The 57,671-nt window shown below is 65.2% G+C and carries 46 protein-coding genes (1 of these 46 running past the window's edge); 22 read left to right on the forward strand and 24 right to left on the reverse strand.

What is annotated here, in order from left to right; all coding sequences use genetic code 11:
- From AvAM_RS01355 to AvAM_RS01405, 11 genes are all read right to left on the reverse strand, one after another.
- Positions 1-1,026: DUF4158 domain-containing protein (locus tag AvAM_RS01355; protein ID WP_137745379.1), on the reverse strand; the 1,026-nt coding region annotated here is incomplete at its 3' end.
- An 88-nt stretch (positions 1,027-1,114) separates the two neighbouring features.
- Positions 1,115-1,468 carry an EthD family reductase gene (locus tag AvAM_RS01360; protein ID WP_137745380.1) on the reverse strand — a complete coding sequence of 118 codons (354 nt, stop codon included), beginning with the start codon at positions 1,466-1,468 and terminating at the stop codon, positions 1,115-1,117.
- A gap of 101 nt (positions 1,469-1,569) precedes the next feature.
- Positions 1,570-3,426, reverse strand: coding sequence for an ABC transporter ATP-binding protein (locus AvAM_RS01365; RefSeq protein ID WP_137745381.1), 1,857 nt, complete (start codon positions 3,424-3,426; stop codon positions 1,570-1,572).
- Between the two features lie 124 nt (positions 3,427-3,550).
- Complete coding sequence (locus tag AvAM_RS01370) at positions 3,551-4,018, reverse strand: CopD family protein (protein WP_137745382.1); 468 nt, start codon at positions 4,016-4,018, stop codon at positions 3,551-3,553.
- Positions 4,019-4,123: 105 nt separating this feature from the next.
- Entirely contained in the window at positions 4,124-5,485 is a 1,362-nt protein-coding gene (locus AvAM_RS01375) for a GGDEF domain-containing protein (RefSeq protein WP_137745383.1), read from the reverse strand.
- Positions 5,486-5,643: 158 nt separating this feature from the next.
- A complete protein-coding gene (locus AvAM_RS01380) occupies positions 5,644-6,504 on the reverse strand; it encodes an oxaloacetate decarboxylase (RefSeq protein WP_137745384.1) in 861 nt (286 codons plus the stop codon).
- Positions 6,505-6,572: 68 nt separating this feature from the next.
- The gene (gene prpF / locus AvAM_RS01385) at positions 6,573-7,772 is read right to left on the reverse strand and encodes a 2-methylaconitate cis-trans isomerase PrpF (protein WP_137745385.1); all 1,200 of its coding nucleotides are present in this window, start codon (positions 7,770-7,772) and stop codon (positions 6,573-6,575) included.
- Entirely contained in the window at positions 7,769-8,152 is a 384-nt protein-coding gene (locus AvAM_RS01390; protein WP_137745386.1) for an endonuclease domain-containing protein, read from the reverse strand. Before AvAM_RS01390 ends, prpF begins: the two co-directional genes overlap by 4 nt.
- A gap of 71 nt (positions 8,153-8,223) precedes the next feature.
- Positions 8,224-10,902, reverse strand: a complete 2,679-nt coding sequence (gene acnD, locus AvAM_RS01395; protein WP_249367899.1) for a Fe/S-dependent 2-methylisocitrate dehydratase AcnD — start codon at positions 10,900-10,902, stop codon at positions 8,224-8,226.
- Positions 10,903-11,080: 178 nt separating this feature from the next.
- Positions 11,081-12,244, reverse strand: coding sequence for a 2-methylcitrate synthase (gene prpC / locus AvAM_RS01400; protein WP_137745387.1), 1,164 nt, complete (start codon positions 12,242-12,244; stop codon positions 11,081-11,083).
- Positions 12,241-12,639 carry an acyl-CoA thioesterase gene (locus AvAM_RS01405; protein WP_137745388.1) on the reverse strand — a complete coding sequence of 133 codons (399 nt, stop codon included), beginning with the start codon at positions 12,637-12,639 and terminating at the stop codon, positions 12,241-12,243. The genes prpC and AvAM_RS01405 overlap by 4 nt, the downstream gene beginning before the upstream one ends.
- A 123-nt stretch (positions 12,640-12,762) precedes the next feature.
- Here AvAM_RS01405 and AvAM_RS01410 point away from each other — a divergent pair, with 123 nt between their 5' ends.
- From AvAM_RS01410 to AvAM_RS01440, 7 genes are all read left to right on the forward strand, one after another.
- The gene (locus AvAM_RS01410) at positions 12,763-14,223 is read left to right on the forward strand and encodes a short-chain fatty acyl-CoA regulator family protein (RefSeq protein WP_137745389.1); all 1,461 of its coding nucleotides are present in this window, start codon (positions 12,763-12,765) and stop codon (positions 14,221-14,223) included.
- Positions 14,224-14,534: 311 nt separating this feature from the next.
- Complete coding sequence (locus AvAM_RS01415) at positions 14,535-17,552, forward strand: EAL domain-containing protein (protein ID WP_249367864.1); 3,018 nt, start codon at positions 14,535-14,537, stop codon at positions 17,550-17,552.
- Positions 17,553-17,683: 131 nt separating this feature from the next.
- The gene (locus AvAM_RS01420) at positions 17,684-18,757 is read left to right on the forward strand and encodes a sensor domain-containing diguanylate cyclase (protein WP_137745390.1); all 1,074 of its coding nucleotides are present in this window, start codon (positions 17,684-17,686) and stop codon (positions 18,755-18,757) included.
- Positions 18,758-19,018: 261 nt separating this feature from the next.
- Entirely contained in the window at positions 19,019-22,543 is a 3,525-nt protein-coding gene (smc, locus tag AvAM_RS01425; protein WP_137745391.1) for a chromosome segregation protein SMC, read from the forward strand.
- A 151-nt stretch (positions 22,544-22,694) separates the two neighbouring features.
- On the forward strand, positions 22,695-23,804 hold the full coding sequence (locus tag AvAM_RS01430; RefSeq protein ID WP_137745392.1) for a cell division protein FtsZ: 1,110 nt from the start codon (positions 22,695-22,697) through the stop codon (positions 23,802-23,804).
- 14 nt (positions 23,805-23,818) lie between these two features.
- Entirely contained in the window at positions 23,819-25,909 is a 2,091-nt protein-coding gene (gene ligA / locus AvAM_RS01435; protein WP_137745393.1) for an NAD-dependent DNA ligase LigA, read from the forward strand.
- Between the two features lie 49 nt (positions 25,910-25,958).
- Positions 25,959-28,262 carry a penicillin-binding protein 1A gene (locus AvAM_RS01440; RefSeq protein WP_137745394.1) on the forward strand — a complete coding sequence of 768 codons (2,304 nt, stop codon included), beginning with the start codon at positions 25,959-25,961 and terminating at the stop codon, positions 28,260-28,262.
- 68 nt (positions 28,263-28,330) lie between these two features.
- Here the strand turns inward: AvAM_RS01440 and AvAM_RS01445 are convergent, their stop codons facing one another.
- A complete protein-coding gene (locus tag AvAM_RS01445; protein WP_137745395.1) occupies positions 28,331-28,882 on the reverse strand; it encodes an NUDIX hydrolase in 552 nt (183 codons plus the stop codon).
- Positions 28,883-29,005: 123 nt separating this feature from the next.
- Positions 29,006-29,701, reverse strand: a complete 696-nt coding sequence (locus AvAM_RS01450; protein WP_137745396.1) for a fumarylacetoacetate hydrolase family protein — start codon at positions 29,699-29,701, stop codon at positions 29,006-29,008.
- A gap of 153 nt (positions 29,702-29,854) precedes the next feature.
- Between AvAM_RS01450 and AvAM_RS01455 the strand changes: the two genes are divergently transcribed.
- From AvAM_RS01455 to AvAM_RS01465, 3 genes are all read left to right on the forward strand, one after another.
- Positions 29,855-30,310, forward strand: coding sequence for a MarR family winged helix-turn-helix transcriptional regulator (locus AvAM_RS01455; RefSeq protein ID WP_063460880.1), 456 nt, complete (start codon positions 29,855-29,857; stop codon positions 30,308-30,310).
- An 83-nt stretch (positions 30,311-30,393) separates the two neighbouring features.
- Positions 30,394-31,062 (forward strand): maleylacetoacetate isomerase, encoded by a 669-nt coding sequence (maiA, locus tag AvAM_RS01460; protein WP_137745397.1) that lies wholly within the window; start codon positions 30,394-30,396, stop codon positions 31,060-31,062.
- The gene (locus AvAM_RS01465; protein WP_137745398.1) at positions 31,062-31,940 is read left to right on the forward strand and encodes a polyphenol oxidase family protein; all 879 of its coding nucleotides are present in this window, start codon (positions 31,062-31,064) and stop codon (positions 31,938-31,940) included. The genes maiA and AvAM_RS01465 overlap by 1 nt, the downstream gene beginning before the upstream one ends.
- Here the strand turns inward: AvAM_RS01465 and AvAM_RS01470 are convergent.
- The gene (locus tag AvAM_RS01470; RefSeq protein ID WP_137745399.1) at positions 31,860-32,201 is read right to left on the reverse strand and encodes a hypothetical protein; all 342 of its coding nucleotides are present in this window, start codon (positions 32,199-32,201) and stop codon (positions 31,860-31,862) included. The two genes, AvAM_RS01465 and AvAM_RS01470, sit on opposite strands and share 81 nt — an antisense overlap.
- A 125-nt stretch (positions 32,202-32,326) precedes the next feature.
- Between AvAM_RS01470 and AvAM_RS01475 the strand changes: the two genes are divergently transcribed.
- The 3 genes from AvAM_RS01475 (at position 32,327) to phbB (ending at position 36,350) form a co-directional block, all read left to right on the forward strand.
- Positions 32,327-34,027 carry an alpha/beta hydrolase gene (locus AvAM_RS01475; protein WP_137745400.1) on the forward strand — a complete coding sequence of 567 codons (1,701 nt, stop codon included), beginning with the start codon at positions 32,327-32,329 and terminating at the stop codon, positions 34,025-34,027.
- 79 nt (positions 34,028-34,106) lie between these two features.
- The gene (locus tag AvAM_RS01480) at positions 34,107-35,285 is read left to right on the forward strand and encodes an acetyl-CoA C-acetyltransferase (RefSeq protein WP_137745401.1); all 1,179 of its coding nucleotides are present in this window, start codon (positions 34,107-34,109) and stop codon (positions 35,283-35,285) included.
- Between the two features lie 327 nt (positions 35,286-35,612).
- Positions 35,613-36,350, forward strand: coding sequence for an acetoacetyl-CoA reductase (phbB, locus tag AvAM_RS01485; protein WP_137745402.1), 738 nt, complete (start codon positions 35,613-35,615; stop codon positions 36,348-36,350).
- A 501-nt stretch (positions 36,351-36,851) separates the two neighbouring features.
- Here phbB and AvAM_RS01490 read toward each other — a convergent pair.
- The 6 genes from AvAM_RS01490 to dapC all read right to left on the reverse strand — a co-directional run bounded on the left by AvAM_RS01490 (position 36,852) and on the right by dapC (position 44,610).
- Complete coding sequence (locus AvAM_RS01490) at positions 36,852-38,897, reverse strand: ABC-F family ATP-binding cassette domain-containing protein (RefSeq protein WP_137745403.1); 2,046 nt, start codon at positions 38,895-38,897, stop codon at positions 36,852-36,854.
- A 111-nt stretch (positions 38,898-39,008) separates the two neighbouring features.
- Positions 39,009-39,938 carry a 50S ribosomal protein L3 N(5)-glutamine methyltransferase gene (gene prmB / locus AvAM_RS01495; RefSeq protein ID WP_137745404.1) on the reverse strand — a complete coding sequence of 310 codons (930 nt, stop codon included), beginning with the start codon at positions 39,936-39,938 and terminating at the stop codon, positions 39,009-39,011.
- Positions 39,935-41,131, reverse strand: coding sequence for a succinyl-diaminopimelate desuccinylase (dapE, locus tag AvAM_RS01500; protein ID WP_137745405.1), 1,197 nt, complete (start codon positions 41,129-41,131; stop codon positions 39,935-39,937). The genes prmB and dapE overlap by 4 nt, the downstream gene beginning before the upstream one ends.
- Before the next feature lie 160 nt (positions 41,132-41,291).
- On the reverse strand, positions 41,292-42,455 hold the full coding sequence (locus AvAM_RS01505; protein WP_137745406.1) for a PilT/PilU family type 4a pilus ATPase: 1,164 nt from the start codon (positions 42,453-42,455) through the stop codon (positions 41,292-41,294).
- Positions 42,456-42,525: 70 nt separating this feature from the next.
- On the reverse strand, positions 42,526-43,359 hold the full coding sequence (gene dapD, locus AvAM_RS01510; protein WP_137745407.1) for a 2,3,4,5-tetrahydropyridine-2,6-dicarboxylate N-succinyltransferase: 834 nt from the start codon (positions 43,357-43,359) through the stop codon (positions 42,526-42,528).
- Positions 43,360-43,404: 45 nt separating this feature from the next.
- Positions 43,405-44,610, reverse strand: a complete 1,206-nt coding sequence (dapC, locus tag AvAM_RS01515) for a succinyldiaminopimelate transaminase (RefSeq protein ID WP_137745408.1) — start codon at positions 44,608-44,610, stop codon at positions 43,405-43,407.
- A 171-nt stretch (positions 44,611-44,781) separates the two neighbouring features.
- Between dapC and AvAM_RS01520 the strand changes: the two genes are divergently transcribed.
- On the forward strand, positions 44,782-46,266 hold the full coding sequence (locus AvAM_RS01520) for a methyl-accepting chemotaxis protein (RefSeq protein WP_137745409.1): 1,485 nt from the start codon (positions 44,782-44,784) through the stop codon (positions 46,264-46,266).
- A 52-nt stretch (positions 46,267-46,318) separates the two neighbouring features.
- Here the strand turns inward: AvAM_RS01520 and rsxB are convergent, their stop codons facing one another.
- The 3 genes from rsxB to AvAM_RS01535 form a co-directional block, all read right to left on the reverse strand.
- Positions 46,319-46,969, reverse strand: coding sequence for an electron transport complex subunit RsxB (rsxB, locus tag AvAM_RS01525; protein WP_137745410.1), 651 nt, complete (start codon positions 46,967-46,969; stop codon positions 46,319-46,321).
- A 38-nt stretch (positions 46,970-47,007) separates the two neighbouring features.
- A complete protein-coding gene (locus tag AvAM_RS01530; RefSeq protein ID WP_137745411.1) occupies positions 47,008-48,618 on the reverse strand; it encodes a polyhydroxyalkanoate depolymerase in 1,611 nt (536 codons plus the stop codon).
- A 163-nt stretch (positions 48,619-48,781) separates the two neighbouring features.
- The gene (locus AvAM_RS01535; protein ID WP_137745412.1) at positions 48,782-49,867 is read right to left on the reverse strand and encodes a GTP pyrophosphokinase family protein; all 1,086 of its coding nucleotides are present in this window, start codon (positions 49,865-49,867) and stop codon (positions 48,782-48,784) included.
- 232 nt (positions 49,868-50,099) lie between these two features.
- Here AvAM_RS01535 and AvAM_RS01540 point away from each other — a divergent pair, with 232 nt between their 5' ends.
- On the forward strand, positions 50,100-52,895 hold the full coding sequence (locus AvAM_RS01540) for an EAL domain-containing protein (protein ID WP_137745413.1): 2,796 nt from the start codon (positions 50,100-50,102) through the stop codon (positions 52,893-52,895).
- 21 nt (positions 52,896-52,916) lie between these two features.
- Here the strand turns inward: AvAM_RS01540 and dusA are convergent, their stop codons facing one another.
- Positions 52,917-53,945, reverse strand: coding sequence for a tRNA dihydrouridine(20/20a) synthase DusA (gene dusA, locus AvAM_RS01545; RefSeq protein WP_283202029.1), 1,029 nt, complete (start codon positions 53,943-53,945; stop codon positions 52,917-52,919).
- 122 nt (positions 53,946-54,067) lie between these two features.
- On the opposite strand from dusA, the gene AvAM_RS01550 reads away from it, so the two are divergent.
- The 7 genes from AvAM_RS01550 to AvAM_RS01575 form a co-directional block, all read left to right on the forward strand.
- Positions 54,068-55,165 carry a site-specific integrase gene (locus AvAM_RS01550; RefSeq protein ID WP_137745414.1) on the forward strand — a complete coding sequence of 366 codons (1,098 nt, stop codon included), beginning with the start codon at positions 54,068-54,070 and terminating at the stop codon, positions 55,163-55,165.
- Between the two features lie 25 nt (positions 55,166-55,190).
- Positions 55,191-55,559, forward strand: coding sequence for a hypothetical protein (locus AvAM_RS01555; protein ID WP_137745415.1), 369 nt, complete (start codon positions 55,191-55,193; stop codon positions 55,557-55,559).
- A gap of 1 nt (position 55,560) precedes the next feature.
- Complete coding sequence (locus AvAM_RS01560) at positions 55,561-55,992, forward strand: hypothetical protein (RefSeq protein ID WP_137745416.1); 432 nt, start codon at positions 55,561-55,563, stop codon at positions 55,990-55,992.
- A gap of 12 nt (positions 55,993-56,004) precedes the next feature.
- Complete coding sequence (locus tag AvAM_RS01565) at positions 56,005-56,820, forward strand: hypothetical protein (protein ID WP_137745417.1); 816 nt, start codon at positions 56,005-56,007, stop codon at positions 56,818-56,820.
- Between the two features lie 79 nt (positions 56,821-56,899).
- The gene (locus tag AvAM_RS26100; RefSeq protein ID WP_375708128.1) at positions 56,900-57,160 is read left to right on the forward strand and encodes a helix-turn-helix domain-containing protein; all 261 of its coding nucleotides are present in this window, start codon (positions 56,900-56,902) and stop codon (positions 57,158-57,160) included.
- Positions 57,157-57,459, forward strand: coding sequence for a hypothetical protein (locus AvAM_RS01570; protein ID WP_137745418.1), 303 nt, complete (start codon positions 57,157-57,159; stop codon positions 57,457-57,459). The genes AvAM_RS26100 and AvAM_RS01570 overlap by 4 nt, the downstream gene beginning before the upstream one ends.
- A gap of 26 nt (positions 57,460-57,485) precedes the next feature.
- Positions 57,486-57,671, forward strand: partial view of a hypothetical protein gene (locus AvAM_RS01575; protein WP_137745419.1) — the beginning only. 510 nt of this gene lie beyond the right edge of the window; the window shows 186 of its 696 coding nt (coding positions 1-186); its start codon is at positions 57,486-57,488; its stop codon lies off the right edge, out of view.

Genomic DNA, 57,671 nt, shown 5'->3' on the forward strand with positions numbered 1-57,671 from the left:
CTGCGTGTCGTAGAGAATGTCCTTCAGCTTGACGCGCTCAGCACGCAGATCCACAGCACTTTCGGCCTGCTTCTTTAGGACCTTGCCAGAAGCCTTGTGATAAAGATCTGTGAGACATCGCGCACCGATGTCTGCGGCGAGATCGGTCTGATCCAAGAGGGTGACATGCAGGAAAGAGACGATGCGCAGATCGCGCTGATCCTCAGAGAGAAACTTCGTCGCGGAGGGTGGACGATTGATCACCTCTTGGCTGTACGCCCTGAGACGATTCAATGGAATCGCCGACAGCTTCCACTTGTGAATTTGCAGTGACTTGAGGCACTCGATTTTCTTGGTGACCTCGCTCAGCGTGAGCTGCCCGTGCTTCCCTGGGGGTGTGCGCAGCCACTCCAGCACTGTGTGACCGCCGGGCCCTGATCGCTTTGAGAATGCGTGCGAGAGAGCCGCCTGAACCTGTTTGGGTGGCGCACAGGTGCGGATCGCAGCGATTGCGGCATTTTCCTGTTCAGCGAAGGCCATCCGCGCCATGTCGCGCAGTGTCCGGTCACCAGGCAGGACAAGCCGTCGATCAAAGAGCCAGTGTTCTGACTGGTGGATCAAGTCATCGACTGATACCGCTGAGGCGGAAAGCTCAGCCAGAGCATCGGCCAGGAGCGGCTTTGTGGCGTCGTCCACTACCGCGAAGCCAACACGTTCCCGAGCCCAGAGCTGGTGCTCGTATCGTGTGTCCTTGTCCTTGTACAGCGAGGTCACCGATGCGATGTCCGTCGCGTTCATGCCAAGCGCTGAGGTCAGGTACCGCAGCAGGACGGAGGGGATGCCTGAAAAGGCATCGGGGTGCCGCCCCGTAGCGCGCAGCATGACCAGTTGAACTGCAGCGCCAAGGCGTGCAGTCCCTCTGAACCGGGGCGGGCGCAGCTCCTGGATGTCTTCGATACTCAGCCCAAAACACTCTTCGACTTCCCGCTTGGATAGCGATTTGGGCAGGGTATCGGCGCCAACGAAACGTAGGTAGTAGCTAGACAAGCTGGTCCTCCCGTGGCTGGCGCGGTCGCAAGCCTGCTGCAGTCTACGTATTCGCTACTGATAATTCCAGACAATAAAAAAATGCGGGTTAACCCGTAGCTCTTAACCGGGTTTTCTGCACGGAAAGTGAGATCACCCCCATCTGGGCGAAGTACGACTCGGGCACGATGTTGGTGTAGTTGGGGATGTCGGCCGACAGCTCGGCCATGGTCTGCCTGGCCGCCACCTGGGCCTGTTTCAGGTCGCTGAAGAACGCATTGGTCAGCGCCACCACCTGGCCCGGACGCGGCTCGCCGGGGTAGAGCACGCGGTCGCTCTCCAGCCGCACCAGGCCCAGGGGCTGCAGCGCCGCGCGGGCAATGCGCATGTGCTCGCTGTGGTAGTAGTCGTGGTTGAAAGTGGCGCCTTCGCGCCAGCGGTAAACGGCAGTGACTTTGATCATCGGTGTGCTCCCATCCGGTTGTTGAAAGCCTCCACCGTAAGGACACCGCATCCGCTGCACAGCCGCCTGGGCGACAGGCTGTCACCCAGGCGGCTCAGGGCTTAGTCTTCGTCTGACTCGCCCAGGAACCCGCCGCTCTGGTGCCCCCACAGCCGCGCATACACGCCGCCCTGGGCTAGCAGCTGTGCGTGGGTGCCTTCTTCGATGATGCGGCCCGCGTCCAGCACGATGAGCCGGTCCATCGCTGCAATGGTGGACAGGCGGTGCGCGATGGCGATCACGGTCTTGCCCTCCATCAGGCCGTCCAGGCTTTGCTGGATGGCGGCCTCGACCTCGGAGTCGAGCGCGCTGGTGGCCTCGTCCAGCAGCAGAATGGGCGCGTCTTTCAGCATTACGCGCGCAATGGCCACGCGCTGGCGCTGGCCACCCGAGAGCTTGACGCCGCGCTCGCCCACCTGGGCGTCGTAGCCGGAGCGGCCGTGCAGGTCGCTCAGGGTTTCGATGAATTCGGCGGCCTCGGCGCGGCGGGCGGCGGCGTGCATGTCTTCCTCGCTCGCATCCGGGCGGCCGTAGAGGATGTTGTCGCGCATGGAGCGGTGCAGCAGCGAGGTGTCCTGCGTGACCATGCCGATGTTGCGGCGCAGGCTGTCTTGCGTGACCTGGGCGATGTCCTGCCCGTCGATGAGGATGCGGCCCGCGTGCACGTCGTGAAAACGCAGCAGCAGGTTGACCAGCGTGGACTTGCCCGCGCCCGAGCGTCCAATCAGGCCAATCTTTTCGCCGGGGCGGATGGTGAGCTGCAGCGCATCGATGACGGGGCGCCCCTTGCCCGAGGCGCCGCCCTGGCTCTCGTAGGCAAAGCTCACGTTATCAAAGCGCACCTCGCCGTGGGTGACCTGCAGGGGCTTGGCATCGGGCACATCGACCACCATGCGGGGCTTGGTCAGCGTGTTGATGCCGTCCTGGATGGTGCCCACGCTTTCGAACAGCGTGGTCATCTCCCACATCACCCAGTGGGCGTGGCCCGATACGCGCAGCGTCATGGCAATGACGGCGGCCACCGCCCCTGCACCCACTTCGCCCAGTGACCAGAGCCACAGCGCCGTGCCGCAGGCGCCCAGGATCATCGCCACCACCAGGGCCTGGTTCACGATTTCGAACAGGCTCACGAGGCGCATCTGTGCGTAGCCGGTGAGCTTGAACGCATCCATGGCAGCGCGCGCAAACTCGGATTCGCGCCGCGTGTGCGAGAACAGCTTGACGGTGGCGATGTTGGTGTAGGCATCGGTGATGCGCCCAGTCATCACCGAGCGCGCGTCGGCCTGCGCCTTGCCCACCTTGCCCAGGCGTGGCACAAAGTACCAGCAGGCCAGGCCATAGGCCACGATCCAGAGCGCAAACGGCACGATCAGCCGCGCATCGAAGCCCGCCAGCAGCACAAGGATGGTGACGAGGTAGATGCCCATGCCGATCACCACATCGGTGGTGGTGAAGATCATGTCGCGCACGGCCAGGGCTGTCTGCATGATCTTGGTGGTGATGCGGCCCGCGAACTCGTCGGCATAAAACGCCATGCTCTGGCCCAGCATCAGACGGTGGAAGTTCCAGCGCAGGCGCAGCGGGAAGTTGATGGCCAGCACCTGGTGCTTGAGGCTGGTCTGCCAGGAGACCAGCACCAGCGTGCCCATCAGCAGCGCAACAATGCCCAGGATGGAGCCTTTGCGCTCTGCCCACAGCGCATGGGGCGCCACGGAAGACAGCCAATCGACCACGTGGCCGAGCACTGCAAACAGCAGGGCCTCGAACACTGCAATGGCGGCAGACAGTGCCGCCATGGCGACCACGTAGCCGCGCAGGCCACGGGTGCAGTCCCACACAAAGGCCATGAAGTCCTTCGGGGGCAGATGGGGTTCGGCAGGGGGATAGGGGGGCAGGCGGCTTTCGAAATACTTGAACACGTAGCAAGGCTCCTTGTTACCCGATGGTAGAGGAGCCGCAGGACCAGGGTGTGTCAGCAGCGACTTGCCCGCGCCTGGAGTGGGTGCACTGTGGCCCCCAGCATGCGCAATGCGTTGCCGTGGGCTACATCAGCAGGGTAACGACCACGATGGCCACGCCCAGGCCCAGGTTCACAGCCACCCATTGGCGTATGGCGGCCATGGCCTGGCCGCCCGCAGGCCAGTCGGATGCGGCCACTGCCCGCTGCAGGCGTCTAAAGAGCGCAAAGCGGATATGGCCGAAGATGGCCATCATCAAGATGCCCAGCGTGGCCATGACAGTCCAGTCCAGCGGCATCGTAAAACTTCCGCCTGATTGCGCCGCCTGCCGCGCGACGTTGCCGATCATCCACAGCCCGCTGACCAGCACCACCACCACCGCCACGCTGACCGCGCCCAGAAAACGCTGCAGCACGTCATGCATCAACCGCAGGCGTTGTGGTGGCTCCAGCGACTGCGCCGCTGGGCGCAGGAAGAAATGGGCAAACACCATGCCGCCGATCCACACGATGATGGACAGGACATGGGCGAGCTTGAGGGCGTTGTAGAGCATGGGTGAACCTTGTGGGGGAGCGGGGGCCGGGGGCCGCAGCGCCTGCTGCGGGCGGGCCCGGATTGTGCCGCGAACAATTGCTGCGCGGGTGCTTGGCCTTGCCCGTCAGAGGGGCTGGGCCTCTGCCTGCTGCGCCACCCGCACCTGGTTGCCGCCGCTTTTTTTCGACAGGTACATGGCCTCGTCGGCGTGGCCCAGCAGGTGGTGTTCCTCGCCCCCGTGTTCTGGGTAGATGGCGACGCCAATGCTGGGCTGGATGTTCAGGCGAATGCCTTCCAGATCGAACGGTTGGGCAAAGGCCGACAGGATCTTGTCGGCCACGGTGGCGGCGTGGTCGCGCGCCAGGCCGCTTTCGAGCAGCACCACAAACTCGTCGCCCCCCAGGCGGGCCACGGTGTCGGAGCCGCGCACGCATTCGAGCAGGCGCTGCGCCACGCGCTGCAGCAGCAGGTCGCCCATGGCGTGGCCCAGGGTGTCGTTGACGTCTTTGAATCGGTCCAGGTCGATGAACAGCAGCGACAGCAGGCGCTGGTCGCGCCGGGCCCTCGCCAGGGCGGTCTTGAGGCGGTCCAGAAACAGCTGGCGGTTGGGCAGGTGGGTGAGCTGGTCGTACTGGGCCATGTGCTCCAGGCGCTCGTGCATCTGCTTGCGCTCGATGGCTGCAGCCACCTGGGTGGAGACGAACTGCAGCAGGTCCTTGTCCTTGTCGGTGTAGCGGCCCTGTTCGGTGTAGCTCTGCAGCACCAGCGCACCGATGGCGCCTTTCTGGGTTTGCAGGGGCACGCCCAGCCAGTACAGGGGCGGGCGCTGCTGCGGGGCGGGCGGTGGGTGGGCCGTGCGGTTCTCAGGGGTCAGCAGCAAGGTGCAGCCATTGCTGATGACTTCGGCACACAGCGCATCTTGGGCCAGCGCCATGGGGGAGGGGGCAGGCAATGACTCGTTGACGTGGTAGGGGAAGCTCAGCGAGTCGGCCTGCGGGTCGTACAGCGCCACCGCGAAGTTGGTGGCGGGCAGCAGCCGCCCGATGATCTGGTGGATGTGCTGGAACAGCGCCTGCAGGTTCTGTGTGGTGTGGGCCGCCTCGGAGATCGCATAGATCACGGCCTGCATGGATTCGGTGAGGCGGCGCTCGGTGATGTCGTGCGCCACGGCCAGCCGCACCTGCTGCTCGGGCAGCCAGCGGGCCGTCCAGCGGATGTGGGCAATGGTGCCGTCCTTGCGCAGGTAGCGGTTCTCGAACTGCAGCTGCAGGTTGCCTTCGGTCACGCTCCTGGCCTGGCGCTGGGTGATGGCGAGGTCATCGGGGTGAACCATGTCCAGCATGCGCTTGCCAACAACTTCTTCGGGGCGGTAGCCAAAAATGCGTTCAAACGCGGGGCTCACAAAAACGATGGTGCTGTCTGCATTGACGAGGCAGACGGCATCGAGCATCAGGTCCACCACGTTCAAAGAAGGAATGCTGTGCATGGGCGGCGCGTGCAAGGTGCAGGGAAGAGAACACCCATTGTGCCGCGCGCATTGCGTTTGTCGCCGCTTTTGTGGCGCTGTGTGGATAAACAAATACGCCCCATCCCGCCTGCCGTGCCGTCCCCGTCCCGTTGGAGACAGGGCACAGGCGCCGGATCTCAGGTGTACCTGGCTTCTAGCGCATCCCACTCGGTCTTGCGCACCAGCCGCTGGCGCTCGGCAAAAGGTGCCACCAGGGCGGGGTCTTCGTCGATGCGCTGGTTGTCGCGCAGCACCGTGAGCGCCTTTTGCATGCCCGCCACTGCGCCCTGCAGCGCCGCGTTGGCGTAGAGCACCAAGCCATAGCCCAGAGTGGCCAGTTCGTCGGCGCTGGTGATGGGCGTCTTGCCGCCGATCACCATGTTCATGAGCTGGGGCGCTGCCAGCCGCTGGGGCAGGGCGCGGATCTCGTCCAGCGTGGTGACGGCTTCGACAAACAGGATATCGGCGCCAGCCTCCTCAAAGCGCCGGGCACGCTCCACCGCCGCCTCGAAGCCTTGTGTGGCGCAGGCGTCGGTGCGGGCCAGGATGAGGGTGCCCGCGTCACGGCGCGCATCCACGGCGGCCTTGATCTTGCCCAGCATTTCATCGGTGCTGATCACCTCTTTGCCGTTGAAGTGCCCACAGCGCTTGGGGCTGACCTGGTCTTCGAGCTGGATGCAATCCGCCCCCGCGCGCTCCAGCACACGCACCGCGTGGTAAGTGTTGAGCGCGTTGCCAAAGCCGGTGTCTGCATCGACGATGAGCGGCAGCTCTACCGCGTCGCGGATGCGCGCCGTGTGGTCGGCAATGTCGGTGAGGCCCATGAAGGCCTGGTCAGGCAGGCCGAACCACATGTTGGTCACGCCCGCGCCGGTTACGTAGAGGGCTTCAAAGCCCAAGTCGGCTACTACGCGGGCCGAGAGGGCGTTGAACGCGCCCGGCACGATGACGCCCCGACGGGCCTGGGCCAGGGCTTTGAGTTGTTGTTTGGTGTTCATGAATTGCTGGAGAATTGATTTGCTATATTTTTGATAGCTATAAAGGCATGATGGACAGGCGTAAGAGGCTAAAAATTCTTAGAAAATTCGCCGGGCACCCTCACCCAACCCTCCATCAGGATGCGTGCGCTGCGGCTCATCAGGGCCTTGGTCACCTTCCACTGGCCCTTGATTTGCGCAGCCTCGGCTCCCACGCGCAGGGTGCCCGAGGGATGGCCAAACCGCACGCTGCTGCGCACGCCACCGCCTGCCGCGAGGTTGACCAGCGTGCCGGGGATGGCTGCCGCCGTGCCAATGGCCACCGCCGCCGTGCCCATCATGGCGTGGTGCAACTGGCCCATGGAGAGCGCGCGCACCAGCAGGTCGATGTCTTTGGCGTCAATGGTTTTGCCGCTGGAGGCTGTGTAGCTCGCAGGCGGCGCAACGAACGCGATCTTGGGCGTGTGTTGGCGGGTGGCGGCCTCGCCCAGTGCATGGATCAGCCCCATGCGCAAGGCGCCGTGGGCGCGGATGGCCTCGAAGCGCGCGATTGCCGCCGCATCGCCATTGATCGCGCCTTGCGGCTCGGTGCCGGTGTAGCCCAGCTCCTGTGCGTTGAGAAAAATGGTGGGGATGCCCGAGTTGATCAGCGTGGCGGCGAAGCTGCCGACGCCGGGGACCTCCAAGGTGTCCACCACATTCCCGGTGGGGAACATGGCGCCCCCTGCGTCGCCATCGTCCGCCGGGTCCATGAACTCCAGTGCCACCTCGGCGGCTGCAAAAGTCACGCCGTCCAGCTCGAAGTCGCCCGTCTCCTGCACCTGTCCGTGGGCCATGGGCACATGCGCCACGATGGTCTTGCCGATGTTGGCCTGCCAGATGCGGACGGGGAAGGTGCCGTCCTGCGGAAGGCTCGCCGCATCGATCAGCCCCATGTGGATGGCGCAGGGCCCCACCGCCGCCGAGAGGTTGCCGCAGTTGCCACTCCAGTCCACAAAGGGCTGGTCGATGGACACCTGGCCAAACAGGTAGTCAACGTCGTGCCCCGGCCGCGTGCTGCGCGACAGGATCACTGCCTTGCTGGTGCTCGACGACGCATTGCCCATGCCGTCGATTTGCTTGCCATACGGGTCGGGGCTGCCCAGCACGCGCAGCAGCAGAGCGTCGCGCGCGGGGCCGGGTTGCTGGGCCGGTGCAGGCAGGTCGTCAAGGCAGAAGAACACGCCTTTGCTGGTGCCGCCGCGCAGGTAGGTGGCAGGTACTTTGATTTGAGAAGGGTGTTTGTTCATGGTGTGACTCCCCTCGCCCCTCGCGGGAGAGGGGCCGGGGGAGAGGGGGTGCCCGCATGCACGGTGTTCCAAATGCTTTCCAGCACTGCGTCTGTGTTGTGCAGGATGTCGTTGTTCCAAAAGCGCAGCAGGGTAAAGCCCTGGCTGCGCAACCAGGCATCGCGGGTGGCATCGTGCTCTGAATCCACATGCTGCCCGCCGTCTGCCTCCACGATCAGTCGCAGGCCGAAATGAACGAAGTCCACGATGTAGGGGCCGATGGGTTGTTGGCGGCGGAACTTCTGGCCGTCCATGCGGTGGGCGCGCAGGTGCCGCCAGAGCAACTGTTCGGCGTTGGTCATGTTCTGGCGCAGGGATTTGGTGAACTGACGTCGGTCCATGGGTGGGGGCCCCTCTCCCCCGGCCCCTCTCCCGCAAGGGGCGAGGGGAGCAAGACAAATTGCAGCCATTGTCATTCCGCGCTCATCCTGCACGAGCCCCCTCTCCCCTCGCGGGAGAGGGGTTGGGGAGAGGGGGCTGCCGCCGCCCGAGCCGCCAGAAAATCCTGTGCAAAACGCTGCAGTACACCACCCGCCTCGTAAACCGACACTTCTTCTGCCGTGTCCAGCCGACATCGCAAGGGCACTCTGACGACCTCACCCGATTTACGTTGCACAACCAGGGTCATCATCGCCCCCGGCTTCAGATTCCCCTCCACGCCATAGACCTCTGTGCCATTGAGTTGCAGCGTGGTGCGGCTCACCCCCGCCCCAAACTCCAGCGGTAGCACCCCCATCCCAATGAGGTTGGTACGGTGGATGCGCTCAAAGCCCTCGGCCACCACCACCTCCACCCCCGCCAGCCGCACGCCCTTGGCGGCCCAGTCGCGGCTGGAGCCCTGGCCGTAGTCGGCGCCCGCAATGATGATGAGGGGCTGGCGGCGGTGCAGATAGGTTTCGATGGCCTCCCACATGCGCATCACCTGGCCCTCGGGCTCCACGCGGGCCAGCGAGCCTTTCTGGACCTTGCCATCGACCACGGCCATCTCGTTGACCAGTTGCGGGTTGGCAAACGTGGCGCGCAGGGCGGTGAGGTGGTCGCCCCGGTGCGTGGCGTAGGAGTTGAAGTCCTCCTCCGGCACGCCCATGCGCGCCAGGTACTCGCCCGCTGCGCTGCCAGGCAGGATGGCGTTGGAGGGCGAGAGGTGGTCGGTGGTGATGTTGTCGGGCAGGATGGCCAGCGGGCGCATGCCCTGCAGCGTGCGCGGGTGCGCGGCCAGCGCGCCAATGCCCTCGGTGTCCCAATAGGGCGGGCGGCGGATGTAGGTGGACTGTGGCCGCCAGTCGTACTGGGGTGACACGCGCGGGCCATCGTCCTGCCGCAGGGCAAACATGGGCTCGTACACGGCGCGGTAGTGTGCGGGTTGTACGGCAGCCTTCACCACAGCGTCGATTTCTGCATCGCTGGGCCACAGGTCCTTGAGCCGGATGGGGTTGCCATCCACCACCGCCAGCACATCCTTTTCGATATCAAACCGCACCGTTCCCGCAATGGCGTAGGCCACCACCAAGGGGGGCGAGGCCAGAAACGCCTGTTTGGCGTACGGGTGGATGCGCCCGTCAAAGTTACGGTTACCTGAGAGCACGGCGGTGGCGTACAGGTCGCGGTCGATGATCTCCTGCTGGATCGCAGGGTCCAGCGCACCGCTCATGCCGTTGCAGGTGGTGCAGGCAAAGGCCACGATGCCAAAACCCAGCGCCTCCAGGTCGGCCAGCAGACCGGCTTCTTTCAGGTAAAGCTCCACCGCCCGGGAGCCCGGCGCGAGCGAGGTCTTGACCCAGGGCTTGCGCGTGAGGCCCAGCCGGTGCGCGTTGCGCGCCAGCAGCGCGGCCGCGATCACGTTGCGCGGGTTGCTGGTGTTGGTGCAGCTGGTGATGGCGGCGATGACCACGGCTCCATCGGGCATCGTGCCTTCGCCCGGCGAGGGCATAGCCCAGGGGCCTGCAATGCCCCGGGAGGCCAGGTCGGACGTGGCCACGCGCGCATGTGGGTTGGAGGGGCCAGCCAGGTTGCGCACCACGGTAGACAGGTCAAAGCGCAGGGTGCGGTCGTACATGGCGCCGTTGAGCGCATCCGCCCACAAGCCAGCGGCTTTTGCATAGGTCTCGACCAGCTTCACTTGGCTGGCCTCGCGGCCGGTCAGCCGCAGGTAGTCCAGCGTCTGCTCATCGATGCTGAACAGCGCCGCCGTGGCGCCATATTCCGGCGCCATGTTGGAGATGGTGGCGCGGTCGCCAATGGTGAGCCTGGCGGCGCCCTCACCAAAGAACTCCAGGTAGGCGCCCACCACCTTTGCCTTGCGCAAAAACTCGGTGAGCGCCAGCACCACATCGGTGGCGGTGATGCCGTCCTGGCGCTGGCCGGTCAGCTCCACGCCCACGATCTCGGGCAGCCGCATCATCGATGCGCGGCCCAGCATCACGTTCTCGGCCTCCAGGCCGCCCACGCCGATGGCGATCACGCCCAGCGCATCCACATGCGGCGTGTGGCTGTCGGTGCCCACGCAGGTGTCGGGGTAGGCCACGCCCTGGTCGGCATGGACCACGGGCGACATCTTTTCCAGATTGATCTGGTGCATGATCCCGTTCCCCGCCGGGATCACATCCACGTTGGCAAAGGCCTTTTTCGTCCACTCGATGAAGTGAAAGCGGTCTTCATTGCGGCGGTCTTCAATGGCGCGGTTCTTGGCAAACGCATCGGGGTCGAACCCGCCACATTCCACGGCTAGCGAATGGTCCACGATGAGCTGAACCGGCACCACGGGGTTCACCTGGGCCGGGTCGCCGCCCTCCTTGGCAATCGCATCGCGCAGGCCCGCCAGGTCCACCAGCGCCGTCTGGCCCAGGATGTCGTGGCACACCACGCGCGCGGGGTACCAGGGGAAGTCGCGGTCGCGCTTGCGTTCGATGAGCTGGCGCAGGCAGTCATCGATAGTGGCCGGGTCGGCGCGGCGCACGATGTTCTCGGCGTGCACGCGGGCGGTGTAGGGCAGGGTGGTCCAGGCGCCGGGCTGCAGGGCTTCGACAGCGGCGCGGGCGTCGAAGTAGTCAAGATCGGTGCCCGGCAAGGGGCGGCGAAACAGGGTGTTCATCATGGGCTGGGGTGGCTGAATATTTTGGCGTCCGGCGGTTCACTCCCCTCTCCCCTCGCGGGAGAGGGGCTGGGGGAGAGGGGGCGTTTGCAAGGTGACGCTGCGCTGGTTCACCCCCTCTCCCCGGCCCTCTCCCGCGAGGGGAGAGGGAGGAAGAAAGGGGCAGGGGGCGTGGGCTTCAAACGCGGTTTTCGATGGGCACAAACACCAGGTCTTCCGGCCCGGTGTAGTTCGCGCTCGGCCGGATGATCTTGTTGTCGATGCGCTGCTCGATGATGTGCGCTGCCCAGCCGCTGGTGCGTGCAATGACGAACAGCGGCGTGAACATGGCGGTGGGCACACCCATCATGTGGTAGCTCACGGCGCTGAACCAGTCGAGGTTGGGGAACATCTTTTTCACATCCCACATCACCGATTCCAGCCGCTCGGCAATGTCGAACATCTTGGTGCTGCCCGCCTCGTGCGACAGGCTGCGCGCCACGCCCTTGATGACGACGTTGCGCGGGTCGCTCACCGTGTAGACCGGGTGGCCGAAGCCGATCACGACCTCCTTGGCCTCCACGCGGCGGCGGATGTCGGCCTCGGCCTGGTCGGGGCTGTCGTAACGCTTCTGGATCTCGAAGGCCACCTCGTTCGCGCCGCCATGCTTGGGGCCGCGCAGCGCGCCGATGGCGCCGGTGATGGCCGAATACATGTCGCTGCCCGTGCCGGCCACCACGCGGGCGGTGAAGGTGCTGGCGTTGAATTCGTGCTCGGCGTACAGGTTGAGCGAGGTGTGCATCGCACGCTCCCAGGCCGCGCTGGGTGCTGTGCCATGCAGCAGGTGCAAAAAGTGTGCACCGATGGAGTCGTCGTCCGTCTCCACCTCGATGCGTCGGCCCGAGCTGGCCCAGTGGTGCCAGTAGAGCAGCATGGAGCCCAGTGATGCCATCAACCGGTCGGCAATGTCGCGTGCGCCCGGCAGGTTGTGGTCGTCCTTTTCGGGCAGCGCACAGCCCAGGGCAGAGACCCCCGTGCGCATCACGTCCATGGGGTGGCTGGCGGCGGGCAGTTGCTCCAGCGCCTGCTTGACCGACAGCGGCAGGCCGCGCAGGGCCTTGAGCTTGGCCTTGTAGGCACGCAGCTCGGCGCGTGTGGGCAGCTTGCCGTGCACCAGCAGGTGGGCAATCTCTTCAAACTCGCAGACCTCGGCAATGTCCAGGATGTCGTAGCCCCGGTAGTGCAGGTCGTTGCCCGTGCGGCCCACGGTGCACAGGGCGGTGTTGCCCGCTGTCACGCCCGACAGGGCCACGGATTTCTTGGGCTTGAAGCCCGGGGTTTCAACGGTGGTGGGGGTGGTCATGGGGTCTCCTCCGGGTTCAGATAGGCGTTGGCGATGGGCGTGGGGCGGCCTTTGGCGTCCACGGCCACCATGTCGAAAACCCCTTGCAGCACGGCCTCTGGCGGCGAGCCCAGCGTGGCGGCCAAGCCGTTCACGCACACGGTGAGCGAGCTGCGGCCCATGCGGCTGACCCAGGCGCGCAGCGTGAGCACATGGCCCACGGGCACGGGGGCCAGAAAACGCACATCGGTCACGCCCGCCATCACCACGTCGCGCGCTGCGGCACCGCGTGCCGCCAGAAACGCCGCCTTGGCCATGAGCTGCAGGGCGTTGCCGCCAAACAGCGTGCCGTAGTGGTTGGCTTCGGCGGGGAAGACGATTTCCGTCAGCTCGACGGTGCCGTGAGGGGTTGTCATGCTTCGCAATTTACGCACAATGGACCTCTCTGTAAGGGCTGAATTGGCGAATGATTGCGAAGGCAGTGTTTGCGATTTGCAAAATTTGCGAATGAATACCGCCACTCCACTGCGAAAGAAGCGATGAAAAAAACCTTCATGGGCGTGCGCCTGCGCCGCCTGCGCGAAGAGCGTGGCATGACCCAGGTGGCGCTGGCGCGTGCGCTGGACCTGTCGGCCAGCTACTTGAACCAGCTGGAGCAGAACCAGCGCCCGCTCACCGTGCCCGTGCTGCTCAAGATCAACGCCGTGTTCGGCGTGGATGTGCAGCGGTTCTCCGACGACGACGAGGCGCGCCTCATCACCGGCCTGCGCGAGGTGCTGGCCGACCTGCCCGCAGGTGTGGGCGGGGAGGGCGCGGGCGATGCTGTGTCGCTCGCCGAAATCCGCGAGCTGGCCGCCGGCATGCCCGCCGTGGCGCGCACACTGCTCGCGCTGCACCAGCGGCACCGCCAGGCGCTCGAACGCCTGGCCGCCCTGGGCAACGACCGGGGCGGGGAGGGCGCCATGGCCCACCACCCACCCATGGCCTATGAAGAAGTGCGCGACTTCTTCTTTGCACGCCAGAACCACATTGCCGAGCTGGACGACGCGGCCGAGCAGTGCGCCGCCGACTGGGGCCTGCTGCCCGGTCGTGCGGACGAGGCGCTGGCCCAGCGCCTGCTGGCCGCCCATGGCGTGCGGGTGGTGGACGTGGCCGACCTGCCGGGGCAGGCGCAGCGCGTGTTCCAGGCCGACACCGGCGTGCTGCAACTGGCGGCGGGGCTGGAGCGGGGGCAGCGGGCGTTTCAGATGGCGACGCAGTTGGCGTTTCTGGAGCAGGGCGCCGAGCTGCAACGCCTGGCCGCTGGTGCTTGTTTGTCCAGCGACCAGGCCCGCGCGCTGGCGCGCATTGGCCTAGCCAACTACTTTGCGGGGGCGCTGGTGTTGCCCTACACCGCCTTTTTGCAGGCGGCCGAGGCCCACCACTACGACATTGACCGGCTGGGCCAGCAGTTTGGCGTGGGCTTCGAGACCGTGTGCCACCGCCTGTCCACCCTGCAGCGGCCCAGCGCGCGGGGGGTGCCGTTCTTCTTCATCCGCGTGGATCGGGCGGGCAACATCAGCAAGCGGCAGTCGGCCACCCACTTTCACTTCAGCAAGATTGGTGGTACCTGCCCACTGTGGAACGTGTACGAGGCCTTTGCCCAGCCAGGCCGCATCGTGCCGCAGGTGGCGCGCATGCCGGACGGGCGGGCTTACCTGTGGGTGGCGCGCACCGTGTCGCGCAGCGGGGGCGGTTGGGGTGTGCCGGGCAAGGAGTTCTCGGTGGCGCTGGGCTGCGACATCCGCCATGCGCCGCAATTGGTGTATTCCCGGGGGCTCCATCTCGCCAACCCCGAGGCCGCCGTGCCAATCGGCATGGGCTGCAAGGTGTGCGAGCGCGATGCCTGCCCGCAGCGCGCGTTTCCGCCCATCGGGCGCGCGCTGGACGTGAACGAGAACCGCAGCCGGTTTGCGCCTTACCCGGTGGCCACAGGGCCCGCCGTGACTGCCCGGTCATGAAAAACGCTCATCATTTCATAGCTTGCAAGGCATGACAGTGTTGCGGCAGCAGCACTTTTTTCTTGAAAAATGCGCCGTAACAAAATGTTGGTCCCGCTGGGCCGGGATTGCCGCTATCCTGCGCACTTTCCATTGGGCCGGGGCATGTACCGGCCAGGCATCTCAAAGGCACTTTTCTGAATCTCCTGGGTTCTTCCCCTTCGGTTGCATCGCCCGCACCAGGCCGCTATAGGCATTGGCTGTATGGCTTGGCCGTGGCCGTGTTGGGGTTGGGGCTGAGCCTCTGGCTGGGCAGGCACCAGGCGGATTCGATGGCACAAATCAACGATGCCCGCTTCACGCAGGAGACGCGGGCCTTCTCCGACGCACTGAGCCAGCGCATTGCGGGGCATACCGAGGTCGTCAATGGCCTGCGTGGCTTGTTCACCGCCAACCCGCACCTGTCGCGCCTGGACTTCGAGCGCGCTGCCAGCGAGATGGAGGTGGGCCAGCGCTACCCCGGGGTGCGCAACCTGTCGTTCACGCGCTGGGTGCCGGGGCCGGAACGCGAGGCCTACGAAGCCCGTGTGCGGGCGGACACCTCGCTCTCGCCTGATGGGTTCCCTGATTTCAAAATCCACCCGCCGGGCGAGCGCGCCGAATACTTTGTGGCCGAGTACCTGTGGCCGATGGTGGGCAACGAAGGGGTGCTGGGCCTGGACATCAGCGCCCAGCCCACCAATCTGGCGGCCATGCGCTACAGCCGCGACAGCGGGCAGACCGTGGTGTCGGCGCCGTTCGACCTGATCCAGGAAGAAAAGTACCGCCAGGGCATCGTGATCCGCGTGCCGGTGTTCGACCCCACGGCGGGCACAGCCGAGCAGCGTTTTGTGGGGGCCGTGGCCTCTACGCTGCGGGTGTACGACCTGGTGCAGGGCCTGGGCAGCCAGGGGTTCTTGAATGGCATTGCCGTGGCCATGACCGACCAGGGCCCGGTGCGCACGGGTTCGAACGAGACCACCGTGCGCCAGTTGCTGGAGCAGACCGCGCCCGGCCTGCTCGGCGCCCAGCCCCTGGTGCGCGATCTGGTGGTGCACGACCGGCGCTGGCAGCTCACGTTCTACCCCACACGCTCGTTCCTGGCGCCGCCCGAGGCGCGGCTGCCGCTGCTGGCGGGGCTGGCCGGGGTGCTGGTGTCGCTGCTGCTGGCGTCCACGGTGGGGCTGCTAGTGCGCCAGCGCACGCTGGCGCTGGTGCGCGCCCAGGTGTCCGATGCGGCGCGGCGCGAGAGCGAGGAGCGTTTTCGCGCGCTGTTCAACCAGGCCACCGTGGGCGTGGCCCAGGTGGACTCCGACACCGGGCAGTTCCTGCGCCTGAACCAGCGCTATGCCGACATCCTGGGCTACAGCGTGGACGAGATGGTGGGCAAGACCTTCCAGAGCCTCACGCACCCCGACGACCTGGCTGCCGACATGGCTCAGGTGCGGCGCCTCAAGAGTGGTGAGTTGCCCGAATACCGCCTGGAAAAACGCTACATCCACAAGGACGGGCATGTGGTCTGGGGCGACCTCACCGTGTCGTCCATGTGGATCACCGGCCACCACATCGCCGTGGTGCAGGACATCACCTCGCGCAAGCGCATGGAAGAAACCCTGCGCGCCAACGAACAGCGCCTGCGCAGCATCCTGGAGCGCCTGCCCATGGGCCTGTGTGTGGTGCAGGACGACGGCCTCATCAGCTTCCGCAACGAACGGTATGTGCAGATCTGCGGCTACACCCAGGAAGAAGTCCCCGACGTCAACACCTGGTGGCAGCGCGCCTACCCGGACGCTGCGGAGCGCGATGCCATCCGGCAAAAGCTGATCGATGCCCGAAACCAGGGCGTGATCCCCGCCGCCGAGTACACCATCCGCTGCGCCGACGGCAAGCTCAAGCCGGTGGAGATCTCCGGCATCTTTGTGGAGGGCGGGCGCCTGATCACCATGCAGGACCTGAGCCAGCACAAGGCCGCGGAGGAAGAGATCAACACCCTGGCGTACTACGACCCGCTCACCCGCCTGCCCAACCGGCGCCTGTTGATGGACCGCCTGCAGCAGGCGCTGGCCACAAGCGCACGCCATCACCGCAGCGGTGCGCTGCTGATGCTGGACCTGGACAACTTCAAGACCCTCAACGAAACCCGGGGCCATGACCGGGGCGATGCCTTGCTTTCGCAGGTGGCACACCGCCTGCGCGGCTGTGTGCACGAGGACGACACCGTGGCCCGCCAGGGCGGCGACGAGTTTGTGGTGGTGCTGGAAGACCTCGGGGGCAGCCCCGAAGAGGCCGCCGCGCGCGGCGAAGAAGTGGGCCAGCGCATCCTGTCCGTGCTGCGCGAGCCTTACCAGCTCGATGGCGACACGCACCACAGCTCGCTGAGCATGGGCGTGGCAGTGTTCAGCGGCATGCGCGAGACGGCGGACGAGCTGCTCAAGCGCGCGGACCTGGCGCTCTACCAGGCCAAGGACGCGGGCCGCGACACCTTGCGTTTCTACGACCCCAAGATGCAGGCCGCCGTGAGCGCGCGTGCCGCGCTGGAGCTGGACATGCGCACCGGCCTGGCCCAGGGGCAGTTCGAGCTGTACTACCAACCGCAGATCGACCACGGCCGCATCATTGGCGCCGAGGCCCTGCTGCGCTGGCGCCACCCGCGAGATGGGTTCGTGTCACCCGCCCATTTCATTCCGCTGGCCGAAGAAACCGGGCTCATCCTGCCGCTGGGCGAATGGGTGCTGAAAACGGCTTGCAAGCGCCTGGCGTCGTGGTCGCTGCAGCCCGCGCTGGCGCCCCTGAGCCTGGCCGTCAACGTGAGCCCGCGCCAGTTCCACCAGAGCGGTTTTGTGGCCCAGGTACTGGCCGCCCTGGCCGGCGCCGGGGTCGACGGCCGCCAGCTCAAGCTGGAGATGACCGAAGGCCTGCTGCTGGAGGATGTGGAAGACACCATCGACAAGATGGGCCAGCTCAAGGGCTACGGCGTGGGCTTTTCGCTGGACGACTTCGGCACCGGGTATTCGTCGCTGAGCTACCTCAAGCGCCTGCCGCTGGACCAGCTCAAGATCGACCAGAGCTTTGTGCGCGACGTGCTCACTGACCCCAACGACGCCGCCATTGCCCGCACCGTGGTGGCCCTTGGCACCAGCCTGGGCTTGCGCGTGATCGCTGAAGGCGTGGAAACCGAGGCGCAGCGCGAGTTTCTGGAGCGGCACCACTGTCACGCCTGGCAAGGCTACCTGCTAAGCCCCCCGCTGCCAGTGGCTGCGTTCGAGGAACTGGTCCGCCGCACCAATGCCCCCCTGGATGGGATGGCCTGATGGCACTGGGCTTGCCCCGAGTGCGCATGGAGGCGGTCGCTGCGGAGGTGCCAAAACACCGCCGGAGACCCTTTCCACCCGCAGGCTGGCAGCGCCACCTATGATGCCGGCGCTGCACTGCCGCCCCCACCATGTTTTTCAAGAAGTCTTCTCCGCTTGCGACCGCCGCCCTGGTTCCATCCACCCAGGGCTTTGACGCGCAGCACGAGCGATCGGTGATCGCAGAGATGCTTCTCAAGCGCTCGGCCAAGCTGATCCTGGGACGCAGCGAGCTGGAGATCATCCGTGGGGTCTGCCAGGCCATCGTCGATGTCACCAGCCACATCCGTCTGGCCTGGACCTGGTTTGGCCCGACCGACACGCAGACCATCCGCCCGCAGGTGTACGCAGGCCCGGCGGCCACCTATGCCGAGTCGTTGACCATCGAGCGCAACCTGCTCACCCGGATTGGCCCTGCCTTCACCACGCTGGAGGGCAAGTCCGCTGGCCCTTTCTCGGTGTCGCAGCTCTCCTTGTTTGGTCCCTGGCGCGAGGCGGCGCGCCACCACGGCATTCACCACGTGCTGGCCTTGCCCATTGCCTCCACCTTCAATGGCTACAGCGGCATCTTTGTACTTTATGCCGACCGTGATGGCTACTTTGACGAAGTCGGCGAGAGCCTGTTTGCGGGGCTGGCCGAGCTGTTTGGCTCGCTCATGACCGTGGCCGCCGAGCGCCAGGAGCTGCAGCGCGCCGCCTACCACGATGCGCTTACCGGGCTGCTCAACCGCCACGCGGTGGACCTGGTCGACCGGCGCGTGTACCGTGCCTCCCTCTTCGAGCCCGCTTCGTCCATCCTGCTCATGGACCTGGACCGTTTCAAGAGCATCAATGACCGCTTTGGCCACGACGCCGGCGACAAGGCCCTGCAGGCAGTGGCCCGGGTGCTGACCGTTGCCCTGCGGCGCGGCGACGAGATCATTCGCTGGGGCGGTGAGGAGTTTCTTGTCTGTCTGCCTCAGACTGCGCTGCCCGACGCGCTGAAGGTGGCCGAAAAACTGCGCCGCGCCGTGGAGGGCATCACCGAGCCCGAGCAGCTCACAGTGTCCATCGGCGCTTGCGAGATCCCTGCGCTGCAGCACCTGCCGCAGGCCGTGGCTCGCGCGGACGAGGCCCTTTTCAAGGCCAAGTCGGGTGGGCGTAACCAGGTGTGTGTGTTGCCCTGATAGCGGCGGTCTTTGAATATCAAAATTGATAGCAATAAACCCATATTGCAAAGGCGCACAAGGCCGATTTGTCTGAAATTCTGATAATGGCGTGCCTGCTGGCGACCTCAGCGGTGCTTGGCCCCCAGGGGCGGGTAGGCGGCGCGGTATCATTCTGGCCTTGCCTACACCCGGCCCTGCCGGTGTGTTTCATGCCGGGACTGCACACCGGCGCCCTGGTTGACCGCCGCGTCTCTTCTGCATTTATCCGCCATCTGATCCGTGCGTCTTACCTCCATAAAGCTTTCCGGTTTCAAGTCGTTCGCTGAACCCACCAACTTCATGCTGCCCGGCCAGTTGGTGGGCGTGGTGGGGCCGAATGGCTGCGGCAAGTCCAACATCATGGACGCGGTGCGCTGGGTGCTGGGCGAGAGCAAGGCCAGCGAGCTGCGCGGCGAGAGCATGCAGGACGTGATCTTCAGCGGCACCACCACGCGCAAGCAGGCCAGCCGCGCGAGTGTGGAGCTGGTGTTCGACAACTCCGACCACCGTGCGGGCGGCCAGTGGAGCCAGTACGGCGAAGTGGCCGTGCGCCGCGTGCTCACGCGCGACGGCACCAGCAGCTACTACCTCAACAACCAGCCCGTGCGCCGCCGCGACGTGCAGGACGTGTTCCTGGGCACGGGCCTGGGGCCCCGCGCCTACGCCATCATCGGCCAGGGCACCATCAGCCGCATCATCGAAAGCCGCCCCGAGGAGCTGCGCCTGTTCCTCGAAGAAGCCGCGGGTGTCTCCAAATACAAAGAGCGCCGCCGCGAGACCGAAAACCGCCTCTCGGACACGCGCGAGAACCTCACGCGCGTCGAAGATATCCTGCGCGAGCTGAACGCCAACCTCGAAAAACTCGAAAAACAGGCCGAAGTCGCCGCCAAATACAACGCGCTGAACTCCGATGCCACGCTCAAGCAGCACCAGCTGTGGTTCCTGAAGCGGGCCGACGCCGAGGCCGACCAGACCAAGGTGCGCCTCGATGGCCTGCAGGCCGTGAACGATCTGGAATCGCGCATGGCCGACCTGCGCGCGGTCGAGTCCGACCTCGAAACCATCCGCCAGGCCCACTATGCCGCCGGTGACCAGGTCAACCAGGCCCAGGGCAAGCTGTACGAAGCCACGGCCGAAGTCGGCAAGCTCGAAGCCGAGATCCGCTACGTGGTCGAGGGCCGCCAGCGCGTGGAGCAGCGCCTGGTGCAGCTGGCAGAGCAGATCGCCCAGTGGCAAGCCCGCAAGGAAGACGCCGACGTGGAGCTGGAAAACCTGGTCGGGGCCGGTGTGGACGCCGAAGAGCGCGCCGAACTGCTGGCCGCCCAGGTGGAAGAGCAGGCCATGCAGCTGCCCGACCTGGAAGACGCCCTGCGCCAGGCCCAAAGCCGCACGGCCGAACAGCGCAGCAGCGTGGTGCAGGTGCAGCAGCAGATTGGTGTGCTGGCCGCCGAGCAGCGCAGCTTTGACGAGCAAAGCCGTCAGCTCGATGCCCGCTTTGAGCGCCTGCGCACCGACCGCAATGCACTGGCCGCACCCGACGAAGCCCGCCTGACCAACCTGCGCGAGCAGCTCGATGAAGCGCAGGAAATCGCCGAAACCACCGAGGCCCGCCTGCACGAGCTGCAGGAGTCCGTACCTCAGCTCGACGACGACCGCCGCACCCGCCAGCAGGCCGTGAACAGCGAAAGCGCGCGCCAGGCCGAGCTGTCTGCCCGCATGGAGGCGCTCAAGGCGCTGCAGGAAAAGGTCAAGACCGACGGCAAGCTGCGCCCCTGGCTCGCCAAGCACGGCCTCGACAGCCTGCAAGGCCTGTGGAGCCGCATCCACATCGAACCAGGCTGGGAGAACGCACTTGAAGCCGCGCTGCGCGAGCGCCTGGGCGCACTCGAAGTCGGGCGCCTGGACATGGTGCGCGGCTTTCTGGGATCGGGCGGCACCGATGCGCCCCCCGCGCGCCTGGCCTTCTACAGCGCCCCGGCTGCAGGCCAAGCCGAAACCCCGTCCCAGCACCAGCGTCTGTCCGACCTGCTGCGCCTGAACGATGCCGGCCTGCGTGCCGTGCTCACCGACTGGCTGCGGGGCTGCACCACCGCCCCCACGCTCGATGAAGCCCTGGCCCGCCGCAGCCAGCTGCAGCCCGGTGAAGTGGTTTACGTGCCCACGGGCCATGCAGTCAGCGCCCACAGCGTGAGTTTTTATGCGCAGGACTCCGAGCAATCGGGCCTGCTGGCCCGCGCGCAGGAGATCGAGCACCTTGAAAAGGAGCTGCGCGCTCAGGCCCTGATTGCCGAAGAGTCGCGCACCGCACTGGTCCGCGCCGAGGCGGCTTATGCCGATGCCTCGCAGCGTCTGGTGTCCGCACGCCGCGAAGCCACCGAGGCCCAGAGCCGCGCGCACGAGCTGCAGGTCGAAACCCTGCGCCTTTCGCAGCTGGCCGAGCAGACCCGCGCGCGCAGCCAGCAAATCGACGGCGACCTGGCCGAGGTCGAGGCCCAGCTGGCCGACCTGCAGGAACGCCGCGTGGCCGCCGAGTCGCGCTTTGAAGAGCTGGACATGCAACTGGCCGACAGCCAGGAGCGCGAGGCGCAGCTGGGCGACAAGGTGATCGAGGCCGAGCGCAAGCTCACCGCCTGCCGCGAGCAGCAGCGCACGCTGGAGCGCCAGGCGCAAGAGGCCACGTTCTCGCAGCGCAGCCTGGAGGCGCGCCGTGCTGAATTGAACCGCTCCATCGAAACCGCCACGCAGCAGGCCAAGGCCCTGGCTGACGAGGAGCAGCGCGCCCGAGACGAACTCGCCCGCCTGTCCGACGCTGCGGCCCAGGGGGGGCTGCAGGCCGCCCTGGACGTGAAGATGGAGCGCGAAAAGGCCCTGGGTGCCCAGCGCAGCGAATACGACGACCTGACCACCAAGCTGCGCGCCAGCGACGAGCGCCGCATGCAGCTGGAGCGCGCCCTCGACCCGCTGCGCGCGCGCATCACCGAGTTCCAGCTCAAGGAACAGGCCGCACGCCTGGGCCTGGAGCAGTACACCACCTTGCTGCAGGACGCCCAGGCCGACCTGGACGCCGTTGCGCGCTCCATCGAGGAGGGCAATGTGCGTGTGGGCGGCCTGCAAAGCGAAATCGACCGCCTGCACCGCGAAATCGCCGCACTCGGTGCCGTCAACCTGGCTGCGCTGGATGAACTCAAGCTGGCCAGCGAGCGCAAGGTGTTCCTCGATGCGCAGACCGCCGACCTGACCGAGGCCATGAACACGCTGGAAGACGCGATCCGCAAGATCGACGGCGAAACGCGCCAGCTGCTCTCAGGCACCTTCGATACCGTGAACGCGCACTTTGGCCGCATGTTCCCCGAGCTGTTTGGTGGCGGCCAGGCCAAGCTCATCATCACCGGCGACGAAATCCTCGACTCCGGCGTGCAGGTGATGGCACAGCCGCCCGGCAAGAAGAACCAGACCATCCACCTGCTGTCGGGTGGCGAGAAGGCGCTCACCGCCATTGCGCTGGTGTTTGCCATCTTCCAGCTCAACCCCGCGCCGTTCTGCCTGCTGGACGAGGTGGACGCGCCGCTGGACGACGCCAACACCGAGCGTTATGCCAAGCTGGTGTCCAGCATGAGCAAGGGCACGCAGTTCCTGTTCATCAGCCACAACAAGATCGCGATGGAAATGGCCGAGCAACTGATCGGCGTGACCATGCAGGAGCAGGGCGTGTCGCGCATCGTGGCGGTGGACATGGAGTCCGCTTTGTCGATGGTGGATGTATGAGCTTGCCCCCTGAGCCGCTTCGCGCCTTCCCCCTCAAGGGGACGACGCCCTCGCTGCGGGGCGGCCCTCGCTTGGCGTCCCTCGCACGGGCCGCGCCAGTCCGATCCGTCATGGGCGTGGGCAATGCAACGGTTAGCCGAAAATTCTTTCTATGAGCACATTGCAACTGAGTCTGGCCATCATCGGTGGCCTGGTGCTGGCCCTGATCGTGGCCTACAACACCTGGACCTCGCGCCGCAACGCGCCCAAGCGCGCCCTGCCGCAGGACAGCGACCATGCGGCAGAACCTGCACTGCGCCAGGAGCCCGGCTTTGATGCATCCGCCGCAGTGCCCAGTGGCGAATTCCAGGGGCTGGACCGGGGACCCGACCCCTCCACCCACGCTGTGGACGCAGACGATGCGCTGCAACTGCCTGTGCCCCCTTTCTCGGCAGAGCGCCGCCCCGGGCTCGACCCGCTCATCGACGTGATCGCCTCGCTGCAGCCCGAGCATGTGGTGTCCGGCGACGCCGCCCTGGCCGCGCTGCCGCCCACCCGCCGCGCAGGCAGCAAGCCCTTTGCCATCGAGGGCCTGAACGAAGCCACCCAGCAGTGGGAAACCCCGGCCCCCGGCCAGCGCTATCAATCCTTCCAGGCGGGCGTGCAACTGGCCAACCGCATGGGTGCGCTCAACGAGATCGAATTCTCCGAATTCGTGGTCAAGGCCCAGGCCTTTGCCGATGCCATCAACGCCGCCCCCGACTTCCCCGACATGCTGCAGGAAGTGGCCCGTGCCCGCGAACTGGACCAGTTCGCCAGCGACCACGACGCCCAGCTCATGTTCATGCTGCGAGCCCGCCAGGCTGCGTGGAGCCCCGGTTATGTGCAGCAGAACGCCGCCCGCCTGGGTTTTGTGCCCGGCGCCATGCCTGGCCGTCTGGTGCTGCCCGCCAGCACCCAGGGCCTGCCGCCATTGCTCACGCTGGGCTACGACACCCAGGCCGCCTTGGCCGACGACCCGGACCAGTCCGCCATCCGCGACATCACACTGAGCTTGGATGTCGCCCAGGTCCACCGCACCGAGCAGCCCTTTGCCCGCCTGCGCGACGTGGCCGCCGCCCTGTGCCAGGCCATGGACGGCGTGCTCTGCGACCAGAACGGCACCCCGCTGCCCGCGATGGCCATGGACCCTATCGCTGCCGACCTGGAGCTGCTGTATGACCAGCTCGATGGGCGGGACCTGTCGGCGGGGTCGGTGCTGGCGCGGCGGCTGTTTAGTTGATCTCTGGTGCCTTGATGACCGAGATGCTGGACCTTTTTGGAAGCCCTGAGCCAGATGAGCGCGCGCTCAAAGTCGCTAAGCGGATTGGCGAACTACGGCGCCTTTTGCAAGAGTATTCAGTGCAGTACTACTTGTTCGATTCGCCGGCTGTTTCAGATGCTGAATATGACGCTTTGTTCAGAGAGCTCCAAAGTCTTGAGGCGGAGTTTCCTGAAGCGATTTCGCCGGATTCCCCCACTCAGCGCGTCAGCGGTCAGGTCTTAGATCAGCTACCTAAAGTTGTTCATTCGGTGCCAATGCTCAGTATCTATACCGAGACTGACACCGAGGCTAGCGGTGCGTACGCGTTTGATGCGCGCGTGCGGCGCGAGCTGGGCCTGACCGACGCCGACCCCGCCATCGAATACGTGGCTGAGCCCAAGTTCGACGGCCTGGCCATGAGCCTGCGCTATGAAAACGGCCGGCTGGTGCAGGCCGCCACACGCGGTGACGGTGAGGTGGGCGAGGAGGTGACGCACAACATCCGCACCATCCGGCAGATCCCGCTCACGTTGCCCGAGGGTGTGCCCGCGCTGCTCGAAGTGCGTGGCGAGGTCTACATGCGCCGTGCCGACTTCGACGCGCTGAACGAACGCCAGCGGGAGCAGGGCGGCAAGACCTTTGTGAACCCGCGCAATGCGGCTGCAGGGGCCGTGCGCCAGCTCGACTCCAACATCACGGCCCAGCGGCCCCTGAGCTTTTTTGCCTACGGCCTGGGCGCGATCACGCCGCCTGCCGAAGGCGGGCCGGTGTTCCGCACGCACTACGAGATGCTGCAGACGCTGAAATCCTGGGGTTTTCCGGTCGCAGCGCAGGTACAGATTGCGGTAGGTGCGACTGAATTGGTAGCGTTTCACCAGCAGGTTGGTGCCAGCCGCGATGCGCTGCCGTACGACATTGACGGGGTGGTCTACAAGGTCAATTCGTTGCAACTGCAGCGCGACCTGGGCTTCAAGACCCGCGAACCGCGCTGGGCCGTGGCGCACAAGTACCCGGCGCAGGAGATGGCCACCAGGATCGAAGGCATCGATGTGCAGGTGGGCCGCACCGGCAAGATCACGCCGGTCGCACGCTTGGCACCGGTGTTTGTGGGTGGGGTCACCGTCACCAACGCCACGCTGCACAACTTGTTTGAGATCCGCAAGAAGGGCGTGCGTGCGGGCGACACCGTCATCGTGCGCCGTGCGGGCGATGTGATCCCCGAGGTGGTGGGTGTGATGCCGGGCAAGCGCACGGGCTACGTGCCCAACTTTCGTATGCCCGCAGCCTGCCCCGTGTGTGGCAGTGCCGTGGTGCGCGAAAAAGGCGAGGCCAACCACCGCTGCACCGGCGGCCTGTTCTGCGCCGCACAGCGCAAGGAAGCCATCCTGCACTTTGCCGCGCGGCGCGCCATGGACATCGAGGGCCTGGGCGACAAGCTGGTGGACCAGCTGGTGGACGCCAACGTGATCCGCACGCTGCCGGATTTGTACCGGCTGGGCCTCACATCGCTCATCGCGCTGGAGCGCATGGCCGACAAATCGGCCCAGAACGTGCTGGCCGCGCTCGAAAAATCCAAGCAGACCACCTTGCCGCGTTTCTTGTTCGGCCTGGGGTTGCGCCACGTGGGCGAGGCCACGGCCAAGGACCTGGTGCGGCACTTTGGCACGCTGGACGCGATCATGGACGCCAGCGTGGAGCAGTTGCTGGAGGTGAACGATGTGGGCCCCGTGGTGGCGCAGAGCCTGCACACCTTCTTCCAGCAGCCGCATAACCGCGAGGTGGTCGAACAACTGCGCGCCTGCGGCGTGACCTGGCCCGAAGGCCCGGTGGCCGAGCGCGCCCCGCAGATCCTGGCGGGCAAGACGGTGGTGCTGACCGGCACGCTGCCCACATTGAGCCGCGACGCGGCCAAGGACATGCTCGAAGCCGCGGGTGCCAAGGTGGCTGGTTCGGTCAGCAAGAAGACCAGCTATGTGGTGGCAGGCGCCGAGGCGGGCAGCAAGCTGGCCAAGGCCGAAGAGCTGGGCGTGCCGGTGCTGGATGAAGCAGGCATGCTGGCCCTGCTGTCGGGCACGGGCGCCTGACGCCCCCTGTTTTGCACTTTTTTTGCGCTCCTTTTTCTCTGGGTTTTTGATGCGCACCTTGTTGCTTTCTCTCCAGGCCCGCGCTGCGGCCCTGCTCCGCTGGCTGTCCGGCCTGTTCGCCTGGATGCCCCGGCCACTGCGCCGCGCGCTGCTGTGGGGCACCCTGGCGGTGCCTGCCGTGTTGCTGGCCTACACGCTGGTGCTGATCCCGTTCACGCCTTCCATCAGCGATATCCGCAAGGCCAAGAGCGAGCTGCCTGCGCAGCTCATGTCGGTGGATGGCAAGCTGCTGGCCGAGTACCGCTGGGCCAACCGCGAATGGGTGGAGCTGAACGAAATCTCGCCCAATGTGGTGAATGCGCTCATCGCCACCGAAGACCACCGTTTTTACGACCACTTCGGGCTGGACTGGAAGCGCACGGCATCGTCGGTGGTGCACACGCTGCGGGGTGATCCGCAGGGCGGCTCCACCATCACGCAACAGCTGGCGCGCAACCTGTTTCCGGACGAGATCGGCCGCTCGCGCGTATTCCCGCAGGCGCTCACGCGCAAGCTCAAGGAGGCGATCACCGCCCTCAAGATCGAGGCCTCATACACCAAGGACGAGATCCTGGAGACCTACCTCAACACCGTGCCGTTTCTGTACAACGCCTACGGCATCGAGATGGCCGCGCGCACGTATTTCGACAAGTCGGCCGACAAGCTCAACGTGCTGGAAAGCGCCACGCTGATCGGCATGCTCAAGGGCACGGCCTACTACAACCCCGTGCTCAACCCCGAGCGTGCGCAGGCGCGGCGCAACACGGTGCTGTCGCAGATGGTCAAGCGCGGCAAGCTCGAAGCAAAACAGCTGGAAGCGCTGCAAAAGCGTCCGCTGCGCGTCAACTTCGAACGCCAGACCGAGGTGATGGGCCCCGCACCGCACTTTGCGATGCAGCTGCGCAAGCAGCTCATCGAGTGGGCCGACAGCCATGGCTACAACCTGTATGCCGATGGCCTGGTAATCCGCACCACCATCGACTCGCGCCTGCAGTCCATCGCCAACCAGGCCGTGGCGCGGCAGGGCCGCCAGCTGCAGGGGGTGGCGGACACCGCCTGGTCGCAGCGCAATGGTTGGGGCCCGAACAACGAGCTGGTGCAGACGCTGGTGCGTGAAAGCGCTGAATACCGCGTGGCCGTGGACAAGGGCGAGGCCCCCGAGGATGCGCTCAAGGCGCTGCTGGAGGACACCAGCTTTCTGCAGAAGCTGCGGGCAGAAAAGACGCGGGTGCAGGCCGGGTTTCTGGCGCAGGACCCGGTCACCGGCCATGTGCTGGCCTGGGTAGGCAGCCGCGACTTTGCGCAAGACCCGTTCGACCATGTGCAGGCCGCGCGGCGCCAGCCGGGTTCCACCTTCAAACCCTTTGTGTATGGCGCAGCCTTTGCGCAGGGCGCGTCACCCGAAGACACGCTCATGGATTCGGCCGTGGAAATCCCCCTGGGCGGCGGCCGCGTGTGGCGCCCCACCGATGGCGGCCCGCCCAGCGACGAACCCATGACGCTGGCCGACGGCCTGGCGCGGTCCAAGAACACCATCACCGCCCAGGTCATGCACCAGGTGGGCCCGGCGCGTGTGGCCGAAGTGGCGCGGGCCCTGGGCGTGCGCCAGTCCAAGCTTGAAGAGGTGCCCTCGCTTGCGCTGGGCACGAGCCCGGTCACGCTCAAGGAAATGGTGTCGGCCTACAGCTCCATCGCCAATCTGGGGCGCTATGTGGAGCCGGTGCTCATCACCCGCATCGAAGACCGCCATGGCAAGGTGCTGGAGACCTTTGCCCCGCCTGCCTCTGAGGCGGTGTTCGACGCCCGCGCCGCGCAGATCCTGCGCAACACCATGCGTGGCGCCATCGACTACGGCACGGCCACCGCCATCCGCAGCCGCTACGGCATCCAGGCCGACGTGGCGGGCAAGACGGGCACCACCCAGGACAACACCGACGGCTGGTTCATCCTGATGAATCCGCGTGTGGTGGTGGGTGCCTGGGCGGGCTTCAATGACGGCCGCATCACCCTGCGCAGCGACCATTGGGGCCAGGGCGCCCGCAGTGCGCTGCCCATGGTGGGCGAGTTCATGCAGCAGGCCATCCGCAGCAAGGTGATCGATGGCAACGACCGGTTTGTGGACGAGTTCGATACCCGCCCGGTGCCCGCGCCCGACAGCTCGCTGGACACCATGCGCGACTGGATCCGGGGGCTGTTCCGCAGCGACCCGCAGCAGCCCTCCCTGCCCGGCGGCAGGCCCCCACAGGGCGCACCGGGCATCCCCAGCCCGTCGGCGCCGGTCCCGGTGCCTGCCGAGGAGCGGGTGGGCGGTTGAAGAGCCGGTATGGCGCCGCATGACGGTGGCGGACGCAGAACGCTGCAACCCGCTGGCGGCGCGCCTGTTTACTCGATATCGATCATGTGCAGGCCAAAGGCTCCGGCCTTTCGGTCTGCAAAGTAGGCCACCAGCGTTTCCTTCACGGTGCGGAAGGCCAGTTCGTCCCAGGGCACCTCGTCTTCGGTGAACAGCCGTGCCTCGATGGTTTCGTAGCCCGGGTTGAACTGGTCGCTGAGCAGCGTGGCCCGGTAGAACAGATGCACCTGGCCCACGCGGGGGACGTTGAGCAGGCTGAACAGGGGGCCAATCTCGATCTGCGCACCCGCTTCTTCATCCGTCTCGCGCGCTGCGCCCTGGGCCGTGGTTTCGTCCAGCTCCATGAAGCCTGCGGGCAGCGTCCACTTGCCCCAGCGCGGCTCGATGTTGCGCTTGCACAGCAGGATGCGGCCATCTGGCAGTGCGGGCACGGTGCCCACCACGTTCAGCGGGTTTTCGTAGTGCACCGTGTTGCAGGCGGGGCACACCGCACGCTGCTTGGTGTCGCCGTCGTCCGGCAGCCGATAGACCACGGAGGTGCCGCAGGCGCGGCAGTGTTTGATGGGGCTGCGGAAAGTCATGCGGGAATTTTGATCTAAAAATGGCCTCTGCGCTCGTCAGGTAAGCGCTGATAGCTATCAAAAAATGAGTGTTTGGAGCCTGGATACGATCCTGTCGGGATCGCAGGCAGGCTCCAGGCGGGCCTACACCACGCTCAGGCGCAGCGTGCCCAGGCCTTCCACGCCGCCTTCCAGCACATCGCCGCGCACCACGGCGCCCACGCCTTCGGGGGTGCCCGTGTAGATCAGGTCGCCAGGCTGCAGCTCCCACGCGGCCGACAGGTGCTCGATGGTTTCTGCAATGTTCCAGATGAGCTGGGTCACGGTGCTGCGCTGCCGGTCGGCACCGTTCACCTGCAGCCAGATGGCGGCGTTGGCCACGTCACCCGCCTGCTCGGCCGGGGTGATGGGGCCAATCGGCGCGCTGGCGTCAAACCCTTTGCCAATGCACCAGGGGCGGCCCTGTTTCTTCATGTCGTTCTGCAGGTCGCGGCGCGTCATGTCCAGGCCCACGGCGTAGCCGTAGATGTGGCTGAAGGCGTCGGCGGCTTTGATGTTCTTGCCGCCCTTGCCAATGGCGACCACCAGCTCGATCTCATGGTGCAGGTTGACGGTCAGGCTGGGGTAGGGCAGCTGGCCGGTGTCACCTGCGTTGACCACCACGATGGCGTCGGCGGGCTTCATGAAGAAGAAGGGCGGCTCGCGCCCGGTGAAGCCCATTTCCTTGGCGTGTTCTTCGTAGTTGCGGCCCACGCAGTAGATGCGGTGCACGGGGAAGTGGTCGGCGCTGCCCACCACTGGCACGCTGGGCACGGGTGCGGGAGAAAACACATAGCTCATGTCGGTCGGTCTTTCAGGTTTTCTGTCTATCTGGGAGTGGGTTGCGGCCCTGGGTGGTGCGGAACCCGCGAGGGTGAAATCGGGCGGGGCTAAGCCCCGTGGCAGTGTGCCATGGCTCTGGGCCGCTTGCTGTGGGGCGCTACACTCGCGCCCATGGCAAAGAGCTTCGATTTCCACAACACGCCGGGCCACCTGGTGCGCCGCGCCCACCAGCGGACCGTGGCGCTTTTCATGGAAGAAACCGCCGGGTTCGACGTGACACCGGTGCAGTTCGCCATCCTGCACGAGCTGCTGGCCCAGCCGGGCGAAGACCAGGTCACGCTGGCGGCGCGTGTTGCATTTGATGCGGCGACTTCGGGATCCGTGATCGGGCGGCTGGAAAAGCGCGGCTGGATCCGCCGCGAGCCTGACACCCGCGACCGCCGCCGCAAGCTCCTGTGGATCACGCCCGAAGGCGAAGTGGCCGCGCTGCAGATGCGCGATGCCGCCCAGCGCGTGCAGGAGCGGCTGATGGCCCCGCTCAATGCGCAGGAGCGGGTGGATCTGATGTCCATCCTGTCCAAGGTCGTCTACAACCACCAGGATCCGGCGGGTACCTCGGGCGCCTGACCTGCGCAGTCGGCAGCCGGGGCGCTGCCGCACCATAGTCTTCCGTCCAACCACCGGTTCATCGATTCATCGACGGGTCTCCCATGCAGCTCTACAACTATTTCCGCTCCTCCGCCTCGTTCCGTGTGCGCATCGCGCTGCAGATCAAGGGCCTGTCCTATGACTACCTGCCCGTGCACCTCGTCAAGGGTGAACACAAGGCCCCTGAATACGCCAGCCGCATCGGTGATGCGTTGGTGCCCACGCTGGTCACAGATGGAGGTACGGCGCTCACGCAGTCGATGGCCATCATCGAATACCTGGACGAAACCTACCCTACGCCTGCCTTGCTGCCCGCCACACCACTGGCCCGTGCCCGGGTGCGCGCCCTGGCGCAAATGGTGGCGTGCGAGATCCATCCGCTGAACAACCTGCGCGTGCTCAAGCACCTGACGCGTGAACTGAAGGTGGACGAGGACGCCAAGAATGCCTGGTACCGCCACTGGGTGCGCAGCGGCCTCGAAGCCTTTGAGCGACAGCTTGCGCTGCTGGCACAGGAGCGCGCCGCCCAGGGGCTGGCGCCGTCGGTGCTGTGCTGGGGCGACACGCCCACCTTGGCCGATTGCTGCCTGGTGCCGCAGATCTTCAACGGCCAGCGCTTCAATGTGAACCTGGACGGTTTGCCGCTCACCATGGGCGCGTTTGAGGCCTGCATGACACTGCCCGCGTTCCAGCTGGCGCAGCCTTCGGCCTGCCCTGACTTCGAAGCCTGATGCATTCCCCCCATGCGTCGGGTGGTGTGAGCGCCGATTGGCTGGTGCCCGACTGGCCCGCGCCGCCGGGCGTCCAGGCGCTGTGCACAACGCGCGCCGGTGGCGCCAGCCAGCCCCCGTATGACAGCCTGAACCTGGGCACCCATGTGGGCGACGACCTCGCCGCCGTGGGGGCCAACCGGCAGGCCCTGCAGGCGGTCTTGCAGGCCCGCACCCCCTTGGCGCGGCCCGTGTTTTTGAACCAGGTGCACGGCCAGGGCGTGGTGCAGCTGGATGCGCACACCCCCGATGGCACCGAGGCCGACGCCTGCGTGGCCACCGCCCCAGGCGCCGTCTGCACCATCATGGTGGCCGACTGCCTGCCTGTGTTGTTGGCCCACCGCAGCGGCCAGGCGGTGGCCGCTGCCCACGCAGGCTGGCGTGGGCTGGCGGGTGAGGGCGGGCACGGCGTGCTGGAGTCTACATTTGCACATTTTTGTGCCCTTGCGCGCGCCCCTATTGCCTCGTTTGCTATTAAAAATGGAGCAAAAGACGTGGAAAACAGGGCGGCTGCGGACACACTGGCCTGGCTGGGCCCCTGCATCGGCCCCCAGGCGTTTGAAGTGGGATCCGAGGTGCGCGCGGCGTTCTGTGACACCGACGCCGCCGCGCAGGCTTTTTTTGTGCCCCGCGAAGACGCCCCGGGCAAATACCAGTGCGACCTGGCAGGCCTGGCCCGCAGGCGGCTGCGGGCCCTGGGGATCACCCAGATCTACGGCAACAACAGCACGGTCCCGTGGTGCACCGTAACCAACGCCTCACGGTTCTTTTCGCACCGCCGCGACGCTGCCGTGCTCGGCGCTAGCGGCCGGTTTGCTGCCTGCATCTGGCGTGGCTGATTCGGCCGCCGTGGCGGTTGTGGCGCCTGCGTTCGCCGCTGCTTGCTCTGCATCGTAGGCAGCTTGCTCGGCGGCTTCGCGCGCCTTGATGGAGCGCTTGCGCGACGGCGTACCCAGGATGTAGACCAGGATGCCCATGGGCAGCACGCCATACAGCACAAAGGTGATCACGGCGCCGAGCAGCGTGCCCGTGGAGCTGGTGGCTTCGGCCACGGCCATCATGAGGGTGACGTAGGTCCAGGCGATGACGATGAGGTACATTGAATTGTGTTCACTGCAAGTGCCGGATCCGTTGCCATGCGCCCATGGGTCGGCAACAATGAACCCGAGGGGGAGATCGATGCGGTCTCCTGCCGCCGCGAGCGATCAACCATTGAGGAAAGAGCATGAATTCTGAATCACCCTGGGCTGAGAGCGCCCAGCAGTTCCAACAGATTTTCGGGCAAAGCTGGTCGCAGGCGCTGCAATCGTTTCAGAAGATGGATCTGGGCGCGCAAATGCCCACGGCTCCGGCGCTGCAGCTTTCGCAGCCCAAACTGCAGGCACTGCAGCAGCAATACCTCAAGGAAGCCCAGGAGTTGTGGGCCCAGGGCCTGCAGGGCGCACCCGAGGTCAAGGACAAGCGCTTTGTCGGCGAAGGCTGGGCCAGCAACCCGGTGGCCGCATTTTCGGCAGCGGCCTACTTGCTGAATGCACGTACGCTGATGGGCCTGGCCGAGGCGGTGGAGGCCGATGAAAAAACCAAGGCCCGTATCCGTTTCGGCGTGGAGCAGTGGATGGCCGCCATGGCGCCGAGCAACTTCCTGGCCTTCAACGCCGAAGCGCAGAAGAAAGCCATCGAGACCAAGGGCGAGAGCATTGCCAAAGGCATGCAGAACCTGCTGCACGACATCACGCAGGGCCATGTGTCGATGACCGACGAAAGCCTGTTCGAGGTGGGCCGCAATGTGGCCACCACGGAGGGCGCGGTGGTGTACGAGAACGAGCTGTTCCAGCTGCTCGAGTACAAGCCCCTCACAGCCAAAGTGTACGAGCGGCCCTTCCTGCTGGTACCGCCTTGCATCAACAAGTTCTACATCCTCGACCTGCAGCCCGAGAACTCGCTGATCCGCTATGCCGTCGAACAAGGCCACCGCACGTTTGTCGTGAGCTGGCGCAACCCCGATGACAGTCTGGCCCACAAGACCTGGGATGACTACGTGGAAGATGGCGCCATGGCCGCCATCGATGTGGTGCAGAACATCACGGGGGCGGAGCAGATCAATGCCCTGGGTTTCTGCGTGGGCGGGACCATCCTCAGCAACGCGCTGGCCGTGCTGGCGGCGCGCGGCGACGAGCCCGTGGCCAGTGCCACCTTTCTCACCACGCTGATCGACTTCAGTGACACCGGCATCCTCGATGTGTTCATCGACGAGGCCTTCGTCAAGTTCCGGGAGATGCAGATGGGCAATGGCGGGCTGATGAAGGGGCAGGACCTGGCCTCGACCTTCAGCTTTCTGCGCCCCAACGACCTGGTGTGGAACTACGTGGTGGGCAACTACCTCAAGGGCGAAACGCCGCCGCCGTTTGACCTGCTGTACTGGAACAGCGACAGCACCAACCTGCCGGGGCCGTTCTATGCCTGGTACCTGCGCAACTTCTATCTCGAAAACAACCTCATCAAACCGGGCAAGCTGACCGTGTGCGGCGAGAAGCTGGACCTCAACGGGCTGGCGCTGCCTGTCTACATCTATGGCTCGCGCGAAGACCATATCGTGCCCGCCACGGCAGCCTACGCATCCACCCAGGTGCTGCCGGGCAAGAAGCGGTTTGTGATGGGTGCCTCGGGCCACATCGCGGGCGTGATCAACCCACCCGCCAAGGGCAAGCGCAGTCACTGGATACGTGCTGATGGCAAGTTCCCCGCCACCCTCGACCAGTGGCTGGATGGTGCCACCGAACACCCCGGCAGCTGGTGGACCGACTGGTCGGGCTGGCTCAAGGGCCATGCGGGCAAGCAGGTTGCTGCGCCCAAAGGCTATGGCAAGGGCACCAAGTTCAAGGCCATCGAGCCCGCGCCGGGCAGCTACGTTAAGCAGAAATCCTGATACGCAAAAGTCCTGACCCGCCCCGACTTTCTGCACCGCGAAAATGACCCAGCAACAACCCCAACCACAAGGACATTCCATGGAAGACATCGTCATCGTTTCAGCCGCCCGCACTGCTGTGGGCAAGTTTGGTGGCGCGCTGGCCAAGACGCCCGCGAGTGAACTGGGCGCCATCGTGATCCGCGAAGCCATTGCGCGCGCAGGCCTGTCGTCCGACCAGATCGGTGAAGTCATCATGGGCCAGGTTCTGACCGCTGGCGTGGGCCAGAACCCCGCGCGCCAGGCATCGATGAAGGCCGGTGTAGCCAAGGAAACCCCGGCGCTGACCATCAACGCCGTCTGCGGCTCGGGCCTGAAGGCCGTGATGCTGGCCGCTCAGGCCGTGGCCTGGGGTGATAGCGAGATCGTTGTGGCCGGTGGCCAGGAGAACATGAGCCTGGCGCCCCACGTGCTCAACGGCTCGCGTGACGGCCAGCGCATGGGCGACTGGAAGATGGTCGATTCCATGATCGTCGATGGCCTGTGGGACGTGTACAACCAGTACCACATGGGCATCACGGCCGAGAACGTGGCCAAAGCCTATGGCATTACCCGCGACATGCAGGATGCCCTGGCCTTGGGCAGCCAGCAAAAGGCGGCCGCAGCGCAGGACGCAGGCAAGTTCGCAGATGAAATCGTGGGTGTGAGCCTGGCACAGAAGAAGGGCGACCCGATCCTCTTCAACGCCGACGAGTACCTCAACCGCAAGACCAACGCCGAAGCGCTCGCAGGCCTGCGTCCTGCTTTCGACAAGGCAGGCAGCGTGACGGCGGGCAACGCCTCGGGCTTGAACGACGGCGCCGCCGCCGTGGTGGTGATGAGCGCCAAGAAGGCGGCAGCCCTGGGCCTCAAGCCCCTGGCCCGCATCGCGGCCTTCGGCACCAGCGGCCTGGACCCCGCCACCATGGGCATGGGCCCCGTGCCTGCGTCGCGCAAGGCCCTGCAGCGCGCAGGCTGGAACGCAGCCGATGTGGACCTGTTCGAGCTGAACGAAGCTTTTGCCGCACAGGCCTGCGCCGTGAACAAGGAACTGGCCATTGACCCCGCCAAGGTCAACGTCAATGGCGGCGCCATTGCCATTGGCCACCCCATCGGTGCGTCTGGTTGCCGCATCCTGGTGACGCTGCTGCACGAGATGCAGCGCCGCGACGCCAAGAAGGGCCTGGCCGCGCTGTGTATCGGTGGCGGCATGGGCGTGTCCCTGGCGCTGGAGCGTTGATGGACTGAAACGACCCGCCAGGCAGCGCCTGCGGGGATCTCGCCACTTGGCGCAGATGCTCTGGGCGCGGTTTCTGGGTGACAAGCCGCGTTGGTGCAACGCGGCTTTTTTGTTTCTGATCGTTGCGTGCCCCCTTGAGGTGCATCAGGCCCTGAAGGCCTTGCTCTGCACCAGAAACGTGACTCTGAGGAGGGCCTGCCTTGTGTCAGATGTGTGACGCATGCCGATATGCCAAAAAGGAAAGGGCTTCAGTGTTTTCCTTCACGGCAGGGCCTGATTTCTTCGGTAGAGTGGGTGCTGGGCAAATCACTAACAAGGAGAAATCACATGAGCCAGAAAGTCGCGTATGTCACCGGTGGCATGGGTGGTATCGGAACCGCCATCTGCCAACGACTGCACAAGGAGGGCTTCAAGGTCATCGCCGGCTGTGGCCCTACCCGTGATCACGCCAAGTGGCTGGCAGAGCAAAAAGCCCTAGGCTACACCTTCTATGCGTCGGTGGGCAATGTGGGCGATTGGGACTCTACGGTCGAGGCCTTTGGCAAGACCAAGGCCGAGCACGGCACCATCGACGTGCTGGTGAACAACGCCGGTATTACCCGTGACCGCATGTTCCTCAAGATGTCGCGCGAAGACTGGGATGCGGTGATCGAAACCAACCTCAACAGCATGTTCAACGTCACCAAACAAGTGGTGGCCGACATGGTGGAAAAGGGCTGGGGCCGCATCATCAACATCAGCTCGGTGAACGGCGAAAAGGGCCAGGCCGGCCAGACCAACTATTCGGCTGCCAAGGCCGGCATGCACGGCTTCTCGATGGCCCTGGCCCAAGAACTGGCCACCAAGGGCGTGACGGTCAACACCGTGAGCCCGGGCTACATCGGCACCGACATGGTCAAGGCAATCCGCCCTGATGTGCTGGAAAAGATTGTTGCTACTGTGCCCGTCAAGCGCCTGGGTGAACCCAGCGAAATCGCTTCGATCATCGCCTGGCTGGCTTCGGAAGAAGGCGGCTATGCCACGGGTGCCGACTTCTCCGTCAACGGTGGCCTGCACATGGGCTGATCGGTCTCAGGGTCCATGGACCCTTTGAGAAAACAAAAAACCCCGCAATGCGGGGTTTTTTATTGGGAGGAGCAGAGGGGGGGAAGGGGCTGCCTGCGGACCTTTCTTCGGTGGACTCAAGCAATGGGCCGTGGAGTCAATGCGCCAGCCATACTGTGGCATGTTTTTTGCATTGGTGCAGTGGCGGTCATTGCGTGCGCTGCGAATGAGGAAACGGGCTGCTGCGTCTTCGTTCAGAAGCGGGCCGGGGCGCGCTTGCGATCGCGTTCGTCTTCGGGCCAAGCGGACAAGATTGCGGTGGTGTTCATGCTGGAAAACTCCTGTGATGTACCAACAACGCGGCCCATTCACAGTCCGTTGACAGCGTTTCGCAAAAAAATGCAACCGCAAGTGCCCGTAGGTGGAAGATGTAAATTGCTATAAAAAGAGTAGCTAAAGGGGTATGAATAGCGGGCGTAAAGCTCGGAAAACACCACCCTTTGTTTACATGAATTTACATACTCATGCGGATGCGGCCGCAGAAATTTCTTCGAGGGCAGAAGAAATTTCCAACCAGCGCTCTTCGAGTTGGGCCGTTTCGTCGTTCCCGACTTTCAGGCGCCGGCCGCATTCGGCAATTTCTGCGGGGGGCAGGGATTCGGTCAGTTTTTGCTCCAGGCCGGCCCGTTCGGTGGACAGCACCGCCAGGCGCTTATCGATCTGCTCCAGCTCCTTTTTGAGGGGGCGGGTCTTTTCGGCCAGTTGCTGGCGTGTCTGGGCGTCGATCTTGCGCTGCTCGCGGCCGTCCCGTGCCGCAGGAGCCGGAGCCGGAGCTGGTGCGTGCGCGGGCGCTGCAGGCGCTGCGGGGGTTGGCGACGGGGCGGTGGCTTTGGGGGCTGCGGGGGGCGCGTCGGCCGCCTGGGCCTGTTCTGCCTGACGGGCTTCTTCGCGCAGGCGCTTGGACTCTTCAAGCAGGTAGCGTTGGTAGTCGTCCAGATCGCCGTCAAACGGCCCCACCACGCCCCGGCCGACCATCCAGAAGTCCTCGCAGACCGAGCGCAGCAGCGCACGGTCGTGGCTGACCAGCATGACGGTGCCGTCGAAGTCGTTGAGCGCCATGGCCAGGGCCTCGCGGGTGGCCAGGTCCAGGTGGTTGGTGGGCTCGTCCAGCAGCAGCAGGTTGGGGCGTTGCCAGACGATCATGGCCAGCACCAGGCGGGCCTTTTCGCCGCCGCTCATGGTGCCCACGGCCTGCTTGACCATGTCACCCGTGAAATTGAAGCTGCCCAGGTAGCTGCGCAGGTCCTGCTCGCGGCTCGGTTGCTTGGCATCCGGCCCCAGCTCCTTGGCCAGGCGGATCATGTGCTCCAGCGGGTTCTCTGCGGGACGCAGAACGTCCAGCTCCTGTTGGGCAAAGTAGCCGATATTCAGGCCCTTGCCTTCTGTGATGCTGCCGCCCAGCGCCTTCATGGTGCGCGCAATGGTCTTGACCAGCGTGGACTTGCCCTGGCCGTTGGCACCCAGGATGCCGATGCGCTGCCCCGCCAGCACCGAGCGGTTGACGCCCGTGAGGATGGTGGTGGGCACGCCCTCGTCGTCCACATAGCCAAACGACGCATCGCTGATGGCCAGCATGGGGTTGGGCAGGTTGGCAGGCTCCTTGAACTCGAAGGTGAAGTCCGCCTCGGCCAGCACCGGCCCGATTTTCTCCATGCGCTCAAGCTGCTTGACCCGGCTTTGCGCCTGCTTGGCTTTGCTGGCCTTGGCCTTGAAGCGGTCGATGAACTTCTGCAGGTGGGCCATCTTCTCCTGCTGTTTGGCAAAGCTGGCTTGCTGCAGTTCGAGCTGCTGGGCACGCAGCTCTTCAAACTTGCTGTAGTTGCCGCCGTAGCGGTTCAACTCACCCTGCTGGATTTGCAGAGTGACATTGGTGATGGCGTCCAGGAACTCGCGGTCGTGGCTGATAACGATCATGGTGCCCGCATAGCGCTTGAGCCAGGCTTCGAGCCAGACGAGCGCGTCCAGGTCCAAGTGGTTGGTGGGCTCGTCCAGCAGCAACAAATCGCTGGGGCACATCAGCGCGCGCGCCAATTGCAGGCGCATGCGCCAGCCGCCAGAGAAGCTATTGACCGGCTGATCCAGTTCGCTCACGCGAAAGCCCAGCCCCAGGATGAGCGCCTGGGCACGGGCCACGGCATCGTGCGCACCTGCGTCATGCAGGTCCGAATAGGCATGGGCAATGGCCATGCCGTCGTCGCTGGCCTCCGCCTCGGCCAATTGCTGCTGGACTTCCGCCAGGCGGGTGTCACCCTCCAGCACGAAGTCGGTGGCGGACTGGTCGGTTTCGGGCATGTTCTGCGCGACCTCGGCCATGCGCCAGCTGGGAGGGATGTAGAAATCGCCCCCATCCTCGTGCAGCTTGCCGCTGAGCAGCGCGAACAGGCTCGACTTGCCCGCGCCATTGCGGCCCACCAGGCCGACGTTTTCGCCGGGGTTGATGGTGGTGGACACGCTGTCGAGCACGACTTTGGTGCCGCGCCGCAGGGTAACGTTCTTGAGGGTGATCATCCGGAATTCAGAAAAAAGCACACCCGCACGGGGCGGGTGGCATGAAAAATCAGGGGGGCCAGCGCGATTGCAAATGGCGTGACCGCTGCAAAGGCGGCGGCGCGCAACCCTCTATTGTGCCGTGAGGCGGGCTTGGGCTGCCAAGGCCTGCCGGGTGACCAGCAAAACCTGGTCTTCTCCCGCGCTGGTATCAAGCCAGAAAACAGGCAGTTGGGGGAACGCGGCTTCGAAGTACGGGCGCTCGTTGCCGATCTCCAGGATGATCACGGCGTCCCCCGTCATGCATGCGGGCGCGGCGTCAAACAACTGGCGCACGAAGTCCATGCCGTCCGCGCCACCGGCCAGGGCCAGTTCGGGTTCGGCGCGGTATTCGTTGGGCAGCGCGGCCATGCTGGCGGCGTTCACATAGGGCGGGTTGCACAGGATCAGGTCCCAGGGGCCGGGCAGGGCGGCGAGGCCATCGGAGAGCTGCAGCCGGATGCGGTCCTGCAGGCCGTGTTTGTCCACGTTGATGCGGGCCACGGCCAGGGCGTCGGGCGAGATGTCGGCGCCGGTCACTTCCACCTCGGGCCAGGCCATGGCGGCCAGCACGGCCAGGCTGCCGTTGCCGGTGCACAGGTCCAGCACCTGGCGGGTGTTGTCGCTCAGGAATCCGTCCACGCTGCCATCGGCCAGCAGTTCGGCGATGAAGCTGCGCGGCACGATGGCGCGTTCGTCCACGTAGAAGGGCACGCCCTGCAGCCAGGCCTCGCGCGTGAGGTAGGCAGCCGGCTTGCGTGTGCGGATGCGTTCATCAAAAAGTGTAGCTACCAGGGCAAGCTGGTCGGGCGGTACGGCCTGATTTTTGATGGAATCTGGTGCGTCTGAGAGGTCACTGTCCAGCGGCAGGCCCAGGCGCCACAGGACCAGCCAGGCGGCTTCGCCATGGGCGTTGGTGGTGCCGTGGCCAAAAAACACCCCGGCCGAGGCCAGCCATTGGGCGCCAGATTCGACCAGCGCGCCGACGGTGTTGCCGGTCAGGGGATGGTTGGTGCTGCTCATGCTGCTGGCGCCATGCCCGCCGCCAGGGCCTGCGCATGCAGGTTCTCCAGCGTGCGGCGGTAGATGTTCTTGAGCGGCTCGATGTCGGCCACCACCACATGCTCGTCGATCTTGTGGATGGTCGCGTTGGGCGGGCCGAGTTCGATGACCTGCGGGCAGATCTGGGCAATGAAGCGGCCGTCGCTGGTGCCACCGGTGGTGGAGAGTTCGGTAGTGATGCCCGTCTCGGCCGCAATGGCCTGCTGCACGGCGCTGACCAGTTCGCCTGGTGTGGTCAGGAAGGGCTGGCCGCCCAGCGTCCAGCGCAGGTCGTACTCCAGGCCGTGGCGGTCCAGCACGGCGTGCACGCGCTGCTGCAGGCCCTCTGCCGTGGATTCGGTGGAGAAGCGGAAGTTGAAGTCGATCACGACCTCGCCCGGGATCACGTTGGTGGCGCCGGTGCCGCCGTGCATGTTGCTGATCTGCCAGCTGGTGGGCGGGAAGAAGGCATTGCCCTGGTCCCACACGGTAGCGGCCAGCTCGGCCAGCGCGGGCAGGGCCTGGTGGATGGGGTTGCGTGCGAGTTGGGGGTAGGCGATGTGGCCCTGGATGCCGCGCACGCTGAGTTTGCCGCTTAGTGTGCCGCGCCGCCCGTTCTTGATCATGTCGCCGGTTTTTTCGACCGAGGTGGGTTCGCCGACGATGCAGTAGTGCAGCGGCTCGCCGCGCGCCTTGAGCTGCTCGACCACGACCTTGGTGCCGTCCACCGAGGGGCCTTCTTCATCGCTGGTGAGGAGGAAGGCGAGCTGGATGAGGGGTTCTGGCGTGGCCGCCAGGAACTCTTCCACCGCGACCACAAAGGCGGCGATGGAGGTCTTCATGTCGCTGGCGCCACGGCCGTAGAGCTTGCCGTCTTTGTGCGTGGGCACGAAGGGGTCGCTGCTCCACTGGTTCAGGGGGCCCGTGGGCACCACATCGGTGTGGCCCGCAAATACTACGGTTTTGATAGCTGCTTGGGAAAGCTGGTCGCGCGGTGAGGGCCTTTTTGCCCACAAATTGCTGACGCGGAATTCGGCGGGGCCGCTGTCCAGGCGTTCGCACACGAATCCCAGTGGAGCCAGCCGAGCGGCCAGCAGGTCGAGGCAGCCCGCGTCCTCGGGGGTGATGGAGGGCAGGGCAATGAGCTGTTCAGCCAGGTGCAGGGTGCGGGACATGGGAGGAGTGGAATAACAATCAGTGGCGTTCGAAAAAACGGTGGCACGAAGCGCTGCACAAAAACTGGCGCATGCGGGGCAAGGGGCTCCGGGCGATGGCCGTCCCGCAGCGAGGGCGCCGCCCCCCTGGAGAGGCGCCGAACACGACTCAGGAGGGACTCTACGCGGCGGGTTTGACGTCCAGTACGATTTCGGTAAACGACGGCGCATCGTCGGGTGTGTCGCGCGCTTCCTTCTGGGCCTTGGCGGCGTTGGCGGCCAGGGAAAAGTCGTTCTGCAGGCGCCACATCAGGTTGGTGGGCGAGTCGGCGTAGGACATGCCTTCCTTGCGGTCGATCTTGGCGTCCATGATGAGGTGGGCCAGCGCTTCCTCGAAGGTCTGCGAACCCTCGGCCATGGATTTTTCCATGGCCTCCTTCACGCCCGAGAAGTCGCCTTTTTCAATCAGGTCAGACACGAGCTTGGTGTTGAGCATGACCTCCACGGCGGGGGCGCGGCTTCCGTCCACGGTGCGCACCAGGCGTTGCGAAATGATGGCCTTCATGGCGGATGCCAGGTCGCCCAGCATGGTGGGGCGCACTTCGACGGGGTAGAAGCTCAGGATACGGTTGAGCGCGTGGTAGCTGTTGTTGCCGTGCAGCGTGGCCAGGCACAGGTGGCCCGACTGGGCATAGGCAATCGCGGCCGACATCGTTTCGCGGTCGCGGATTTCGCCGATCAGGATCACGTCGGGCGCTTGGCGCAGCGCGTTTTTCAGCGCGGTTTGCAGGGACTGGGTGTCACTGCCGATCTCGCGCTGGTTGACGATGGATTTCTTGTTCTTGAACTGGTATTCGACCGGGTCCTCGATGGTGAGGATGTGGCCGGTCATGGCCTCGTTGCGGGTGTCGATCATGGACGCGAGCGAGGTGCTCTTGCCCGAGCCGGTGGCCCCCACCATGAGGATCAGGCCGCGCTTCTCCATGATGAGTTCGCGCATCACCGGCGGCAGGCCCAGGGTGTCGAACTCGGGGATCTGCTGCGAGATGAAGCGGATCACCACCGCATAGCTGCCCCGCTGGCGCATGGCGCTGACCCGGAAGCGGCCCACGCCGCTGAGCGGCACACCCATGTTGAGTTCGCCTGTTTCTTCCAGCTCCTCGATGCGGTCCGGGGGGACCACTTCGGAGAGCAGGTTGCGCGGCGCATCGGGCGGCAGGATCTGGTTGTTGATGGGCACGCACTCGCCGTTGATCTTGATCAGCGCGGGGGCGTTGGCCGACAGATAGACGTCGGAGGCTTTTTTCTCTGCCATCAGGCGAAGAATTCGTTCCATCGTGCTCATGGTGTTTCCCTCTTGTTGTCAGTCTCTGTCGGCGGGGCGAACGGCCCAGGCCGTCCGCCGGTCCACATCATCAGTCGCGCAGCAGGTCGTTGATGCTGGTCTTGGAGCGGGTTTGCGCGTCCACCTGCTTGACGATGATGGCAGCGTACATGCTGTAGGGTGCGCCATTGGCGGCTGTCTTGGGCAGGTTGCCGCTGACCACCACCGAGCCAGAGGGCACGCGGCCGTAGCTGATTTCGCCGGTGGCGCGGTTGAAGATGGGGGTGCTCTGGCCCAGGTACACACCCATGCCCAGCACGGAGTTCTCTTCGACCACCACGCCTTCAACCACCTCGGAGCGGGCGCCGATGAAGCAGTTGTCTTCAATGATGGTGGGGCCCGCCTGCAGGGGTTCCAGCACGCCGCCAATGCCCACGCCGCCGGACAGGTGCACGTTGGAGCCGATCTGCGCGCACGAGCCCACGGTGGCCCAGGTGTCCACCATGGTGCCTTCGCCCACATAAGCGCCGATGTTCACGTACGACGGCATCAGGATCGCGCCCTTGGCGATGAAGCTGCCACGGCGGGCCACGGCTGGGGGCACCACGCGCACGCCGGTGGCCTTCATTTCTTCTTCGGACAGGTGGGCAAACTTGGTCTGCACCTTGTCGTAAAAGCCCAGGTCACCGGCCTTGACGACTTCGTTGTCCTTCAGGCGGAAGGACAGCAGCACGGCCTTCTTGATCCACTGGTGCACGGTCCACTGGCCCACGCCTTCGCGCGTGGCTACGCGCAGCTTGCCGTTGTTCAGTTCGGCGATCACGTGCTCGACGGCGTCCTGGATTTCCTTGGGTGCGGCGGCGGGCGAGAGGCTGGCGCGGTTGTCCCAGGCGTTGTCGATGATGGTTTGCAGTTGTTGGGTCATGTTGTTGTCTGTCAGTCGGTCAGTCTGTGGATCAGGATTCAGAAATCAGGCCGTGCGGGCTTGGATGAACTGCACGATGCGCAGTGCAGCCTCCACGCACTCGTCGGTTTCGGCCACCAGGGCCATGCGCACGCGCTGGGCGCCGGGGTTGCTGCCCTGGGCCTCGCGGGCCAGGTAGCTGCCGGGCAGCACCGTGACATTGTATTGACCCAGAAGGGCCCGCGCGAACTCGGCGTCGGTCATCCCCAGGGCGTCAGGCACCTTGGCCCAGAGGTAGAAACCGGCATCGGGCAGGGCAACTTCCATCACGCCCGCCAGCAGTGGGGTGACCTGGGCAAATTTCTTGCGGTAGCGCGTGCGGTTTTCCACCACGTGCTGCTCGTCGCCCCAGGCAGCGATGCTGGCTGCCTGCACGATGGGGCTCATGGCGCTGCCATGGTAGGTGCGGTAGAGCAAAAAGGACTTGATCAGGGCCGCGTCGCCCGCCACAAAGCCGCTGCGCATGCCGGGCACGTTGCTGCGTTTGGACAGGCTGGTGAAGGAGATCAGGTTCTTGAAGTCGCGCCGGCCTAGCTGTTCAGCGGCCTGCAGGCCGCCCAGGGGCGGCTCGTCCCGGAAATAGATTTCGCTGTAGCACTCGTCCGAGGCGATCACGAAGCCATAGCGGTCGCTCAGCTCAAAGAGTTTCTTCCACTCGCTCAGGGGCATGACGGCGCCGGTCGGGTTGCCGGGTGAGCACACGAATAGCAGCTGCGTGCGCTCCCACACCGATTCGGGCACCGTGTCCCAGTTCACCGCAAAGTTGCGCGCCGGGTCGCTGGGGGCGTAGTAGGGCTGGGCGCCTGCCAGCAGTGCCGCACCTTCGTAGATTTGATAGAACGGGTTGGGGCAGACCACCAGGGGCTGGCCCTGGGAGGGGTCGATGATGGTCTGGGCAAAGGCAAACAGCGCCTCGCGCGAACCGTTCACGGGCAGGACCTGGGTGCCCGGGGCCAGGGTGAGCGCATAGCGCTGGTTCAGCCAGCGTGTGAAGGACTCACGCAGCCGGGGTTCGCCCGCCGTGGCGGGGTAGCTGGCCAGTCCGCCCAGGTTGTTGCTAAGTGCATCCTTGATGAACTGCGGTGTAGGATGGCGCGGCTCGCCCATGCCCAGGCTGATGGGGCTGTAGGCCGCCGGGGGCGTGACCCCCGCAAAGAGTTGCCGCAGCCGCTCGAACGGGTAGGGCTGGAGGTGGGAGAGCAGGGGGTTCATGGAGCCACATTATGGGCGATGGACACTTCGCGAAAGCCTGCGCACCAGGCGCGGCCGGGGCGCTTCAAGGAGGAGCTGGTGTGGGCCTGCTGCCCTGCGCCTCCGTGTCAATCCGACGTAAGAGCGGGGACATAGCATCCGCCACTGGAAAGAACCATAACAGGAGACAAGATGTCTGGATTCCTACCACTGCGCCCGGGACTCTGGTGGATGCGCAGATGGCACCTGCCCGGCAAGCTGGCAACGCTGGGCGTGTTGATTGCGGTGGTGTTGGCCGCCACCGCCGCAGCGCCGGGATGGGGCGGGGTGGTGGGTGCCGTGGCCTTGCTGTATGCACTGCTGGCGCTGTATTTGAGCCTGTCATCCGACCTGGAAGGGCTGTCGCGGGCCATGAAGCAGACCACGAATGGCGATCTGAGCACGCGCGCAGGGGTGTACGGCCAGGACGAAGTGGGCGCCATGGCGCAGTCGCTCGACCAGATGGTGCTGACCTTGTCGTCCATGGTGGCCGACATCCGTAGCAATGCGGCGCTGGTGGCCCACGCGGGCCAGAGCCTGGCGCAGGGCAATCGGTCGCTGGCCGACCGCACCGAGCAGCAGGCTGCCAACCTGGAGCAAACCGCAGCCAGCGTGGAACAGCTCTCGTCTGCCGTGCAGAACAACGCCCACACGGCCCGCAGCGCCGACGCGAGGGCCGCCGATGTGCGCAAGGCTGCCGATGCGGGCGCCGAGGCCATGGCCCGGGCGGTGCAGTCGGTGGAGGCCATCCAGCAGAGTGCGCGCCGCATGACCGAAATCATCGGTGTCATCGACAGCATTGCCTTTCAGACCAACATCCTGGCGCTGAACGCCGCCGTGGAAGCCGCCCGGGCGGGTGAGCAGGGACGGGGTTTTGCGGTAGTGGCGGGCGAAGTGCGCACCCTGGCCAAACGCTCTGGCGATGCCGCACGCGAGATCCGCGAGCTGATCGGCGCCTCGGTGAGCCAGGTCGAGGCCAGCGCCGGGCTGATCCGTTCGGCTGGTGACGGCATCGCTAACATGGCGGGCGGTATCCGCAGCGTGGCCGCGAGCATGACGGAAATCTCGGGCTCCAGCGCAGAACAGAGCACGGGCCTGAGCGAGGTGAGTTCTGCCGTGCAGCAACTGGATCAGATCACCCAGCACAACGCGCAGATGGTGGGCCATGCCGTGCAGCAGGCCGAAGCCCTGGAGCAGCGCGCTTCCACCCTGTCTCGGGCAGTGGCGGCGTTCCGGCTGCAGCAGGGCACGGCCGATGAGGCCGTGGCACTGGTCCAGAAGGCCGTGGCCCTGCACAAGACCACCTCGGAGGACCAGTTTCTGCGCAGCCTGACGGACAAGAGCCAGCCCTTCCACGACCGGGACATGTACGTTTTTGTGCTGGACAGCGCGGGCACCTACCGTGCGTTTGGCGGCAACCCTGCCAAGGTGGGCACCCGCGTGCAAGACATTCCGGGCATTGCGGGCGACCGGCTGGTGAGCGACATCGTGGCCCAGGCCGATCGGGCCCCGGGCTGGGTGGAGTACGACATCAACAACCCGGCGACGGGCGCCGTGCAGACCAAGATGTCTTACGTGAGCCGCGTGGGGGATCTGTACGTGGGCTGCGGGGTCTACAAGTCTCTGGCGGCCCGTTGATGGGCTGATTTGCTCTCGGCGTCCTGATCTATCAGGGGCGGGAGGGCACCGCTCAGCGCGGGTTTTGTTCCCTGCGTTGCCGGGCGCGTTCCATGGCGGCTGCAATGGCGACCTTGCGCGCGTCGGCGGCGTTGGCACCGCTGGTGGCGGTATCGGTGGCACTGCCGACCTGCTCGCCCATCGCTTCTGCAGGTTCTTCTTCTGCATCCTCCAGGGGCACGCGCTGGCGATGCTGCTTGTAGCGCTGGCGTGCCTGCAGGGCCAGGGGGGCGGACCATGCGGCCCAGCCGGTGGCCGAGCCGCTCACGGTCTCCAGTTGGATGCAGTCCACCGGGCAGACAGGAATGCACAACTCGCACCCCGTGCAATAGGGCTCGATCACCGTGTGCATCCGCTTGTGGGAACCCATGATGGCATCCGTGGGGCAGGCCTTGATGCAGAGCGTGCAGCCAATGCACCAGGCTTCGTCAATGAAGGCCACGGTGCGTGGCCCCTCCACACCATGTTCGGCGCTCAATGGCAGCACGGCCAGGCCCGTGATGGCCGCCAGGCGCACCACACCCTCAGCGCCGCCGGGCGGGCATTGGTTGATGGCGGCTTCGCCGCTGGCAATGGCCTGCGCATAGCTGGCGCAGTCGGGATAGCCGCAGCGTGTGCACTGCGTTTGCGGCAGCGCGGCGTCGATCCGCGCTGCGAGGTCCATCGGGGCAGCGTGTGGTGTCTGGGTCTCGGGCGGGCGGATCAAGCCTTGCGCGCCTTGCTGCTGCGGCTGGCGCTGCGGGCAGGGGCGGCCGTGGCTGTCGTGGCCTTGGCTGTGCCTGCATCGGCCTGCACCGGCTCAGCGGCGGCCCCCGTGGCTTGCGCAGCGCCCTCAGGCTTGACCCAGCGCGTTGCCACCGCTGCAGTGGGTGCTGCGGCTTGGGCCACCCCGCGTGCGCGGGTGGCGGCAGATGGGGTGGCCTTTACTGCTGGCTTGGGCTGCGGGCTGGTGGCCTTGGGCTTGGCTTTGGCGGGGGCTGCCACTGCCGCAGCGGGCGCTGTAGTCTTGGTCACCGGCGCGGCGGCCGGCTTGGCCTCACTCACGCGGGGCAGCTCGTGCTCCAGAATGAATGCGCGGACCTTCGGGTACACCAGATCGCGCCAGCGGCGGCCGCTGAAGATGCCGTAGTGGCCTGCGCCCTTGGCTTCCAGGTGGCGTTGTTCCTTGCGCACGATGCCGCTGCACAGGTCGTGGGCGGCTTCGGTCTGGCCCGAGCCGGAGATGTCATCCAGCTCGCCCTCGACCGTGAACAGGGCGGTGGCGGTGATGTCCTGCGGGCGCACGCGCTCAATCTTGCCTGCGGGCGAGCGTACATCCCAGGTGCCGTTGACCAGCTTGTAGTCCTGGAACACTGTCTGGATGGTTTCCAGGTAGTAGTCCGCGTCCATGTCCAGCACGGCGTTGTATTCGTCGTAGAACTTGCGGTGGGCTTCGGCGCTGGCGTCGTCGCCCTTGATCAGGTCCTTGAAGTAGTCGTAGTGGCTGGACGCATGGCGGTCCGGGTTCATGGCCACAAACCCGGTGTATTGCAAAAAGCCGGGGTACACGCGACGGCCTGCGCCCGGGAATTTCTCCGGCACGCGGTAGATCACGTTGTTCTCAAACCATTCGTAGCTGCGGTTCGTGGCCAGGTTGTTCACGGCGGTGGGCGACTTGCGGGCGTCGATGGGCCCGCCCATCATGGTCATGGTCAGCGGCGTTTTTTCGCCCCGGCTGGCCATCAGCGACACGGCCGCCAGCACCGGCACGGTGGGTTGGCACACGCTGATCACATGGCAGTTGCCGTACTGGCCTTGCAGGTGGCGGATGAACTCCTGCACGTAGTTCACGTAGTCATCCAGGTGGAACTCTCCCTCGGCCAGCGGCACCAGGCGGGCGTTCTTCCAGTCGGTGATGTAGACCTTATGGTCCTTGAGCATGGTGCGCACGGTGTCGCGCAGCAGGGTGGCGTAGTGGCCCGACAGCGGCGCCACGATCAGGACCACGGGCTGGCCCTTGAGTTTGGTCAGCGTAGCGGGGTCGTCTGAAAAACGCTTGAAGCGGCGCAGCTCGCAGAACGGCTTGTTGACTTCGATGCGTTCATGGATGGCGACACCTATGCCGTCCACATCCACGGTGTGGATGTCAAAGGCGGGCTTTTCGTAGTCTTTGCCCAGGCGGTAGAGCAGGTCGTAGCCCGCAGCCATGCGCTGGGCGGCAGAGGTCTGGCTCAGCGGCGACACGGGGTTGCTGAACAACTTGGAAGCCGCCTGCGCAAAGTCTGTAAAGGGCTCCATCAGGGAGCGCTGGGTTTCGTAGATGTGATACAGCATGGGGCGAAACTCCGTTTTGTTGCAGTGCAATATAGCAGCACTTGGTAACAAGCGCATGGAGTAAAACCACCAATGCCAAGTCGCCTATGTGACATGCGACGCCGCTGGGCGGCAGGGCTTGGCACGGGGTTACAGATGCAGCCCCCAACCCAACCTGGCTCCGTCAATGGGGCCGGGGGTCGGTGTTGTCGAGCAGCCAGGCCTCGAACGATTCGCGCGCCGAATTGCGCAGCGCCGGGCGGAAGGCGGTCTTGTTGCTCAGGTACAGGCAGTGCCGGATCACCGTGTAGGGGTTGAAGCTGGCCTGGGGGTTTTGCTCCTCAAAGTGCAGCTTGTAGCGCTTGACCACACCGATGGTCTCGCGCATCAGGGTGTTGAAACGCGCGCGGGTCATGCGCGGTGACCAGGCCTGGATGTCGTCCACAAAGCCATCGACCTTGGACGGCTCGAACTCGAAGTCCTTGAAGAAATGTGTGGCGATCTTCAGGAAGGTAAAGGCGTTCAGCTCGCTGCTGCCGCCTGCCGCCTTGCCTGCAGCTTGCGCGTCGGCGGCTGCATCGGGCACCGGGTCGGCGGTTTCGTCGGGGGCCTGCAGCAGTTCGGCTGCTGTGGCATCGCGGATCTGGCGGAACTCCCGGTCGGCCAGCTCGAAGAGGGCCGACAGCACATTGATGCGCCGCTTGAGTTGCTGCGGAATCGACTTTTTGTACTTGATCTTGTGGTCCAGAACGCTCCACGAGTCCTGGATGATGGTGCGCACCTGCAGCTCAAACGCCCAGTGGGCATAGGCTGCATGTTCCGGCAGGTCGCGCTCGGAGGCGCCCAGGCGCAGGTCCAGGTGCAGGCCCTTGTAGCCAAACGACGCCTCGGTGCTCTCCACAGCCGTCACCTTGTCCGTGACCTCAATTACCGCAAAACGCTCGCGCATGGTCTGCGCTACCTTCTCCAGCTCGTCCTCATACAGGCACACCACCCGCACGCCGATGAGGTCGGTGATGTAGCTCTGGATGTCGTAGGGAGTGTTGTTTTCTTCCAGTGCCGGGCGGTACTTGCGCACGAACTTGCGGATGCATTCGTCGGCATCCTTCACACGGCCTTCCACCTTGGCGATGTCAATGCCCCCGGCCTGCGCCACCGCAGCCCCCACCAGGCCGGTGATGGCTGTGCACGCGGCCTCCAGGGCTGGGGCCTGCTGCGCATAAAAGCTGCGGAAGTGGGAGGCCTCCAGGTCGAAATCAAGCGATGGCATGCGGCGTTGTGTCTTGGGGATGAAAAAGTGTGCGGGGGCAGTGTGCCGGTGGCCCAAGCATATCCGCCAACACCCTGTAGCAGGTCATGCCGGGGTGAGCGCAGCCAGTGGGGGCGTGGGGCGATTTATTCCTTCGCAGCTTGGTACTGGTGTCCATAATGGTGCAGGCGAGTCCATCGCCTTTTTTCGTGCTTGCCTTTCTCTTTTTTGACTGATTGCCAGACGAACCGCAATGACACCACCTCCTCATGAAGGCGACGAGCCATCCACCATCGGTCCCGCGCAAGCGGCGCCCCGCGTGGAGTCGCTGACTGGGGCGGCCAGCCACCGCTGGCTGCCGGTGGTGCTGCCACCCTTGATGGCCTTGCTCACGCTGGGGCTGACCTACCTGTACTGGCAGGGAGAGGAGCAGGGCGGCCGGGCCAAGCGGGAACAGAATTTTGAAGTGGCGGCCGACCAGATCGCCTCCAACCTCAAGGACCGCATGACCACCTACGAGGTGGTGCTGCGCGGTGTGAAGGGCTACTTCGAGGGCTCCGAGCGCATTGATCGCAGCGAGTTCCAGGCCTACATCAGCGCCTTGCAGCTGGAGGCCACCCGCCCCGGGCTGCAGGGGGTGTCGCTGATTCTGCAGTTCCCTGGCACAGCGCTGGCCAGCCACGTGCAGGACATGCGTCAGCGTGGCTTCGAGCACTACACCGTGTGGCCCGAGGGTGGGCGTGCCGTGATGGCCCCCATCACCCACATCGAACCCCTGGCAGGCGACAACCTCAAGGCGCTGGGACTGGATGTTCTGACCATCCCAGCCGCCAAGGAGGCGCTGGACCGGGCCCGCGACACCGGGGCGCTGGCGCTGTCGGGGCCGCTGACACTGATGCAGGACAGCAGCCCGGGGCTGGTGATGTACCTGCCGCTGTACCGCCCCGACGCCCGCACCGACTCGGTCGAGGGGCGCCGCGCGGGGCTGGCGGGCTGGGTGTCGGCACCTTTTCGCGTGGCCGACGTGGTGCAGGGTATGGCGGGCGAGTTTGATGCCGACATTGCCCTGCAGATCACCGACAGCACCGCAGGCAGCGCCACACCGGACGATGCGGCCACGCGCCTGTTCAGCAATGTGGGCGCAGAGCCCGTCCCCACCAGCCTGCGGGCCCAGAGCGAGCTGGACCTGGGCGGGCGCCGCTGGACGCTCCAGCTGTCGCCCCACGCCGCGTTCCTGTTGCGCTTTCAGAATGGCGGGCACCACGCTGTCGCCCTGGTGGGGGTTGCGCTCAGCCTGCTGCTGGCCTGGTTCACCTGGTTCCTGGCCACTGGCCGCGAGCGCGCGGTGGCGCTGGCGCATGGCATGACGGCCGAGCTGCGCGCCACACGTGATGACCTGGAGAGCACGCTCAACGCCATCCCCGACCTGCTGTTCGAGCTGGGGCTGGACGGCCGCATCCACCACTACCGCTCGGCCCGATCGGACCTGCTGGCCTTGCCGCCCGAGATGTTCCTCGGGCGCCTGATGAGCGAAGTGGTGCCGCCCGAGGCTGCGGCGGGCTGCCATGCCGCGCTGGAGGCCGCACACCACATGGGCTACTCGGCGGGCCACCAGTACCGGCTGGAAGTGGGGGGCGCCACCCACTGGTTCGAGCTGTCCATCGCCCGCAAGGACGCCACCACGCCGGGCGACGGCGCCCGGTTCATTGCCCTGTCGCGCGACATCACCGAGCGCAAGCAGGCCGAAGCGCGCTCGCACCAGCTGGCCTACTTCGACGGCCTCACCGGCCTGCCCAATCGGCGCATGCTGCTGGATCGCATGGAGCATGCCTTGCACAGCGCCCTCAAAGCCGCCCAGGTGGGGGCTGTGCTTTACATCGATCTGGACAACTTCAAGCAGATCAACGACGCGCGTGGCCATACCGTGGGCGATGCGCTGCTGATGCAGGTGGCCCAGCGCCTGACCCAGCAACTGCGCCCCGGCGACACCGTGGCCCGGCTGGGGGGCGACGAGTTTGTGGTGCTGGTGCACAACGTGGCGTCCGACATGGACTCCGCCGGGCGCGGGGCCCTGCTGGTGGCCGAGGCGATCCGGGCTGCCCTGGAAGCGCCCTACACCATTGCCACCCACCTCTACAGCACCACGGGCAGCATCGGCATCACGCTGTTCCCCAAGCGCGGCGACGGCGTGGAAGACCTGCTGCGCGAGGCTGACACCGCCATGTACCGCGCCAAGGACCTGGGCCGCAACCGCATCCGTTTCTACGAAGCCGCGATGCAGGCCGATGTGCAGGAGCGCCTGGCCCTGGAGCAGGACCTGAAAAAAGCCCAGGCCGAAGGGCAACTCGCCGCCTTTGTGCAAAGCCAGGTGGATGCCTCGGGCACCGTGGTCGGCGGCGAGTTGCTGATGCGCTGGACCCACCCGGTGCGCGGCAATGTGCCGCCCAGCCGCTTCATCCCCATTGCCGAGGCCTCCGGCCTCATCTTGCGCATGGGCGACTGGATGATCCAGCAGGCCTGTGAAACCCTGGCGCGCCTGCAGGCGGCGGGGCGGGAGCTGTCGCTGTCCGTCAACGTGAGCCAGCGGCAGTTCCGCCAGGATGATTTTGTCGAGCGCGTGCGCCACGTGCTGGCTCACACCGGGGCGCACCCCGGCAACCTGATCCTGGAAGTGACGGAAAGCCTGCTCATCGAAGACCTGGACGACACCATCGCCCGCATGACCGAAATCGTGGGCCTGGGTGTGCGCTTTTCCATCGACGACTTTGGCACCGGCTATTCGAGCCTGGCCTACCTCAAGCGCCTGCCGCTGTTTGAACTCAAGATCGACAAGAGTTTTGTGCAGGACACTCCTGACGACCCCAGCGACACCGCCATCGTGCAGTCCATCCTGTCGGTGGCCAGCCACCTGAACCTGCGCGTGGTGGCCGAAGGGGTAGAGACCCGCGCCCAGGCCAGCTTTCTGGTGGAGAACCAGTGCGAATGCTTGCAGGGCTATCTGTTCGGTCGGCCCGAGCCGCTGGCGGTGTGGCTGGCGCGGCAGGTGTAGCGCCGCATATTGCGCCTGCCTTTATCCGGCCTCGGTGCCTGCCTCGGCCGGATGCCCAAAGGCGAAGGTGCCGTAGGTTTCCATCGCCAGCGCATGCACCTCGCGTGCAGGCCGGTCCTTGAGCAGATGGTTGCTCCACACCTGGCGCCAGATGCGGGCGCCGGGCAGGCTGTGGCGCAGGCCCAGCATGTGGCGGGCGATGTGGGGCCAGGGGGTGCCGTGCTGCGCGGCCTCGCGCTCCATGTACTCGACCATGGCCAGCTCCACCTCTTCGCGGGTCAGGGGGCAGGGGGCGCCACCGTAGTAGAGCTGGTCCCAGCGCGCCAGCCACCAGGGGTTGTGGTACGCCTCGCGGCCGATCATCACGCCGTCCAGGTGGTCGAGCTGCTCCAGTACCACGTCATCGGTCTGGATGCCGCCATTGATGGCAATGGTGAACTGCGGAAACTCGGCCTTGAGGCGGTGCACCACCTCGTAGCGCAAGGGCGGGATGTCGCGGTTTTCTTTGGGGGAGAGGCCCTGCAGCCACGCATTGCGCGCATGCACGATGAACACGGTGCAGCCTGCCTCGGCCACTGTGCCGATGAAGTCGCGCACGAAACCGTAGTCCTCCACCTTGTCGATGCCAATACGGTGCTTGACCGTGACGGGCACGCTCACCACGTCCTTCATGGCCTTGACACAGTCGGCCACCAGCTGGGGCGCCTTCATCAGGCTGGCGCCAAACGCGCCGCGCTGCACGCGGTCGCTGGGGCAGCCGCAGTTCAGGTTAATTTCGTCGTAGCCCCATTGCTCGCCCAACCGGGCGGCTTGGGCCAGTTTGTCGGGTTCGTTGCCGCCCAGTTGCAAGGCCACGGGGTGTTCTTCGGCATTGAAGCGCAGGTGGCGCTCGGTGCCGCCATGGATGATGGCACCCGCGTTCACCATCTCGGTGTACAGCAGAGTCTGGCGGGTCAGCAGCCGGTGAAAGTAACGGCAGTGGCGATCGGTCCAGTCCATCATCGGCGCAACGCTCATGCGCCATGGGCTAAGTGTTTGATTTTTAACAATATTTTCCAAGATGAAAACCGGTGTTTTCTGCCGTGTGCAAGATAAAGTGCACACGGGGTGCACATGAGGGGCTTTAAAAGTGCAGAATCTGGGCATCCACCGATGCACACGACTGCACACACATGGCGACATTTTCTCAGTTACCGTCCGGCAAGTGGCGCGCCCAGATAAGGAGGGCGGGCGTTTACCGCGCTGCCACCTTCGCCACCAAGCGCGAAGCCAAGGACTGGGCAACCCAGATTGAGGCGCAGGCCAGCCACATCGCCGCTGGTGGATATGCACCTGCACCCAAGGGCGCCACGCTGGCCGACCTGATCGAAAAATACACCGAGGCCAGCACCAAGTTACCCGGCAAGACGAAGGAGGCCACGCTTGCCATGCTCAAGCGCGAGCTGGGCAAGGTGAAGCTGTCCAGCCTGAACGCCGTGGTGCTGCGCGACTTTATCGACCGCCGCCAGGACGATGGGGCAGGGGGCGTGACCATAGCCGCTGACTTGTCCTATCTGTCGGCGGTGCTCAAGTGGGGCCGACATGCCCGCCAGCTGGACTTGCCCGAGCGCCTGGCACTGGAGGCCCGCGCCAGCCTCACGCACCGTGGAATGAGCACCCGAGGTAAGGAGCGCGAGCGGGAGCCGAGCGACGACGAGCTGGCCCGCATCTATGCCCATTGGGCGACGAAGGCGCGCCAGAAAATCCCCATGCAGACGGTGTGCCAGTTCGCATTGGCCACGGGTATGCGCCAGGGCGAAATCACCCGACTGGAAATTGAGGATGTGGATCGCCAAGCCAAAACCGTGGTGATCCGCGACCGCAAAGACCCGCGCAACAAGACCGGTAACAACCAGACGGTGCCGCTACTCCCCGACGCCTGGGCCATCGTGGAACCCATCATCAAGGAGCGCGAAACCGGGTTCCTGTTCCCCTACGACGAACGCAGCATATCGGCATCGTTCACACGGGCCTGCACAGCTCTGGGCATCGAGGATCTGCACTTTCACGACCTGCGCCACCGCGCCGCCGCTCAGTTTTTCCGCATGGGCCTGGGCATCCCGCAGGTGGCCTTACTCACTGGGCACAAGACCTGGGCCATGCTGCGCCGGTACACGGCCATCAAGCCCGAGGACGTGCACGATGCCATCAAGAAACCGGTAAGCCCTGCGCCGGACCATGCAGGGCAAAAGACGGCGGCCGGGAAGCCTGAGAACGACCCGACCGCCTGACCACAACGCACATTGGAGGTGCACCATGGCTACTTTGAATCCTACCCCTTTGAATCCCGCTGAAATCGGCTCATCGCACGTCAGCGGCACGCGGAGCGGCAGTCCTACCCAGCAGGGCGTGCTGATGGGTGAAATCACTCTTGCTGCGAGCCGCATAGCTCAATTGGCCGTAATGGCGCAGGATTTGTCGAATGTTGATCCCGATGTGGACGCGCTGCTGGCCGTCATGCACACATTGGCGCAGCGCGTAGGCTGGATGGCGGAAGTAGCGAACGCCGAAATGGGGGGCGTTCCATTCATCAGCGCTAGCGTCGAAGACTGGCTTTTGCCGCCAGCTTTTTCCCGTGGCGGCGTGAGTTCAACGGCTGCGGCATTGAACAGCGCGGAGGTGTGAAATGAGTCTCCAGCGCAGGGCTGTTAATGGCCGCTTTGATGTCGTTGTGGGCACCGCTGCCGAACTAGTTGCCTCGGGGATCGTGTCCATGGAAGAGCTGCCCGGGCAGCCTGGCCGCAACAAGACCATGTGCACCTACCATGGCACCGTGCAGTTGCCGCGGGGCAGCCAGGTGGCCAAGGGCCGAACGTCGGCGCTTTGCGGCTACCGCCAGATAAGTCGGCGGGGCAAGGATCGATACCACGTGCTACTCGATGTTGGCGACGCCGAAGCGGCTCGGCGTGCCGCGCAGCGACGTGCTGAGGAGGATCAAATTTTGGATGAGGCAGCTGCGGCTGTTATCGCGGCGGAGGCCCCTTCATATTGGGTCGGCCGGGTGGGTCTATGTTTCGCGGCGAAAGTCGTGCAGCGGCGGCACTTGCAAGTGGTTTAGGGGCAGTATCCGATGAACCATAGCGACGCGGCCATGCCGGAAAAGCACGAGGCCGATTTGTTGATGGCCATGACCGGCGGCATGATGAGGTCGGTTGATCGCATTGCCGCAGCTGTCGCAGGACTTTCTCCAGAGATGCGGCTCGCTGTATCCGGTCTATGCAAGAGGTTTGAAATCCAAGGGCTCTCCGAGGTTCGTATTCTTGCTGTCCTCTGCGAGCTGATGGATTTCAAACGCACACGAGAGGCAGTTGCAAGGACACCAAAAGAGCGGGCTGCCGACTTATTGGCTGTGGCAACTGCATCGCGTTCCTTGTTCGACGCTATCGCAAGACTGTCGATGCGAGACTCATTCAATCTTCATGTCGGTGCTATTGACATCGCGAAGACTTGGCCAGAGGGCGCACCCGAGAAAGTTATCCCTACGCCCACAGCGGCGCAACTTGAAACCGTTGGAGTGGTGGCTCAAGTTTTGGCCGGGTGCATGGACAGCGCTGCGGCGCCCGGTGGAAGCAGGCCTACGCGTGAAGTGCACGCAGCAAACATCGCGCAAATATGGCGAGCATTCCGCGATTCAGGAGTGAAACCGAGGCGCGGAAGCGGCGGGTTTGAAGGCTTCTGCAACGAAGTATTTGCATTGGCGGGTGTGCCGTCTGCAGCTAGGGGGGCGATAAAGCTGTTCAACGAGAAATTTCTGCCGGCGATGCGGCAAAAGAGTGCCGTGGGAGACGCTTTCGAGGCCGCTATAGACACATCAATGCGGGAGTTGATGGGAAAAATTGAAGCCGAAGAACGCCGGAAGAATCCGGATGCAAAACGCCCTAGTTGATTCCTTTGAATAAAAGTAACCACTCATAGACCATCTGTCCATCGCCAATAGTGCACCGCACTTGAGAGGATGGACAGAAATGGAAACGACCGCAGTCGTAGAGACACAAGACCCACGTCTCCAAGCTATCGCCGACAGGCTTGATTGCTTGACAGAGGCAGATTTCATTTTGTTGGCTGACGCCAGCCCTAATACGGTGGAGTCCTGGCGGAAACGTGGGACCGGGCCTGCGTACATCCTGTTGGGCAACCGATACCTCTACCCGCGCAAGGCGGTGTCCGAATACCTGGAGGGGATTACGAGAGAGCGCAGTCGTCCTGGCAGGGGGGCGCTGCTATGACTCTTGGCAAGACCGCGCTCAAGGCTCAGTCGGATGCAGTCAATGCAGCTCGTCGCACCTTGGGGCACGCCCATACCTTCGCGGCGCTGCACGCGACAGGAAAACCCCTGTTTCAAAAAGTAATGCGCCGCCCCGGGTCGCGCCCGGTGCTGGTGCGCATCATTTACCCAGGTGTGCTGCTTGTGTGCGATCCGGATACAGGCGCCGTGCTCGCCCAATCTGAACCGGGTCAGCCTCCCGTCCTCGCTTCCAACTTTTGCTCAATCACAGAGCAAGACCTGACCGCGCGAATTTCCTGAAACCCACCAATACCCTGGAGGTACTTATGCAAATTTCTCTTTCTGTCTCCGGTTTGGACGCGGTCAAGCGTCAGATTGCCAACGCTGAAAAGCAGGTGCGTTTTGCCGCATCACGCGCCTTGAATGAGACCGCCAATGAGGTGCGCAAGGCTATTCCTGGTGAGCTGACACGTAGCTTGGATCGACCTACGCCGTTCACTGCGGGTGAGAAC

It is taken from the genome of Acidovorax sp. NB1 (genome assembly GCF_005405905.1).
Lineage (GTDB): Bacteria > Pseudomonadota > Gammaproteobacteria > Burkholderiales > Burkholderiaceae_C > Acidovorax.

Bases quoted from the DNA above. Each gene is read 5' to 3' on its own strand.
- AvAM_RS01360 (WP_137745380.1), bottom strand. From the start codon at position 1,468: ATGATCAAAGTCACTGCCGTTTACCGCTGGCGCGAAGGCGCCACTTTC.
- AvAM_RS01370 (WP_137745382.1), bottom strand. From the start codon at position 4,018: ATGCTCTACAACGCCCTCAAGCTCGCCCATGTCCTGTCCATCATCGTG.
- AvAM_RS01375 (WP_137745383.1), bottom strand. From the start codon at position 5,485: ATGCACAGCATTCCTTCTTTGAACGTGGTGGACCTGATGCTCGATGCC.
- AvAM_RS01380 (WP_137745384.1), bottom strand. From the start codon at position 6,504: ATGAACACCAAACAACAACTCAAAGCCCTGGCCCAGGCCCGTCGGGGC.
- prpF (WP_137745385.1), bottom strand. From the start codon at position 7,772: ATGAACAAACACCCTTCTCAAATCAAAGTACCTGCCACCTACCTGCGC.
- AvAM_RS01390 (WP_137745386.1), bottom strand. From the start codon at position 8,152: ATGGACCGACGTCAGTTCACCAAATCCCTGCGCCAGAACATGACCAAC.
- acnD (WP_249367899.1), bottom strand. From the start codon at position 10,902: ATGAACACCCTGTTTCGCCGCCCCTTGCCGGGCACCGATCTTGACTAC.
- prpC (WP_137745387.1), bottom strand. From the start codon at position 12,244: ATGACCACCCCCACCACCGTTGAAACCCCGGGCTTCAAGCCCAAGAAA.
- AvAM_RS01405 (WP_137745388.1), bottom strand. From the start codon at position 12,639: ATGACAACCCCTCACGGCACCGTCGAGCTGACGGAAATCGTCTTCCCC.
- AvAM_RS01410 (WP_137745389.1), top strand. From the start codon at position 12,763: ATGAAAAAAACCTTCATGGGCGTGCGCCTGCGCCGCCTGCGCGAAGAG.
- AvAM_RS01415 (WP_249367864.1), top strand. From the start codon at position 14,535: ATGGCACAAATCAACGATGCCCGCTTCACGCAGGAGACGCGGGCCTTC.
- AvAM_RS01420 (WP_137745390.1), top strand. From the start codon at position 17,684: ATGTTTTTCAAGAAGTCTTCTCCGCTTGCGACCGCCGCCCTGGTTCCA.
- AvAM_RS01430 (WP_137745392.1), top strand. From the start codon at position 22,695: ATGAGCACATTGCAACTGAGTCTGGCCATCATCGGTGGCCTGGTGCTG.
- ligA (WP_137745393.1), top strand. From the start codon at position 23,819: ATGACCGAGATGCTGGACCTTTTTGGAAGCCCTGAGCCAGATGAGCGC.
- AvAM_RS01440 (WP_137745394.1), top strand. From the start codon at position 25,959: ATGCGCACCTTGTTGCTTTCTCTCCAGGCCCGCGCTGCGGCCCTGCTC.
- AvAM_RS01445 (WP_137745395.1), bottom strand. From the start codon at position 28,882: ATGACTTTCCGCAGCCCCATCAAACACTGCCGCGCCTGCGGCACCTCC.
- AvAM_RS01450 (WP_137745396.1), bottom strand. From the start codon at position 29,701: ATGAGCTATGTGTTTTCTCCCGCACCCGTGCCCAGCGTGCCAGTGGTG.
- AvAM_RS01455 (WP_063460880.1), top strand. From the start codon at position 29,855: ATGGCAAAGAGCTTCGATTTCCACAACACGCCGGGCCACCTGGTGCGC.
- maiA (WP_137745397.1), top strand. From the start codon at position 30,394: ATGCAGCTCTACAACTATTTCCGCTCCTCCGCCTCGTTCCGTGTGCGC.
- AvAM_RS01465 (WP_137745398.1), top strand. From the start codon at position 31,062: ATGCATTCCCCCCATGCGTCGGGTGGTGTGAGCGCCGATTGGCTGGTG.
- AvAM_RS01470 (WP_137745399.1), bottom strand. From the start codon at position 32,201: ATGTACCTCATCGTCATCGCCTGGACCTACGTCACCCTCATGATGGCC.
- AvAM_RS01475 (WP_137745400.1), top strand. From the start codon at position 32,327: ATGAATTCTGAATCACCCTGGGCTGAGAGCGCCCAGCAGTTCCAACAG.
- AvAM_RS01480 (WP_137745401.1), top strand. From the start codon at position 34,107: ATGGAAGACATCGTCATCGTTTCAGCCGCCCGCACTGCTGTGGGCAAG.
- phbB (WP_137745402.1), top strand. From the start codon at position 35,613: ATGAGCCAGAAAGTCGCGTATGTCACCGGTGGCATGGGTGGTATCGGA.
- AvAM_RS01490 (WP_137745403.1), bottom strand. From the start codon at position 38,897: ATGATCACCCTCAAGAACGTTACCCTGCGGCGCGGCACCAAAGTCGTG.
- prmB (WP_137745404.1), bottom strand. From the start codon at position 39,938: ATGAGCAGCACCAACCATCCCCTGACCGGCAACACCGTCGGCGCGCTG.
- dapE (WP_137745405.1), bottom strand. From the start codon at position 41,131: ATGTCCCGCACCCTGCACCTGGCTGAACAGCTCATTGCCCTGCCCTCC.
- AvAM_RS01505 (WP_137745406.1), bottom strand. From the start codon at position 42,455: ATGAGCACGATGGAACGAATTCTTCGCCTGATGGCAGAGAAAAAAGCC.
- dapD (WP_137745407.1), bottom strand. From the start codon at position 43,359: ATGACCCAACAACTGCAAACCATCATCGACAACGCCTGGGACAACCGC.
- dapC (WP_137745408.1), bottom strand. From the start codon at position 44,610: ATGAACCCCCTGCTCTCCCACCTCCAGCCCTACCCGTTCGAGCGGCTG.
- AvAM_RS01520 (WP_137745409.1), top strand. From the start codon at position 44,782: ATGTCTGGATTCCTACCACTGCGCCCGGGACTCTGGTGGATGCGCAGA.
- rsxB (WP_137745410.1), bottom strand. From the start codon at position 46,969: ATGGACCTCGCAGCGCGGATCGACGCCGCGCTGCCGCAAACGCAGTGC.
- AvAM_RS01530 (WP_137745411.1), bottom strand. From the start codon at position 48,618: ATGCTGTATCACATCTACGAAACCCAGCGCTCCCTGATGGAGCCCTTT.
- AvAM_RS01535 (WP_137745412.1), bottom strand. From the start codon at position 49,867: ATGCCATCGCTTGATTTCGACCTGGAGGCCTCCCACTTCCGCAGCTTT.
- AvAM_RS01540 (WP_137745413.1), top strand. From the start codon at position 50,100: ATGACACCACCTCCTCATGAAGGCGACGAGCCATCCACCATCGGTCCC.
- AvAM_RS01550 (WP_137745414.1), top strand. From the start codon at position 54,068: ATGGCGACATTTTCTCAGTTACCGTCCGGCAAGTGGCGCGCCCAGATA.
- AvAM_RS01555 (WP_137745415.1), top strand. From the start codon at position 55,191: ATGGCTACTTTGAATCCTACCCCTTTGAATCCCGCTGAAATCGGCTCA.
- AvAM_RS01560 (WP_137745416.1), top strand. From the start codon at position 55,561: ATGAGTCTCCAGCGCAGGGCTGTTAATGGCCGCTTTGATGTCGTTGTG.
- AvAM_RS01565 (WP_137745417.1), top strand. From the start codon at position 56,005: ATGAACCATAGCGACGCGGCCATGCCGGAAAAGCACGAGGCCGATTTG.
- AvAM_RS26100 (WP_375708128.1), top strand. From the start codon at position 56,900: ATGGAAACGACCGCAGTCGTAGAGACACAAGACCCACGTCTCCAAGCT.
- AvAM_RS01570 (WP_137745418.1), top strand. From the start codon at position 57,157: ATGACTCTTGGCAAGACCGCGCTCAAGGCTCAGTCGGATGCAGTCAAT.